At 61.5% G+C, this 53300-nt stretch carries 63 protein-coding genes and 1 pseudogene (1 of these 64 only partly in view); 40 read left to right on the top strand and 24 right to left on the bottom strand.

Annotation, left to right across the window (positions count from 1 at the left end):
• Window positions 1-658, top strand: the 3' portion of a protein-coding gene (locus tag ACSQ3E_RS10350; RefSeq protein ID WP_436122646.1) for a hypothetical protein. The gene continues 272 nt to the left of window position 1, outside the view; the window shows 658 of its 930 coding nt (coding positions 273-930); its start codon lies off the left edge, out of view; its stop codon occupies window positions 656-658.
• Between the two features lie 32 nt (window positions 659-690).
• Here ACSQ3E_RS10350 and ACSQ3E_RS10345 read toward each other — a convergent pair whose 3' ends face one another.
• Window positions 691-1596, bottom strand: a complete 906-nt coding sequence (locus ACSQ3E_RS10345; RefSeq protein WP_436122645.1) for an alpha/beta hydrolase — start codon at window positions 1594-1596, stop codon at window positions 691-693.
• A gap of 48 nt (window positions 1597-1644) precedes the next feature.
• Between ACSQ3E_RS10345 and ACSQ3E_RS10340 the strand changes: the two genes are divergently transcribed.
• Window positions 1645-2094, top strand: coding sequence for a MarR family winged helix-turn-helix transcriptional regulator (locus ACSQ3E_RS10340; RefSeq protein ID WP_115731773.1), 450 nt, complete (start codon window positions 1645-1647; stop codon window positions 2092-2094).
• Window positions 2095-2098: 4 nt separating this feature from the next.
• Here ACSQ3E_RS10340 and ACSQ3E_RS10335 read toward each other — a convergent pair whose 3' ends face one another.
• A complete protein-coding gene (locus ACSQ3E_RS10335) occupies window positions 2099-2983 on the bottom strand; it encodes a sulfite oxidase heme-binding subunit YedZ (protein WP_436122644.1) in 885 nt (294 codons plus the stop codon).
• Window positions 2984-3118: 135 nt separating this feature from the next.
• Window positions 3119-3730, bottom strand: coding sequence for a pyridoxamine 5'-phosphate oxidase family protein (locus tag ACSQ3E_RS10330; protein WP_436122643.1), 612 nt, complete (start codon window positions 3728-3730; stop codon window positions 3119-3121).
• 133 nt (window positions 3731-3863) lie between these two features.
• Here ACSQ3E_RS10330 and ACSQ3E_RS10325 point away from each other — a divergent pair, with 133 nt between their 5' ends.
• A complete protein-coding gene (locus ACSQ3E_RS10325; protein WP_436122642.1) occupies window positions 3864-4295 on the top strand; it encodes a nuclear transport factor 2 family protein in 432 nt (143 codons plus the stop codon).
• Window positions 4296-4310: 15 nt separating this feature from the next.
• Here the strand turns inward: ACSQ3E_RS10325 and ACSQ3E_RS10320 are convergent, their stop codons facing one another.
• Window positions 4311-4664 carry a gamma-butyrobetaine hydroxylase-like domain-containing protein gene (locus ACSQ3E_RS10320; protein ID WP_436122641.1) on the bottom strand — a complete coding sequence of 118 codons (354 nt, stop codon included), beginning with the start codon at window positions 4662-4664 and terminating at the stop codon, window positions 4311-4313.
• Between the two features lie 208 nt (window positions 4665-4872).
• Here ACSQ3E_RS10320 and moaA point away from each other — a divergent pair, with 208 nt between their 5' ends.
• From moaA to ACSQ3E_RS10265, 11 genes are all read left to right on the top strand, one after another.
• Window positions 4873-5868 (top strand): GTP 3',8-cyclase MoaA, encoded by a 996-nt coding sequence (gene moaA, locus ACSQ3E_RS10315; protein ID WP_436122640.1) that lies wholly within the window; start codon window positions 4873-4875, stop codon window positions 5866-5868.
• Window positions 5869-5948: 80 nt separating this feature from the next.
• Window positions 5949-6935: a hypothetical protein gene (locus tag ACSQ3E_RS10310; protein ID WP_436122639.1), complete on the top strand. Its 987-nt coding sequence runs from the start codon at window positions 5949-5951 to the stop codon at window positions 6933-6935.
• Between the two features lie 215 nt (window positions 6936-7150).
• On the top strand, window positions 7151-7621 hold the full coding sequence (locus ACSQ3E_RS10305; protein ID WP_436122638.1) for a hypothetical protein: 471 nt from the start codon (window positions 7151-7153) through the stop codon (window positions 7619-7621).
• Window positions 7622-7713: 92 nt separating this feature from the next.
• Window positions 7714-8634 carry a DMT family transporter gene (locus tag ACSQ3E_RS10300; RefSeq protein ID WP_436122637.1) on the top strand — a complete coding sequence of 307 codons (921 nt, stop codon included), beginning with the start codon at window positions 7714-7716 and terminating at the stop codon, window positions 8632-8634.
• A 2-nt stretch (window positions 8635-8636) separates the two neighbouring features.
• Window positions 8637-9260, top strand: a complete 624-nt coding sequence (gene mobA, locus ACSQ3E_RS10295; RefSeq protein ID WP_436122636.1) for a molybdenum cofactor guanylyltransferase MobA — start codon at window positions 8637-8639, stop codon at window positions 9258-9260.
• Window positions 9260-9772 carry a molybdopterin-guanine dinucleotide biosynthesis protein B gene (gene mobB / locus ACSQ3E_RS10290; RefSeq protein ID WP_436122635.1) on the top strand — a complete coding sequence of 171 codons (513 nt, stop codon included), beginning with the start codon at window positions 9260-9262 and terminating at the stop codon, window positions 9770-9772. Before mobA ends, mobB begins: the two co-directional genes overlap by 1 nt.
• Window positions 9773-9932: 160 nt before the next feature.
• Complete coding sequence (locus tag ACSQ3E_RS10285) at window positions 9933-10709, top strand: ABC transporter substrate-binding protein (RefSeq protein ID WP_436122634.1); 777 nt, start codon at window positions 9933-9935, stop codon at window positions 10707-10709.
• A 134-nt stretch (window positions 10710-10843) separates the two neighbouring features.
• Window positions 10844-11557 carry an ABC transporter permease gene (locus ACSQ3E_RS10280; protein ID WP_310318110.1) on the top strand — a complete coding sequence of 238 codons (714 nt, stop codon included), beginning with the start codon at window positions 10844-10846 and terminating at the stop codon, window positions 11555-11557.
• Window positions 11554-12384, top strand: a complete 831-nt coding sequence (locus tag ACSQ3E_RS10275; protein WP_436122633.1) for an ABC transporter permease — start codon at window positions 11554-11556, stop codon at window positions 12382-12384. The genes ACSQ3E_RS10280 and ACSQ3E_RS10275 overlap by 4 nt, the downstream gene beginning before the upstream one ends.
• Window positions 12385-12480: 96 nt before the next feature.
• Window positions 12481-13350 carry an NAD(P)-dependent oxidoreductase gene (locus ACSQ3E_RS10270; protein WP_436122632.1) on the top strand — a complete coding sequence of 290 codons (870 nt, stop codon included), beginning with the start codon at window positions 12481-12483 and terminating at the stop codon, window positions 13348-13350.
• Window positions 13351-13359: 9 nt separating this feature from the next.
• Complete coding sequence (locus ACSQ3E_RS10265) at window positions 13360-14058, top strand: DNA alkylation repair protein (RefSeq protein ID WP_436122631.1); 699 nt, start codon at window positions 13360-13362, stop codon at window positions 14056-14058.
• Here the strand turns inward: ACSQ3E_RS10265 and ACSQ3E_RS10260 are convergent, their stop codons facing one another.
• From ACSQ3E_RS10260 to ACSQ3E_RS10245, 4 genes are all read right to left on the bottom strand, one after another.
• Complete coding sequence (locus ACSQ3E_RS10260; RefSeq protein ID WP_067961212.1) at window positions 14059-14550, bottom strand: Lrp/AsnC family transcriptional regulator; 492 nt, start codon at window positions 14548-14550, stop codon at window positions 14059-14061. It lies immediately after the preceding gene.
• A 108-nt stretch (window positions 14551-14658) separates the two neighbouring features.
• Complete coding sequence (locus tag ACSQ3E_RS10255; RefSeq protein WP_436122630.1) at window positions 14659-15276, bottom strand: uracil-DNA glycosylase family protein; 618 nt, start codon at window positions 15274-15276, stop codon at window positions 14659-14661.
• A 2-nt stretch (window positions 15277-15278) separates the two neighbouring features.
• A complete protein-coding gene (locus ACSQ3E_RS10250) occupies window positions 15279-15890 on the bottom strand; it encodes a glutathione S-transferase (protein ID WP_436122629.1) in 612 nt (203 codons plus the stop codon).
• 47 nt (window positions 15891-15937) lie between these two features.
• The gene (locus tag ACSQ3E_RS10245; protein ID WP_436122628.1) at window positions 15938-16555 is read right to left on the bottom strand and encodes a thermonuclease family protein; all 618 of its coding nucleotides are present in this window, start codon (window positions 16553-16555) and stop codon (window positions 15938-15940) included.
• Between the two features lie 77 nt (window positions 16556-16632).
• On the opposite strand from ACSQ3E_RS10245, the gene ACSQ3E_RS10240 reads away from it, so the two are divergent.
• Window positions 16633-18147, top strand: a complete 1515-nt coding sequence (locus tag ACSQ3E_RS10240) for a sensor histidine kinase (protein ID WP_310318083.1) — start codon at window positions 16633-16635, stop codon at window positions 18145-18147.
• Window positions 18148-18164: 17 nt separating this feature from the next.
• Here ACSQ3E_RS10240 and ACSQ3E_RS10235 read toward each other — a convergent pair whose 3' ends face one another.
• Window positions 18165-19160: a nicotinate-nucleotide--dimethylbenzimidazole phosphoribosyltransferase gene (locus ACSQ3E_RS10235; RefSeq protein WP_436122627.1), complete on the bottom strand. Its 996-nt coding sequence runs from the start codon at window positions 19158-19160 to the stop codon at window positions 18165-18167.
• Between the two features lie 193 nt (window positions 19161-19353).
• Between ACSQ3E_RS10235 and ACSQ3E_RS10230 the strand changes: the two genes are divergently transcribed.
• On the top strand, window positions 19354-19584 hold the full coding sequence (locus tag ACSQ3E_RS10230) for a DUF1289 domain-containing protein (protein ID WP_310319109.1): 231 nt from the start codon (window positions 19354-19356) through the stop codon (window positions 19582-19584).
• 15 nt (window positions 19585-19599) lie between these two features.
• Window positions 19600-20301 (top strand): TIGR02281 family clan AA aspartic protease, encoded by a 702-nt coding sequence (locus tag ACSQ3E_RS10225; RefSeq protein WP_436122626.1) that lies wholly within the window; start codon window positions 19600-19602, stop codon window positions 20299-20301.
• A 4-nt stretch (window positions 20302-20305) separates the two neighbouring features.
• Here ACSQ3E_RS10225 and ACSQ3E_RS10220 read toward each other — a convergent pair whose 3' ends face one another.
• The 3 genes from ACSQ3E_RS10220 to fmdA form a co-directional block, all read right to left on the bottom strand.
• Window positions 20306-20671, bottom strand: a complete 366-nt coding sequence (locus tag ACSQ3E_RS10220; protein ID WP_436122625.1) for an FmdB family zinc ribbon protein — start codon at window positions 20669-20671, stop codon at window positions 20306-20308.
• Window positions 20672-20710: 39 nt separating this feature from the next.
• On the bottom strand, window positions 20711-21223 hold the full coding sequence (locus tag ACSQ3E_RS10215; RefSeq protein WP_436122624.1) for an AmiS/UreI family transporter: 513 nt from the start codon (window positions 21221-21223) through the stop codon (window positions 20711-20713).
• Window positions 21224-21298: 75 nt separating this feature from the next.
• Entirely contained in the window at window positions 21299-22525 is a 1227-nt protein-coding gene (fmdA, locus tag ACSQ3E_RS10210) for a formamidase (protein ID WP_436122623.1), read from the bottom strand.
• 363 nt (window positions 22526-22888) lie between these two features.
• On the opposite strand from fmdA, the gene ACSQ3E_RS10205 reads away from it, so the two are divergent.
• Window positions 22889-23626: a response regulator gene (locus ACSQ3E_RS10205; protein ID WP_436122622.1), complete on the top strand. Its 738-nt coding sequence runs from the start codon at window positions 22889-22891 to the stop codon at window positions 23624-23626.
• Here the strand turns inward: ACSQ3E_RS10205 and ACSQ3E_RS10200 are convergent.
• From ACSQ3E_RS10200 to dusA, 3 genes are all read right to left on the bottom strand, one after another.
• Window positions 23611-24813 (bottom strand): sensor histidine kinase, encoded by a 1203-nt coding sequence (locus tag ACSQ3E_RS10200; protein WP_436122621.1) that lies wholly within the window; start codon window positions 24811-24813, stop codon window positions 23611-23613. The two genes, ACSQ3E_RS10205 and ACSQ3E_RS10200, sit on opposite strands and share 16 nt — an antisense overlap.
• Window positions 24810-27443, bottom strand: coding sequence for an ATP-binding protein (locus ACSQ3E_RS10195; protein ID WP_436122620.1), 2634 nt, complete (start codon window positions 27441-27443; stop codon window positions 24810-24812). Before ACSQ3E_RS10195 ends, ACSQ3E_RS10200 begins: the two co-directional genes overlap by 4 nt.
• A gap of 179 nt (window positions 27444-27622) precedes the next feature.
• The gene (gene dusA / locus ACSQ3E_RS10190) at window positions 27623-28618 is read right to left on the bottom strand and encodes a tRNA dihydrouridine(20/20a) synthase DusA (RefSeq protein WP_436122619.1); all 996 of its coding nucleotides are present in this window, start codon (window positions 28616-28618) and stop codon (window positions 27623-27625) included.
• Window positions 28619-28731: 113 nt separating this feature from the next.
• Here dusA and ACSQ3E_RS10185 point away from each other — a divergent pair, with 113 nt between their 5' ends.
• A complete protein-coding gene (locus tag ACSQ3E_RS10185; RefSeq protein WP_436122618.1) occupies window positions 28732-29793 on the top strand; it encodes a tyrosine-type recombinase/integrase in 1062 nt (353 codons plus the stop codon).
• Between the two features lie 437 nt (window positions 29794-30230).
• Here the strand turns inward: ACSQ3E_RS10185 and ACSQ3E_RS10180 are convergent, their stop codons facing one another.
• Window positions 30231-30662: an RrF2 family transcriptional regulator gene (locus ACSQ3E_RS10180; RefSeq protein WP_436122617.1), complete on the bottom strand. Its 432-nt coding sequence runs from the start codon at window positions 30660-30662 to the stop codon at window positions 30231-30233.
• Between the two features lie 49 nt (window positions 30663-30711).
• A complete protein-coding gene (locus ACSQ3E_RS10175; RefSeq protein WP_436122616.1) occupies window positions 30712-31101 on the bottom strand; it encodes a group III truncated hemoglobin in 390 nt (129 codons plus the stop codon).
• Between the two features lie 223 nt (window positions 31102-31324).
• On the opposite strand from ACSQ3E_RS10175, the gene ACSQ3E_RS10170 reads away from it, so the two are divergent.
• Window positions 31325-31666, top strand: a complete 342-nt coding sequence (locus tag ACSQ3E_RS10170; protein WP_436122615.1) for a DUF6522 family protein — start codon at window positions 31325-31327, stop codon at window positions 31664-31666.
• Between the two features lie 1517 nt (window positions 31667-33183).
• On the opposite strand, the gene ACSQ3E_RS10165 is transcribed toward ACSQ3E_RS10170, so the two are convergent.
• Window positions 33184-33627, bottom strand: coding sequence for a hypothetical protein (locus ACSQ3E_RS10165; RefSeq protein ID WP_436122614.1), 444 nt, complete (start codon window positions 33625-33627; stop codon window positions 33184-33186).
• 29 nt (window positions 33628-33656) lie between these two features.
• Between ACSQ3E_RS10165 and ccoN the strand changes: the two genes are divergently transcribed.
• The 10 genes and pseudogenes from ccoN (at window position 33657) to ACSQ3E_RS10115 (ending at window position 41025) form a co-directional block, all read left to right on the top strand.
• The gene (gene ccoN, locus ACSQ3E_RS10160; RefSeq protein ID WP_436122971.1) at window positions 33657-35291 is read left to right on the top strand and encodes a cytochrome-c oxidase, cbb3-type subunit I; all 1635 of its coding nucleotides are present in this window, start codon (window positions 33657-33659) and stop codon (window positions 35289-35291) included.
• Window positions 35292-35294: 3 nt separating this feature from the next.
• On the top strand, window positions 35295-36047 hold the full coding sequence (gene ccoO, locus ACSQ3E_RS10155; RefSeq protein ID WP_436122613.1) for a cytochrome-c oxidase, cbb3-type subunit II: 753 nt from the start codon (window positions 35295-35297) through the stop codon (window positions 36045-36047).
• Window positions 36048-36062: 15 nt separating this feature from the next.
• Window positions 36063-36233, top strand: a complete 171-nt coding sequence (locus ACSQ3E_RS10150) for a cbb3-type cytochrome c oxidase subunit 3 (protein ID WP_436122612.1) — start codon at window positions 36063-36065, stop codon at window positions 36231-36233.
• A complete protein-coding gene (ccoP, locus tag ACSQ3E_RS10145; protein ID WP_436122611.1) occupies window positions 36224-37105 on the top strand; it encodes a cytochrome-c oxidase, cbb3-type subunit III in 882 nt (293 codons plus the stop codon). The genes ACSQ3E_RS10150 and ccoP overlap by 10 nt, the downstream gene beginning before the upstream one ends.
• On the top strand, window positions 37102-37290 hold the full coding sequence (locus tag ACSQ3E_RS10140; protein ID WP_436122610.1) for a hypothetical protein: 189 nt from the start codon (window positions 37102-37104) through the stop codon (window positions 37288-37290). Before ccoP ends, ACSQ3E_RS10140 begins: the two co-directional genes overlap by 4 nt.
• A gap of 10 nt (window positions 37291-37300) precedes the next feature.
• Window positions 37301-38119: a DUF2189 domain-containing protein gene (locus tag ACSQ3E_RS10135; protein ID WP_436122609.1), complete on the top strand. Its 819-nt coding sequence runs from the start codon at window positions 37301-37303 to the stop codon at window positions 38117-38119.
• A complete protein-coding gene (locus tag ACSQ3E_RS10130) occupies window positions 38073-40367 on the top strand; it encodes a heavy metal translocating P-type ATPase (protein WP_436122608.1) in 2295 nt (764 codons plus the stop codon). The genes ACSQ3E_RS10135 and ACSQ3E_RS10130 overlap by 47 nt, the downstream gene beginning before the upstream one ends.
• Window positions 40364-40519: pseudogene (gene ccoS, locus ACSQ3E_RS10125) on the top strand (cbb3-type cytochrome oxidase assembly protein CcoS); the annotation flags it as partial. The gene ACSQ3E_RS10130 and the pseudogene ccoS, both read left to right, overlap by 4 nt.
• Window positions 40520-40616: 97 nt before the next feature.
• Window positions 40617-40748, top strand: coding sequence for a hypothetical protein (locus ACSQ3E_RS10120; protein WP_436122607.1), 132 nt, complete (start codon window positions 40617-40619; stop codon window positions 40746-40748).
• 31 nt (window positions 40749-40779) lie between these two features.
• Window positions 40780-41025, top strand: coding sequence for a hypothetical protein (locus tag ACSQ3E_RS10115; protein ID WP_436122606.1), 246 nt, complete (start codon window positions 40780-40782; stop codon window positions 41023-41025).
• 65 nt (window positions 41026-41090) lie between these two features.
• Here ACSQ3E_RS10115 and ACSQ3E_RS10110 read toward each other — a convergent pair whose 3' ends face one another.
• Window positions 41091-41309, bottom strand: coding sequence for a DUF6522 family protein (locus ACSQ3E_RS10110; RefSeq protein ID WP_436122605.1), 219 nt, complete (start codon window positions 41307-41309; stop codon window positions 41091-41093).
• 169 nt (window positions 41310-41478) lie between these two features.
• Between ACSQ3E_RS10110 and ACSQ3E_RS10105 the strand changes: the two genes are divergently transcribed.
• A complete protein-coding gene (locus ACSQ3E_RS10105) occupies window positions 41479-41721 on the top strand; it encodes a DUF1858 domain-containing protein (protein WP_376769275.1) in 243 nt (80 codons plus the stop codon).
• On the opposite strand, the gene ACSQ3E_RS10100 is transcribed toward ACSQ3E_RS10105, so the two are convergent.
• On the bottom strand, window positions 41718-42422 hold the full coding sequence (locus tag ACSQ3E_RS10100; protein ID WP_436122604.1) for a Crp/Fnr family transcriptional regulator: 705 nt from the start codon (window positions 42420-42422) through the stop codon (window positions 41718-41720). The two genes, ACSQ3E_RS10105 and ACSQ3E_RS10100, sit on opposite strands and share 4 nt — an antisense overlap.
• 252 nt (window positions 42423-42674) lie before the next feature.
• On the opposite strand from ACSQ3E_RS10100, the gene ACSQ3E_RS10095 reads away from it, so the two are divergent.
• The 3 genes from ACSQ3E_RS10095 to ACSQ3E_RS10085 are packed head-to-tail and all read left to right on the top strand — an operon-like array spanning window position 42675 to window position 43936.
• A complete protein-coding gene (locus ACSQ3E_RS10095; RefSeq protein ID WP_436122603.1) occupies window positions 42675-43112 on the top strand; it encodes a DUF6746 family protein in 438 nt (145 codons plus the stop codon).
• Window positions 43113-43145: 33 nt separating this feature from the next.
• Window positions 43146-43538, top strand: a complete 393-nt coding sequence (locus ACSQ3E_RS10090; protein ID WP_436122602.1) for a hypothetical protein — start codon at window positions 43146-43148, stop codon at window positions 43536-43538.
• A complete protein-coding gene (locus tag ACSQ3E_RS10085; RefSeq protein ID WP_436122601.1) occupies window positions 43535-43936 on the top strand; it encodes a YbaN family protein in 402 nt (133 codons plus the stop codon). The genes ACSQ3E_RS10090 and ACSQ3E_RS10085 overlap by 4 nt, the downstream gene beginning before the upstream one ends.
• A gap of 32 nt (window positions 43937-43968) precedes the next feature.
• Here ACSQ3E_RS10085 and ACSQ3E_RS10080 read toward each other — a convergent pair whose 3' ends face one another.
• Both ACSQ3E_RS10080 and ACSQ3E_RS10075 read right to left on the bottom strand, forming a co-directional pair.
• Window positions 43969-44574 (bottom strand): UbiX family flavin prenyltransferase, encoded by a 606-nt coding sequence (locus ACSQ3E_RS10080; RefSeq protein ID WP_436122600.1) that lies wholly within the window; start codon window positions 44572-44574, stop codon window positions 43969-43971.
• 4 nt (window positions 44575-44578) lie between these two features.
• Window positions 44579-46072: a UbiD family decarboxylase gene (locus ACSQ3E_RS10075; RefSeq protein ID WP_436122599.1), complete on the bottom strand. Its 1494-nt coding sequence runs from the start codon at window positions 46070-46072 to the stop codon at window positions 44579-44581.
• Between the two features lie 613 nt (window positions 46073-46685).
• Between ACSQ3E_RS10075 and ubiT the strand changes: the two genes are divergently transcribed.
• The 5 genes from ubiT to ACSQ3E_RS10050 all read left to right on the top strand — a co-directional run bounded on the left by ubiT (window position 46686) and on the right by ACSQ3E_RS10050 (window position 50158).
• The gene (gene ubiT, locus ACSQ3E_RS10070) at window positions 46686-47228 is read left to right on the top strand and encodes a ubiquinone anaerobic biosynthesis accessory factor UbiT (RefSeq protein ID WP_436122598.1); all 543 of its coding nucleotides are present in this window, start codon (window positions 46686-46688) and stop codon (window positions 47226-47228) included.
• A 2-nt stretch (window positions 47229-47230) separates the two neighbouring features.
• A complete protein-coding gene (ubiU, locus tag ACSQ3E_RS10065; protein ID WP_436122597.1) occupies window positions 47231-48229 on the top strand; it encodes a ubiquinone anaerobic biosynthesis protein UbiU in 999 nt (332 codons plus the stop codon).
• Window positions 48226-49137: a ubiquinone anaerobic biosynthesis protein UbiV gene (ubiV, locus tag ACSQ3E_RS10060; RefSeq protein WP_436122596.1), complete on the top strand. Its 912-nt coding sequence runs from the start codon at window positions 48226-48228 to the stop codon at window positions 49135-49137. The genes ubiU and ubiV overlap by 4 nt, the downstream gene beginning before the upstream one ends.
• Window positions 49137-49670 (top strand): molybdopterin adenylyltransferase, encoded by a 534-nt coding sequence (gene mog / locus ACSQ3E_RS10055; protein ID WP_436122595.1) that lies wholly within the window; start codon window positions 49137-49139, stop codon window positions 49668-49670. Before ubiV ends, mog begins: the two co-directional genes overlap by 1 nt.
• Before the next feature lie 272 nt (window positions 49671-49942).
• The gene (locus ACSQ3E_RS10050) at window positions 49943-50158 is read left to right on the top strand and encodes a hypothetical protein (RefSeq protein WP_436122594.1); all 216 of its coding nucleotides are present in this window, start codon (window positions 49943-49945) and stop codon (window positions 50156-50158) included.
• 127 nt (window positions 50159-50285) lie between these two features.
• Here the strand turns inward: ACSQ3E_RS10050 and ACSQ3E_RS10045 are convergent, their stop codons facing one another.
• The gene (locus tag ACSQ3E_RS10045; RefSeq protein WP_436122593.1) at window positions 50286-51188 is read right to left on the bottom strand and encodes a BRCT domain-containing protein; all 903 of its coding nucleotides are present in this window, start codon (window positions 51186-51188) and stop codon (window positions 50286-50288) included.
• 121 nt (window positions 51189-51309) lie between these two features.
• Window positions 51310-52080 carry a GntR family transcriptional regulator gene (locus tag ACSQ3E_RS10040; protein ID WP_436122970.1) on the bottom strand — a complete coding sequence of 257 codons (771 nt, stop codon included), beginning with the start codon at window positions 52078-52080 and terminating at the stop codon, window positions 51310-51312.
• Window positions 52081-52365: 285 nt separating this feature from the next.
• On the opposite strand from ACSQ3E_RS10040, the gene ACSQ3E_RS10035 reads away from it, so the two are divergent.
• Window positions 52366-52980: a YitT family protein gene (locus ACSQ3E_RS10035; protein WP_436122592.1), complete on the top strand. Its 615-nt coding sequence runs from the start codon at window positions 52366-52368 to the stop codon at window positions 52978-52980.
• The last annotated feature ends 320 nt before the right edge of the window (window positions 52981-53300 follow it).

Raw genomic sequence — 53300 nt, 5'->3', positions numbered from 1 at the left:
AGCATTGGCCGCTGGCCCGGTCTGGATCGGTCCCGTCGAGATGGGGCATCTCCGGCACCAGCCACGCATGCGCGGCCCGATCGAGGCCGATCATTACGTCGTGGCGCTCGAAGTCGACGACGAGAGCATCCTGATGCACGATCCGCAGGGTTATCCCTACGCTCGCCTGCCCCTCGCCGACTTCATGGCCGCCTGGAGCGCAAAAACGCTGATCTACGGCACGCCGTATACGATGCGCACCGCCTTCAGGCGGATCGCCGACGTCGCCGAAGTCGACATGATCAGGGCGTCGATCCCTTCGGCGATCCGCTGGCTGTCGATGTCGGGTGAGCACGACATGCCGGCGGGAAGCTCGGGCAACGCCGCCGCCGCCGAAGCACTGGCGCAGCTGATCGAGCGCGGTTGCGGCGACGATCTTCGTGACCACATGATCCACTTCGCTGTCCGGGCAGGCGCTCGTCGCGCGACAGACGCCGCGACCTGCCTGGAACGCGCGGGATACGCCGAGGCGGCTCGGATTGCGGGACGACAGGCCCGGCTCATCGGCGCGCTGCAATACCCTCTTGTTGCGGGCAAGGATGGCGAGGCGGCGGCCTCGCTTCGCGAACTGGCGCCGACCTACGAAAAGCTGAGGGCCGCGCTGGAGGGCCAGGGCTGAGCCCTGGCGATTTGTGTGGCGCCAACGACTGCTTATTGGACCGTGTCGAGTTCGCGCGCGGCCTGGAGAAAGCCAACCGCCTCGGCCACGACCTTGGCGCTCGAAAGGATGCGCCGATGGCCGAGGCCGTCGGCCCAGAACAGCCTGACATGGCCGCCGGCGCCGGCCATGGCGCGCGCTTCGTTGGCCGACACTTCCCTGTCGTCGGGGGCGTGGATGACAAGCGTCGGGGTGGCCAGGCGCATCAGCAGCCTGGAACCGACGAACTGGCTGATCGGGGTGCCGGTCACACGCTGCACCTGCCCCGAGATCGCCCTTTGCGTCTTGGGTCCGAGGTTCAGGTAGCGGCCGAAATCGTCGAACAGCTTGGGCATCGAATCGGGCGCGGCCACCAGCACCAGCCGCTTGGCGCCAAGCGGCTCGAATCCCTTGACGGTTCCGGCGGCAGCATTGACGGCAACCGCACCACCGAAGGAATGTCCGACTATCGCCTCGAATGGCCCGAACCACTGGCCGGCAAGGGTGGCGGCTTCGACGGCCTTGGCCATGTCGAGCGCGCGGCCGAGCGAGCCACCATGGCCCGGCAGGTCGAGCGAGATCACGCGCATGCCGGCATCCCTGTAGCCTTCGATCAGCGCTTGCATGTACTCAGTGCGCGAGCGCCAGCCGTGGATGACAAGCACGGTGCCCTTGCTTGCCCCCTCGGGGCGAAACTCGTGCATCGCCACGCAGCTCTTTTGCGTCTTGATTCTGTGATGGCGCGCCTCGGCCATGAAGCCCGATGCGTTGCCGATGGCGCGCTTTTCGCCTGCGCTCAGCGAGCGCTGGCTCGGCGTTCGCCGGAAAAGCTCGAATGCCGCGCGACCGGCGAGACGTGGCGAAACCAGTTCGGCCGCACCGAACAGCCGCCGGATGACCTTGAGCCCGATTGATGCCATAGTGATTGTCCATCCATAAGTTCAATCATGAACAATAATAGTTCAATCATGAACAATAAACAAGATTTGCCGTGGGATAACCCGCGGTTCCGCAACTGGGTTGCCGTGGCCAAGGCGTGCCACTCGATGGAGCGTGCCCTGGCGAGCGCGTTGCAGCCGCACGATCTCAAGCCGGCGCAGCTCGATGTCCTGATGAACCTCTATCGCCATCCCGGCATTTCGCAGCACGACCTGGCGCGCAAGCTGCTGGTCGGCCGCTCGAACATCACCATGCTGCTGCCGCAGCTGGAAAAGCGTGCGCTGGTCAGGCGGGAGGCCGATGCCAAGGACCGCCGGGTGATGCGGCTGACGCTGACGGAAGACGGCGGGGCGCTGCTAATGCGGGCGCTGAAGGCCTATGGCGCCTTGATCGAAAAGGCGATGAGCGCATCGACTCCCGAACAATGCGACCTGATCGGCGCGCACATGTTGCGCGTCGCCGATGCGCTGAAGGAGTAGCCGCTCAGGCTGCTGCCCTGGCCGCTCGCCTGCCCCGCGGCGCTTCCGCCTTGCCCATGGACCGGACGAAGCCGAGCGCGGCCACGGCAAGGCCCGTCGCCAGCACCCACCAGCCCGGCCGGATCGTGTAGGAAAACTGCAGGTTGGCCCACAGCACGCGGGCGGGCGGCACGCCGGTCGCCAGCCCGTACCAGGCCGCCTCGACTATCACCGTCGACATCGCAGCGACGACCGCAATCGCGACAAGCACGAAAGGCGATGTCAGGCTGAGGCCGCGCCAATGCGCCAGCCGGTAGAACATCAGAAGCATCAACAGGCCCGCCATCAGCGTCGGCTCGTAGACGTCGGCCTTGGACTGCATGAAAAAATGCAAAGCCGCGAGAATGCCGATGGCGTAGACGATCTTGTGCAGCCGGTTCCAGTTGCGCCCGAGCTTCTTGATCGCCGCGTCCGTCGACGTCGCGCCGAGGGCGACAAGCCCCAAAAGCGCGACGAAGCCGATGGTGAGATAGATGCGCAGCGCGATCTCGCTGACGACGCGGACCACGTCCCAGTTCTGGTCGAAGAAGTAGAGCACGAGATGGCCGAGCGCATAGGCGAGCGCAGCGATACCGAGCATGCGGCGGATGAGGATCAGCTTCGGCCATTGGCCAATGCGGCGCAGCGGCGTCACTGCCAGCGACATCAACAGGAAGCGGATCGCCCAATCGCCAGTTTCATGGATGGCGGCGGTGAATGGCCGTGGGCCGAGCAACGTGCTGGCGCCAGCGCCTTGCGGAAAGCCTTTCATCGCGTAATAGCCAAGCAGCAATGCCGGCACCAACGTTCCGGCAAAGGCCAAAGCCTTGAGTGGCGAGAGTTTTCCGGCGCGGTCAGTCCAGGGCGTCATTCCATCTAGCTCCAGCAGTTTTGCCGGTATACGTCGATAACGCCCGCTGAGTTACACCAGCGCAATCACTTTGTTTTGAGCCCGGTTGCCTCGCTGACGACCCAAAACTCTGCGTCAGGCCGCTCGTTCGACGGCTTACCACATCGACTTCTTGGCGCGCTCCGGCCATTCGCGATCATAGGTTTCGCCATCGATGCTGGCTCGGCTGGTGATGGCAAGGATCTGTCCCGGCGTCGGCAGCGTCTTCGGATCGACATGACGCTCGGGGTTCCACAGTTCCGACCGCACGATCGCTCGCGCGCACTGGAAATAGACGGCATCGACGTCGATCACAGTCACCGAACGCGCTGGCTTGCCTTCGACTGTAAACGACGAACACAGCTCTGCGTCGACGCTGATATGGGCACGACCATTGACGCGCAGCGTCGTGCCGGAACCGGGCACAAGGAACAGCAGCGCGACGCGCGGATCGCGGATGATGTTCCTCAGCGAGTCGGCGCGGTTGTTGCCGCGACGGTCCGGCATCATCAGCGTGCGTGGATCGTGGATGCGGACGAAGCCGGCAAGGTCGCCCCGCGGCGAGCAGTCGAGCCCCTCGGGCCCGCTGGTCGCCAACGAGACGAAGGGCGAAGCTTCTATGAACGCCGCGTACTCGGGGATGACATGGTCGAGTTCCTTCACCAGCGAGGTTTCGCCGGGAACGCCATAAAGCGCCTCGAGTTGTTCAATCGTCGAAATCTTGGTCATCCAATGCGTCCCCTTCCAGCAGTCACGGCCAAATAGCTATCGGCAGCGCGCGCCCAACGCAAGAAACGGGTGTCACCACGGCGCCAGCTGCCATATCGACGCGCCAAGATCACCCTTTGATGGAAGATTTGCGATGAACAAGGTAGTTGATGGCCTGGATACAGCACTCGGCTTGTTGGAACACATGTTCGACGTCGAAATGCGCTTCGTGCGAGGTAGTGCCGACGACAAGGACCTACTGGCAAAGGCCTTTCACGAGAACGTCGTTATCCATGAGCCAAAGTCGCTGCCCTATGCCGGCGACTGGACAGGACTGGACGAGCTTTCCACACTTTTCCGCAAGATGCAGGAAACCTGGAGCGACATGGCAGTCGACAATCTGCAGGCCGTGCGCGACGGCGACACGGTCTTCATGGCATGTACCTTGTCGATGACTTGCCGCGTCAACGGCATCGAGATCGTCCAGCCATTTGCCGAGATGCTTCGCTTCGAAGCAGGGCTTCTGATCGAAGCCACCCCATTCTACTACGACACCGAAGAAATCGTTTCGGTCCTTGCGCGCTGAAAAAGCATCTTGCGGCTAGCGATCGCGGCTCATTCCCTTTTGCGCCAGTTCGTCGAGATATTCCTGCCAGCGCTTGTCCTTGTCGTGGCCAAGCGTGTGCAGATAGTTCCAGGTGAAGATGCCGGTATCGTGGAAATCGTCGAAGGTGATGCGTACGGCATAATTGCCGACCGGCTCGACCTTGAGGATGGCGACCTCCTTCTTGCCCGGCACCGTCACCCGCTGCTCAGGCGAATGACCCTGCACCTCGGCGGAGGGCGAAAGCACGCGCAGCAACTCGGCCGGAAGCTCGAACGGGCGGTGGTCCGGGAACGTCACCGTCAACAGCTTGCGGTCCTTGGAGACCCTCAATTCCTTCGGTGCCGTCATGATCCGTCCTGCCGTTACGAGATGCCCTTCACTACTGCGCTTCGGACGCCGCGGAAAGCGCTAAGACGGCGCCAAGTCGGCAAAGCCGGCGGAGTCACTCTGAGGCAACAAACTTTCATCTTGATTGACATACACAAGCGTACAACATAGCCGTAATATGACAGGCACCGGCCAAGGTGCCACGGAACGGGAAACGGAAGCGCAGACCATGGACATGATCGATCCTTTCGGTCGCTCGATCAGCTATCTGCGCGTGTCGGTTACCGACCGCTGCGATTTCCGTTGCACCTATTGCATGGCCGAAGACATGGCCTTCCTGCCCAAGAAGGATCTGTTGTCGCTCGAGGAACTCGACCGGCTTTGCACCGTCTTCATCGAAAAGGGCGTCAAGAAGCTGCGCCTGACCGGCGGCGAACCCCTGGTGCGCAAGAACGTCATGCACCTCATCCGCCAGCTGTCGCGCCATCTCGGCAGCGGCGCGCTGGAAGAACTGACGCTGACGACCAACGGCTCGCAGCTGTCGCGCTTCGCAGCTGAACTTGCCGATTGCGGCGTCAAGCGCATCAACGTTTCGCTCGACACGCTCGACCCCGACAAATTCCACGCCATCACGCGCTGGGGCCATCTTGCCAAGGTGATGGAAGGCATCGACGCTGCCCAGGCCGCCGGCCTGCACATCAAGATCAATGCGGTTGCCCTCAAGGGCTTCAACGACACCGAGATCCCTGAAATCCTACGCTGGGCCAATGGCCGCGGCATGGACCTGACGGTCATCGAGACGATGCCAATGGGCGAGATTGATGCCGACCGCACCGACCAGTATCTGCCGCTGTCGCTGCTGCGGGCCAATCTCGAGCGGCAATTCACGTTGACCGACATCCCGTTCAAGACGGGCGGCCCGGCACGTTACGTCGATGTCGCTGAAACCGGCGGAAAGCTGGGCTTCATCACGCCGATGACGCATAATTTCTGCGAGAGCTGCAATCGCGTGCGCCTGACCTGCACCGGCACGCTCTATATGTGCCTCGGCCAGGAGGATGCGGCCGACCTCAGGGCGCCGCTGCGCACCTCCGAAGGCAACGAACTTTTGTCCAATGCCATCGACGAGGCGATCGGCCGCAAGCCCAAGGGCCACGACTTCATCATCGACCGCCGCACCAATCGTCCGTCCGTCTCGCGCCATATGAGTGTGACCGGCGGCTGAGCGGCATCGAGCTTCGCCACCCCACAACGTCCTCGTGAGGTAATGGGCATGCTTACCGGCTCGCCGCGACTTTCTCCGCAATGACGCTGGCGAAGCGTGTCGCACGCAAGCTGCAAGCGCTGTGGCGCCATGTGTTTCCGCGCGCGCCGGCGTGCTGCGTCGAAACCGTCGGCCGTGCGCGGCTTGCATACGATCCTCAGTATCCGGCGTTCGTGCGGGAATACTATTTGTACTGTGTCGCATTGTTCCGCGAAACGCTGGCCGTGCGCGACGCGCCGGTCAATCTCGTGTTCGGAGACTCCGAGGTCGACTGCGGCAATGCGAACCGCACGCGGCGCATCGATGTCCAGTGGGAACACACACTGGTCAAGCCGGGCGGGCGCGACAGCGACGGCGCGCCGACCGGTGCTGTGCCATTGCCGGACGGCCAAGGGCACTATCTCGCGCGCGTGGTGAACCGCGCGGTGGTCGAATCGGCCGACGTGATCGTCGACTACAGCCGGCCGAATGTCGAAAACCTGCGCCGCGCCGGCGGCTTCGATGCGTATCTGGCCAAGACGATCGTGCTCGCGCCGCTGCTGTACGACACCGACGTCACCCCGGGCACGCGGCGGCGCGACGCGATCACGCTGTTTGGCGACGTCGCGCAACCGCGCCGCGCCGCGTTTCTGGAAGCGGCCCAAGCGGCGCGCCTGTCGCTGCTCAATGTCAGTGGTGTCTACGCGGGCGCCGCGCTGCGCGCGCTATACCGCGACACGCGCGTGCTCGTGAACGTGCATCAGACCGGCCAGCACCACACGTTCGAGGAATTGCGCGTATTGCCCGCGCTGCTGTGCGGTGTCGTGGTCGTCAGCGAAGACGTGCCGCTGCGCGAGTCGATCGCGTATCACCCGTTCGTGGTGTGGGCGCGCTACGGCGAACTCGCTGACACGGTGCGCACGGTGCTCGCCGACTACGCGGCCTATCGCGAACGGATCTTCGGCGACGGGCGATTCGAGGCGGTCGTCGAGCGAATGAGGCGGGACAATCGCGATGCGGTGAAGACCGCGCTGCAGCGGTTGCGGTAGCGTCGCGCCAGAACCAGCACCCGTGCATAGCCGACAGAAACTCGTGCGTGATCGGATAGCCCGGTGCCAAGGCGATCGGGCGTAAGCCCGAGGGTCACGATTTCATCATCGACCGCCGCACCAATCGCCCGTCCGTCTCGCGCCATATGAGTGTGACAGGCGGCTAAGTTGCAGCTATCGTCGCCACCCGACAACGTCCTCGTGAGGTAATGGGCATGGCTTACCGGTTCGCCAGGACGTTCTCCGCAATGACTCTGGCGATGGTGCTAGCCGCACCTGCACTTGCCAAGCCATTCATCTACACCAATGCCCGCTTCGGCACGTCGGTGACGTTTCCGCTTGAGGTCTTCGTCAGCAAGGCCGAACCGCCCGAGAACGGCGACGGCATGACATTCCTGGCGGCGGACGGGGCTAGCCTCGCGATCTACGGCTCCAACAACGCGCTTGAGCAGACACCCAGGCAACTCGCCGACATGAGCTCCGAGGGCGTGCAGGTCACCTACCAAAAATTGGGCAAGGACTGGGTCGTGCTGTCGGGTAATGACGGCAACGACATATTCTACCACCGCCTCGAATTCGGCCGCGCCGGCGTCATCCATGCCTTCCTGCTCAAATACCCCGCATCGTCCAAGGCAAAATACGACCCGCTGGTCAGCGCCATCGCCGAAAGCCTCAACGGCCCGTGAGGCCGATTGACATATCTGGTCCATCCGATTGGCATTGCTGTTTCGTGCACCGGTGCTAAAGCCGTAGGCAACAGCAGCAACGGAAAGCCGAAGTGCCACTTTCCTCGAATGTTCGCGGCGCCACCTTCATGGTCGTCGCGATGGCAGCCTTTACCTTCAACGACACGCTGAGCAAGCTCGCGGCCCAGACGATCAATCCGGGCCAGCTGATGCTGGTGCGCGGGCTGTTCGCCACCACGCTGATCAGCCTTCTCGCCTGGCAGCAAGGTGCCTTGAAGGGCTACCGGAACTACTGGCATCCGATGGTGTTCCTACGCCTTGTCGGCGAGGTTGGCGGCACCGTGTGTTTTCTCGCCGCCCTGCCCCACCTGCCGCTGGCCAACATCTCCGCCGTGCTGCAGGCGCTGCCATTGGCTGTGACGATGGGCGCAGCACTGTTCCTAGGCGAGGCCGTCGGGTGGCGTCGCTGGCTGGCCATCGCCACCGGCTTTGGCGGTGTCCTGATCATCGTCCGGCCAGGGTTCGAAGGCTTCAACGCGTTTTCGCTGCTGGCTCTGCTTTCGGTCGCGTTCTGCGCCGTGCGTGATCTTGCGACGCGAAAGATCCCCGGCCACATCCCCTCATTGTTCGTGTCGACCACCACCACCATCATTATCACCATCACCGGTGCGCTGACGATTGTGCCGTTTGGTGGCTGGGTGGCGATGACGCCAAATCTCGTCGCGTTCCTTGCCGGCGCCGCGGTGCTGGTGCTGTTCGGTTACCAGTTCGTCATCATGGCGATGCGCGAAGGCGAAATTTCCTTCATCGCGCCGTTCCGCTACACCGCCCTGATCTGGGCGCTCTCGCTCAGCGTGTTCGTCTTCGGCGACATCCCCGACCTGGCGATGATCGCGGGTGCTGCCGTCATCGTTGCTTCCGGCCTCTATTCGCTCTATCGCGAACGCGTTGTCGGCAAGGGCCGGCCGGCAGCCGAAAGCACCAGTGCCTCGATGGCGCCCGACGGGATCTAGGCATGGCAGAGCATATTGCAGGGTTGATCCTCGCTGGCGGCCGTTCCAGCCGCATGGGCGGCACCGACAAGACGCTCCTGCAGCTTGCCGGTCGTCCCCTGACACGCCTGGTGCTAGATCGCCTGCGCCCGCAGGTCGGTCGGATCGCCATCAACACCAATGCCGACCCCGCAGGTTTCGTGGGATTCGGCGTCGACATCATCAGCGACACGATTGCTGGTTACCAGGGACCACTGGCGGGAATCCTGGCTGGGATGGAGTGGGCGGCAGTCAAGCTCGACGTCACTCATATCCTCAGCGTTGCCGGCGACACGCCCTTCTTCCCCGACGATCTTGCCGAGCGGCTGGTAGCGCGCGCTGTCGCCGGCCGGGTCGCCGTGGCGTCTTCGAACGGGCGCGTGCACCCAACATTCGCGCTGTGGCCGGTTTCGTTGCGTAAGCCGCTTGCGGCCTTTTTGGAAAGCGGCGATACCCGAAGGGTGATGACTTTCCTTGAGCAGGCAGGCCTCGACGTGGTGGATTTTCCGGTGACGCAACGTGGTTCCGTTGAAGTCGACCCGTTCTTCAACATCAACACGCCCGAGGACCTCGCCCAGGCTGCGCGCATCGTCGACGAGGCCAAGTGATGACGCATCGCGTGTTCGGCATTACCGGCTGGAAGAATTCCGGCAAGACGACTTTGACCGAACGCCTGGTGACGGAACTGGTCGGACGCGGCTGGAGGGTCTCGACCATCAAGCATGCCCACCACGATTTCGACATCGACAAGCCGGGCGCCGACAGCTTTCGCCATCGCGAGGCTGGCGCGACGGAAGTCGCCATCGTGTCGGGGCGGCGCTGGGCGTTGATGCACGAGTTGCGCAACGAAACCGAGCCGACGCTCGACGAGGTATTAGCGAGAATCGCCCCTTGCGATCTGGTTCTGGTCGAGGGCTACAAGCGCGAGCACCATCTCAAGATCGAGGCACGCCGGCTCGAGGCCAAGGACCGCTCGCCGCTGACATTGAACGACCCTTCGATCATCGCCATCGCCTCCGACCATCCGGTCGAAGGCGAGCAGGTTCCGGTGTTCGGCATCGACGACATCACGGCGATCGCCGACTTCGTCGAAGTGCGCACCGGCCTCGCAGCGCGGTGACGCTGCGTCACCGCGCTTGCCCGATCGCCCGGTCGCAAATCCCCTTTTCGTGATTGATTTTTAACTGAAAACAGTGGGAGTATCGCCGCCAGCAGCGGAGTTCATCCGCTCAACGGCCGCCATGGACGGGAACCGGCCGAAGCGAACAGAGAGGAACATCATGGGTATTTCCAAGCGTATTGCCCTGGCTGCGACCGCGGCCCTGGCGCTCACCATCGGTATGGCGCAGGCGCAGGAAAAGACAATCAAGATCGCCACTGAAGGCGCATACCCTCCCTACAACAACCTGACCTCCGACGGTAAGCTTGTCGGCTTCGACGTCGACATCGCCAATGCGCTCTGCGAGGAAATGAAGGTCAAGTGTGAGATCGTCGCCCAGGAGTGGGACGGCATGATCCCCGCTCTTCAGGCCAGCAAGTTCGACGCCATCATCGCCCAGATGTCGATCACGCCTGAGCGCAAGGAAAAGATCGACTTCTCCAAGAAGTACATCAACACCCCGGCCGTGATCGCCGCCGCCAAGGACAGCGACATCAAGGGCGTGACCAAGGAAGACCTCGCCGGCAAGACCATCGGCGTCCAGGGTTCGACCATCCACTACAACTACGCCGAGAAGGTCTACACCGACAGCACCGTCAAGTCCTACCCGACGGCAGACGAGTACAAGCTCGACATGGCCAACGGCCGCCTCGACGCGGTCAGCGACGACGCCGTGACGTTGGGTGCCTGGCTGGAAACCGCTGACGGTGCATGCTGCAAGATCGTCGGCACCATCCCGAACATGCCCGAGATCCACGGCGACGGCGCCGGCGTCGGCGTACGCAAGGGGGACCCGCTGGCAGATCAGTTCTCGGCAGCCATCGATGCCATCCGCGCCAACGGAAAGTACAAGGAAATCAACGACAAGTACTTCAAGTTCGACGCTTACGGCAGCTGAGCGGTCAATGCTGTGAAAACTGAACAAGCGGCGGGACAAGTTCCCGCCGTTTGGCTAACATAAGCTCAACGACAAGCCGTCAGCAAAGACGGCAGGCACTCCCGCCAAGGGAGGCCAATGGGGGCAGCATACCGATGCAAAGCGCGTGGACGCTTCTGAGTTTCGGGCCTGACGGATGGGGTGACGACCTCGCACATGGCGTGCTCGTCACGGTTTCGCTTGCCCTGGTGACATTGCCGCTGGGTCTGCTGATCGGCTTTCTGGTCGCACTCGCCAAGCAGTCGGGCGAACCTTCGATGCGGCTCGCCGGCAACATCTACACCACCATCTTCCGCGGCCTGCCCGAGCTGCTGACGCTGTTCCTCGTGTTCTACGGCGCGCAGATCGGTATCCAGCAGGTCGTTCGGCTGGTCCAGCCCGACGCGGTTGTCGAGATCAACAGCTTCGTCGCCGGCATGGTTGCTCTCGGCGTCGTCTTCTCGTCCTACGCCAGCGAGGTTTTCCTCTCGGCCTTCCGCGCCATTCCGCGTGGCCAGTATGAAGGCGGCTACTCCGTCGGCCTATCGCCGCGCCAGACGATGCGGTTGGTGATCCTGCCGCAGCTCATCCGCATCGCCCTGCCCGGCCTCTCCAACCTGTGGCTGATCCTGCTCAAGGACACGGCCCTTGTCTCGGCCGTCGGCCTGACCGACATCGTGCGCCAGAGCAGCATCGCCGCGCGCGTCACCAAGCAAGCATTCATGTTCTTCGGCGTTGCCTGCCTCATCTACCTGGCGCTCGCCATCATCTCCTCCTTCGGCATCGGCGCCATCGAGCGCTGGGTCGGCAAGCGGGCGGCCCAGCGATGAGCGTTACCGACGGAACCACCGTGAAAGTGCAGCGCCCGGCAGCGCCGCCACGCGGATGGTCGCGCGAGCGCATTCTGGGCTGGGTTTTCGTCTGCCTCTGGATCGCGCTTGGTGCCGGCCTGGCTACCTATCTGTTCAGCGCCTGGAACCCGGAACTCTTCGCCAAATATGCGCCGTCCTATCTGTCCGGGCTCTATGTGACACTGACGCTGGTGGCGATATCCATCATACTCGGCGCCATCCTGTCGGTGCCGATCTGTTACGCCCGCATGTCGAAGAACCGCGTGCTGAACGCGATTTCCTACGGCTATGTTTATTTCTTCCGCGGCACGCCGCTGCTCGCCCAGACCTTCCTGATCTATTACGGCTTCGGCTCGTTCCGGCCGCAGCTCGAGGCCATCGGCCTGTGGGGGTTCTTCCGCGAGGCCTGGTATTGCGCCGTCTTCGCCTTTGCGCTCAACACCGCCGCCTATCAGGCCGAAATCCTGCGCGGGGCGATCGAGAGCGTCGGCAAGGGCCAGTGGGAGGCAGCGTCCGCCCTTGGCCTGTCCAAGACGCAGACGCTCTACAAGATCATCCTGCCGCAGGCCCTGATAGTGGCGCTGAGGCCGTACGGCAACGAGATCATCCTGATGATCAAGGGCTCGGCCATCGTTGCCATCATCACGGTCTATGACCTGATGGGCGAGACGCGCCGCGCCTTTTCGCGCACCTTCGACTTCCAGACCTACCTTTGGGCCGCCCTGCTCTATTTGTCGCTGGTCGAAACCCTGCGCCATCTGGTGGACTGGATCGAAAGGCGCATCACCCGCCATCTGCACCGCTGATCTCAAGCGCTGGTCCAACCATCGTCGTCTTGACGAATTCGTCCGATCGCATAGACCACGGACACCAGAGCATTTTGCACTTCGAAAGGGTGAACCATGGCATCGGTCGCGTTCCTTGGTCTCGGCGTTATGGGCTATCCCATGGCCGGCCATCTCAAGAACAAGGGCGGGCACGACGTCACCGTCTACAACCGCACCACCGCGAAGGCCGAAAAATGGGCTGCCCAGCACGGCGGCGGCTTTGCCGCGACGCCCGCCGAGGCCGCCGATGGCAAGGACTTCGTCTTTGCCTGTGTCGGCAATGACGACGACCTACGCGAAGTCACGACCGGCGCCAAAGGCGCATTCGGCTCGATGAAGAAAGGCGCCATATTCATCGACAACACCACCGCCTCGGCCGAGGTGGCACGCGAGCTCGATGCCGCCGCCAAGGCAGGCGGTTTCCACTTTCTCGACGCCCCGGTCTCGGGCGGCCAGGCCGGCGCTGAAAACGGCGTTCTGACCGTCATGGTCGGCGGCGAGCAGGAACCCTTCGAGCGCGCCCGCCCGGTCATCGATTCCTTTGCACGCATGGTTGGCCTGATGGGTCCTGCAGGCGCTGGCCAGCTGACCAAGATGATCAACCAGATCTGCATCGCCGGCCTCGTCCAGGGTCTCGCCGAGGGCATCCACTTCGGCAAGAAGGCCGGCCTCGACATCGAAAAGGTCGTCGACGTCATCTCCAAGGGTGCCGCCGGTTCCTGGCAGATGGAAAACCGCCACAAGACGATGAATGCCGGCAATTATGATTTCGGCTTCGCCGTCGACTGGATGCGCAAGGATCTCGGCATCTGCCTTGAAGAGGCCGACCGGAACGGTGCCAAGCTGCCGGTGACCGCCCTTGTCGACCAGTTCTACAAGGACGTGCAGGGCATGGGCGGCAAGCGCTGGGATACCTCGTCCCTGCTCGCCCGCCTCGAGAAATAGAGCGGCACCATGGCGCTGTCGTCGGCATCCACAGTCGATGAGATCATCGCGCATCTGCGCACGCTGGCCTCGGAAGAGAACCTAGCCGGCATGGCCCGCTTCGGCATCGCCACCGACCACGCACTCGGCATCCCCAATGCCGTGACCAATCCCATCGCCCGCCTGCTCAAGCGCGACCACGCCCGCGCTCTGGGCCTATGGGCGACAGGCATTCGCGAAGCGCGCATCCTGTCGGCCGCGACCGACGAGCCGGCAAAGGTGACTCGCGCCCAGATCGATGCGATGGCGGCCGAGTTCGACAGCTGGGAGATCGTCGATCACGCAGCTCATCTCATCTGCGCTGCAAATCTAGCTCACGAGATCATCCCGGCCTATGCCGCCGACGAGCGCGAATTCGTCCGCCGCGCGGCATTCTCGACGATCGCGACCGCCGCGGTTCACCTCAAGAAGGAGCCGGACGAGACCTTCCTCGGCTGGCTCAAGCTAGTCGAGGCACAGGCGGGCGATAGCAGGAACTTCGTCAAGAAAGCTGTGAACTGGGCGCTGCGCCAAACCGGCAAGCGCTCGCCTGCCCTCCACGCACCCGCCTTGCGGCTGGCGGAGAAACTGGCGGGGTCAACAGACAAGACGGCGAAATGGATCGGCAAGGACGCCGTGCGCGAACTCACCGATCCCAAGATTATCGAACGCCTGAGCGCGAAAGCCTGATCAGGCAGCCGACGCGCCGCTCTCCTTGTCGAGGATCATGTAATCGAGCGGCATTTCGGTCGTGTACTTGATCTGCTCCATGGCGAAGGACGACGACACGTCGCGGATCTCGATCTTGGCGATCAGCCGCTTGTAGAAAGCGTCATAAGCACCGATATCGGGCACCACGACACGCAGGAGATAATCGACGTCGCCGCTCATGCGGTAGAACTCGATGACCTCCGGAAACTCCTGGATCACCTCGGAGAAGCGGCGCAGCCATTCATGGCTGTGCGAATTGGTACGGATCGCCACGAACACGGTGACGCGCGCATTGATCTTCTCGGGATCGAGCAGCGCCACGCGGCGCTTGATGACGCCCTCTTCCTCAAGCTTCTGGATGCGGCGCCAGCACGGTGTGGTGGACAAGCCGACTTTCTTGGCGACGTCGGCCACGGCCAAGGTCGCGTCCTCCTGGAGGAGGCGGAGGATTTTCCGGTCAAGGCGGTCCATATCTGGGCTCCGTTAGAAAAGGTTCGCCATAATCCTGTCATTTACGCCATCATACAAGAAAGGAATTCTCCGCACACCCTGTATCTTCGGTATCGAATTCCATAACGCCTAGGAAAGGCGACGTTGGATTTCCGCCTTGAGAAAAGGCAGCAATTCCATTTCGAACCAGGCATTCCGCTTGATCCAGCCCGTGTTGCGCCAGGACGGATGCGGCAAAGGCAGCACATGCGGCGAAGGCGAACGCACCCAGACAGCCCGCCAGTCGGCAACAGTGTCGGTCAAGGACGCCGCGCGCGCCGCGCCCATGTGCCAGCGCTGCGCGTACTGACCGATCGTCAGCACGAGATCGATCTGCGGCATCAGCTTCATCAGCCGGGCACGCCAGGCCATTGCGCATTCCCGTCGCGGCGGCAGGTCACCGCCCTTGGCATCCTGGCCCGGGAAGCAAAAGCCCATCGGCACGATGGCAAAGGCGTCCGGGTCGTAGAAGATTTCCGACGTCACGCCGAGCCAATCGCGCAGGCGATCGCCTGATGCGTCGGTGAAAGGCGCTCCGCTCAGATGCACCTTGGTACCCGGCGCCTGCCCGGCGATCAGGATGCGCGCAGTGGAAGACGGCACCACCACCGGCCGCGGCTCATGCGGCAAGGGTTTGCCCAATGGCTGCTCGACGCAGATACGGCAAGCCTTGATCTCGGCGACAAGGCTGTCGAGTTCGGCCGACATAATCAGGCGGCAGCGCTCGGGCGTGCCGTCAGCGCGTGATGCCAGCGCTGCACGTTGGCAAACGCTTCGGGCATCACGATCTTCGCCGGCTTCATGAAGTCGATGGCGCACAATCCGGTGATGTCGGCGATGGAATAGTAGTCCCCGGCGGCGAATTCACGCGCGGCGAGTTCCTTGTCGAGCAAGGCCAGGAACTCGATGGCCTTCGGCCGGTTGACCTCGCCCCATTCGGGCACCTGGGGGATTTCCCATTCCTTCATCGCCGGATGAGTATGGCGGAAGGCGAAGGCCACTGGCTGGAACAGGTTCTGCTCGATCCGCCGTTGCCACATCTCGACCTTCGCCTTGCCCAGCGCGCCGCGTCCGAACAAGGCCGGCTCAGGGTGCAGCTCCTCGAAATAGCGGCAGATGGCGACAGTTTCGGTGAGGATGGTGCCGTCGTCGAGCTCCAGCACGGGCAGTCGCTGCAGCGGATTGCGCGAGGAAACATCTGTTTTCTTGTGTTCCATCGCTCCCATGTCGACGGAAACCTTGGGCACATCGATGCCCTTTTCGGCCAGGAACACGCGCACGCGCCTCGGATTTGGCGCCCGTCCCCCGTCAAACAGCTTCATTTCTGCCTCCTCAGACTTGTACCGATCTTGCAACTATAAGCCGCAAGCTACGAGAATCGAAAGATTTCCCGCAGCCAATTGAGCATGCGCCCAAAGCTGCCATGCTCAATTTCAACCATGTCGCCGTGCATGTTGCGCCAGTCGCGCGGACGGTCGAAGTCGCCGGCCCACAGGCCCTTTCGGCCAAGGCGCGCGGCAGCTTCCTCCGCTTCGTAGCCACCATAGGCAACGGCCCAGCCGACCTCCACCTGCGAACGGTTGAGATCGGTCCCGGCAGCCGTGCATTCGCCAAGCAGGCGGCCGTAACGGTCGCGCTCCCAGCCGGCGCAGCTCACCTGGTGCCCGGCGACGAGTTTTGACAGCGCCTCGCGCGAACGGCGGCCGCAAGGATAGTCGGCGCCATCCTTCCTGCAAATCTGGGAGTATTCCGGCGCATCAATGCCACGCAGGCGAATGCGCTCGCTGCCCAAGGTAATCGAATCACCATCGTTGATGACGGCCACGCCCTCAGTCTTGCGTGTTTCCACCCTGTCGAGGCGCGCCGAAACGAGGATCAGCAGCCCAAGCACGGCAAACGCCAGCGCATAGTCGAAAAACTTGCGCCAACGGCTGCGCGGGCGCCTGAAATACCGCTGCCGCGGCCTGCCCGACCACGAACGGCTCATATGGCAAACAATCCCTTAATCATTCGGACGTAGCGTGCAGACTTGAAGATAAGCGCGCGCGAAAACTGAATTATCACATGCCGTTGCAACGCTCTAACACGGCGGACAAGATCATTGTGGACCGCAGGAAACGCCATCGCAACAGCGATGTCGCTCGTGCTGTGCGCAAGACACGCGATCAATTGGCCCAGCAGCCAGGCGGCCTGGCTTTCGACCGCGAACTGCTGAAGCTGCACGCCCGTTCGATCAGAGCCAATTCGGCAACCCTGCCGCTTCTGGTCGTCATCTTCGCCGGCATCGGGTTTTTGCTCGGCGCGGACGATGCCATCCTCAAATGGTCGCTGGTCGCGATGATGGGTTATGTCGGACTGGCGTTGCTTGCCCGCCGCGCCGACGAGGCAGCGCCTGCGGCGATGACGCCGTCGGCCATCCGGCGCAATTTCTTCATTGGCCATTTCGTCACCGGCCTCGCCTGGGCCTATCTCGCCGCCATGACCTGTGCGGCCTGCGAACCCGGCCTGCTGTCCATCGTCAAAGGTGCGTTCCTGCTCGTTGCAATGGCGGCGACCGCGATCGTTGCATCGTCGCTGCGCGGCGCACTGGCCGCGACTTTCGTCGTTCCCGTCGCCGCCTATGCAGCCTTCGGCGTCAAGCTGTCCGAGCCGCTTGGCATGGTCATGGTCGCGCTGCTGGTCGCTGCCTTGCCCTTCTTTTCGCTCGTCGCCGGGATCAAGAAGCGGTCAGCGCTGCTGCTGATGGCCGCCCGGTCCGAAATGGACGCGCTGATTGCCGAACTGGAGACGGCAAAATCGATGTCGGACGAGGCCCGCCGCCGTGCCGAAGACGCCAATCTCGCCAAGTCGCGATTCCTGGCCACGATGAGCCATGAGCTGCGCACGCCACTCAATGCCATCCTCGGCTTCTCGGAAGTGATGGCCGGCGAAGTGCTCGGCCCGATCAACAGCCCGACCTATCGCGAATATTCCCGCGACATCCACCAGTCGGGCCAGCACCTGCTCGACCTCATCAACGAGATCCTCGACCTGTCGCGCATCGAGGCCGGCCGCTATCAGCTCAACGAAGAGCCGCTGATGCTGCTCCAGGTGGTCGAGGATTGCTGCCACATGATGGAGCTCAAGGCACGCAACAAGGATCTCAAGATCGTCGAACAGTTCGAGCCGACCCTGCCGCGCCTGCTCGGCGACGAGCGCGCCATCCGCCAGATCACGCTCAACCTTCTGTCCAACGCCATCAAATTCTCGCCGACGGGCAGCGAAATACGCGTCCGTGTCGGCTGGACCGCCGGCGGCGGTCAGTACATCTCTGTCAAGGACAAGGGACCGGGCATTCCCGCCGACGAAATCCCCGTCGTGCTGTCGGCTTTCGGCCAGGGCTCGATCGCCATCAAGAGCGCCGAACAGGGAACCGGCCTTGGCCTGCCCATCGTCCAGGGCCTGCTTGCGTTGCATGGCGGCGAATTCGAACTGCGCTCGAAGCTGCGCGAGGGCACCGAAGCCATCGCGGTCTTTCCCCCAGCCCGGGTCATCGACGACCTGCCTTCGCTGGCGCGCAGCACCGCCGGCCGGCGCTAGATCAGCCCGCCGCTAGATCAGCGAATAGCCGCTGCCATTCCCGAACTGATCTGCGCCGCGGTCTTGACCAACCCGGCGGCAAGCCCGGCGCCAACCGCCTCGCCATGGTCGATGCCGAGCCCGAGCAAGGGCCGCGCACCGAGCTTTGCCAGCAGGCGGGCGTGGCCCGGCTCGGTCGAGACATGCGAGAACATGCAATGGTCGAGCGCCGTCCGGTCGACGGCATAAAGCACGGCAGCAGCAGCGGTCGTGGCGAAGCCGTCGAGCAGCACCGGGATCTTTTCCATGCGCGCCGCAAGGATGGCACCGGCGATGGCCGCGAATTCGCGCCCGCCGACCCGGCGCAAGGCATCGAACGGGTCCTTGATATGAGGGCCATGCAGCGCCAGCGCACGATCGACAATTTCGGCCTTGCGCGCCTGCATGGCGGCATCAGCACCGGAACCCGGCCCGACCCAGTCGGCGCCCTTGCCGCCGAACAATGCCGAGCAAAGGGCCGCGGCAACGGTCGTGTTGGCAACGCCGAGATCGCCGATGCAGAACAGATCGCTGCCGCCGGCAATCGCCTCCATGCCAAAAGCCATGGTGGCGGCGCAGCCGCGTTCGTCCAGCGCCGGCTCGACGGTGATATCCGATGTCGGCAGGTGCAGCGCCAGGTCGAGCACCTTCAGGCCGAGATCGTTGGCCAGGCAGATCTGGTTGATGGCAGCACCGCCGGCGGCGCACAGCTCGACGCGCTGGGCCGTGGCTTCCATCGCCCGCGGCGACACGCCTTGGGCAGCGACACCGTGATTGCCAGCAAAGATCGCAACCATCGGCTTGAGCACCGAGGGTGGCGCGCGGCCCGTCCAGCGCGCCAGCCAGGCCGCGATGTCCTCGATGCGGCCAAGCGAGCCTTTCGGCTTGTCTGTCTTGGCAAACAGCGCCCAGACCTTGCCAGCCTGGGCGACATCGCCCTCGGGCAGATGTGCAAACAGGTTGCGGAAATCGTCAAAGGGGGAAGCGCTGGTCATGGGGGCTGCCTGCCGTTCGTGATGGTCCTGCGCGGCATAGCCGCCTCGACGAGCGAAAACAATCGCGAGATCGCATCCAGGCGGCGAGGCGTGACGTCGCGGGAAAGCGCTTGCAATGACGCGCAGGCTACATCATCTGTGATTGGCGCCGTGTATACATCAGCGCAGAAGCATTGCCGCCATGGACGACCTGATGACCGCGATTGAAACTCCCTGCATCATGCTGTGCTCCATCGACGACACGACCGGCTATTGCTTCGGTTGCGGCCGTACCCGCGACGAGGTCGGCGCCTGGTACAAGATGACGCCGGAAACGCGCCGTGCCGTCATGGCCACCTTGCCCGCCCGCCTCGAGACCATCGAGCGCAAGCCGCGCCGCGAAACGCGCCGCGCGCGGATGTCCCGCGAAAATGCGTCCAGCTGAGGATACCAGACAGAGATGAGCCGGCTTTACTGGGTCGTCATCGCCGTACTCGGCGGCGGGCTGCTGCTGTTGTTGCTCAACCATTCGTCAGGCGAAACGCTTGGCCTCAACAATGACAGCTTCGGCCAGCTGATCTACGCCGGCGCGCTGTTGCTGGTCATCGGCGCCGGCGTCCTGCGCCGTGGCACGCGCTTCGGTGACACGGTGCGCAGCCTGGCAATGTGGGTGGTGATCGTTCTGGTGTTTGTCGCCGGCTATCAGTACCGCTACGAACTGCAGGATGTCGCCAGCCGCGTCACCGCCGGCCTCGTGCCGGGAAGCCCGATGTCGGCGCTGGATGGCAATGGCCGCGCGACCGTCACCCTGGACAAACTAACCAACGGACATTTCGGCGCGCGCATGCAGGTCAACGGCCAGACCATCGATGTCATGGTCGACACGGGCGCCACAACCACCGTCCTGACGGTGGCCGATGCCCGCCGAGCCGGCTTCGATCTCGAAAGCCTGAGCTTCACCGTGCCGGTCTCGACTGCCAACGGCATTGCGCATGCGGCACGGGTCACGGCGGCGAGCGTCCAGCTCGGCACCATCGAACGCAAGAACCTGCCTATGCTCGTCGCCGACCAGGGGCTCGAGCAGAGCCTGCTCGGCATGAATTTCATCGGCTCGCTGTCGGGCTTCGACGTGCGCGGCGACAGGATGATCCTGCGCGACTAGGGCTCTAGTGGCCGATCGACCATTTCTTGCGTGTCGGCACAGGCTTGTTGCCGATCTTGCACAAGGCGCAGCCACAACCGGCAAGATGCGCCTTCTTCACCACTTTCGGCTCGGTGCCGCTGGCCTCTGACCGGGCCAATGCGCGGCGCAACTTGCCGTTCATCAGGCTCAGACGTGGTGCGGCCACGTCGCGTTTGCTTTGCTCCTCGCATTGCGGGCAGGCGCACGCCCGAAGCGCGTCCTGCATCGGCACCCATTCTTCAAACGGTCCGCAATCGTCGCAAACATAATTGTAGAGCGGCATGACCAGCCTCCCAAAAGCACCCATTGAAACGATATGGCGAGCAAAACAGCCCTCGCCCGCCCGCAAGCGGCCAAGCGTCCCAACGCCTGGCCGGAGAAGCCGGCGTCAGAGCTTGCCGTCGAGCAGCAGGAAGCCCGGCAGCCAGCCGGTGACGATGCCGGCAAGCAGCGTGACCACCGCCGTCAGCCGCAGGATCGGCCGCTGCAGCGCCAGCAGCAGGAAATACAGGAACCACAGCACGCCCCAGATCACCCAGTTGGACGCCAGCCAGAAATCGGTCGACGTCTGGGCCGTGGAAAGTCCCTGCACCGCCACTGGAACCGTGGTGATGGCGACGAACAGGCTGAACCAGCCGAGGCCGCGTCCGTCCACTTTCACCACCCTGTTGTAGGCCACCCAAAAATAGGTCGTCGAAAACAGGATCGTCAGCGCCGCACCTTTGATGGACGCAGCGTCCGCGTTGGGTCCGAACGCCCAGGCAAGCGAAGCGCAAAACGTCACGACGCCCGAGACGACGTTGATGACGACGATTTCCCGGTCCTCGATCTTCCCGAGCAGCCAAAGGCCGTTCAAGAACAGGACGGCGCCAACGTAAAGCAAAGCAAATCCGAGTAGCATGAATTCCCCTCCCAGGAGAACGCCGGTCGGGACACGCTCCCGACCGGCGGTCAGTTTGTTGTTGTTGCGGCCTGATCAGCTCGTCTTGGCGACGTCGGCCTTGAAGTCCTGCTTCTTGGGTCCGTGGGCGTTGGGATTGATGTCGAAGTCGAAGATTGCCGTAGGAATAGCCAAGGTGGCGCAAACATTGGGAATGTCGACGATGCCGGCGATGCGGCCTTCGACAGGGGCCGTGCCCAGGATCATGTATGCCTGCTCGCCGGAGTAGCCGAACTTCTTGAGATACTCGATGGCGTTGAGGCAGGCCCGGCGATAGGCGACATGAGCATCGAGATAGTACTGCTCGCCCGTGTGCTCGTCGACCGAAATGCCCTCGAAGATCAGATAGTCGTCGAAATGCGGGTCGATCGGACTTGGCTTGAAGATCGGGTTGATGACGCCGTATTTCGCCATGCCGCCCTTGATCACGTCGACGCTGATGTCGACCCAGCCAGCCATTTCGATAGCGCCGCAGAAGGTGATCTCGCCGTCGCCCTGCGAGAAGTGGATGTCGCCCATCGAGAGCCCGCCGCCCTTCACGTAAACCGGGAAGTAGACCTTCGAACCGCGCGACAGGTTCTTGATGTCGCAGTTGCCGCCATGTTCGCGCGGCGGAACCGTGCGCCAGGCCTCGGCCGCGGCTTTCCGCGCCGCATCACCTTTCAACTGCCCCATCAGTGCTGTGTCGGCATATGGCAGCGCTGCCAGCGGTGGCACGCGGCCAGGATCGGTCGCCACCAGTTCGGCTTCGCGACGGTTTGCTTCGGCAAGCAGCTTGTGGTCAGGCAGGCAGCCGATCAGGCCGGGATGGATGATGCCGGGGTAGCGCACGCCAGGAATGTGGCGCGACGTCGTGTAGATGCCGTGGAAATCCCAGCAGGACTTGCTGGCTTCAGGGTAATGCTCGGTGAGAAACCCACCGCCGTTTTCCTTGGCGAACAGGCCGTTGAAGCCCCATTCCGAATCGGGCTTCGCGCCGAGATCAAGAATGTCGACGACCAGCAGGTCTCCGGGTTCCGCGCCGTCGACGCCGAACGGGCCGCTGAGGTAATGGACGCGCGTCAGGTCGACGTCGCGGACGTCATTGGCGCTGTTGTTGTTGCCGATCTGGCCTCCCGTCCAGTCGTGGCACTCCACCCGGTAGGTGCGCCCGGGCTTGAGGTAATCGACCATCGGAATATCAGGATGCCAACGGTTGTGCGTCTTGATGGCGTGATCTTCGGGCGCTTTGTTCAAATCGACTGAAAATACTGTCTGTGGCATTGGGCTGTTCCTCCTCAATCGCCGGCTTTGGGAGGTGTGGCTTGCGCGCCTTCCTCGCCCTTGCGCCGGGAGCGCAATGCAACCCGACGCAGCCGTGCGAGGCCAAGCTAGGTGCGGCTTGTAATCGCCATGCATCGGAAAGCTGCCCGCTATGTAATTTTTTGTAACCAGACGGTTTGTGTCAGCGCCGGCCAGACGCAACAACCCCGAAATTTTAGATATAACTTTCAGATTGTTAGATGGATCCACCGACAGGTGACAGATGCCAGCCCCCGCCCACGCGCGTAAGAGCAACGCCGGTTGCGACCAATGGCGATCTTCCCTTCTCGACCGCGCCTGCGAATTGCGATTATCGTAGCAACCATGTCAGTTGCCGACCCAAGATCACGCATTCTCATTGTCGATGACGATCGTCTGCTGTGCAGCTTTCTCGAAAAGTTCCTGGCAAGCGAGGGCTATGTCATGGCGAGCGCCCATGACGGTCGCTCGATGCGGCGCGCGCTTGCCGACGAACCGTTCGATCTGGTCATTCTTGACCTCGGGTTTCCCGCTGGTGAGGACGGCGTCACCCTGGCGCGCAACTTGCGCTCCCAATACGACCTCCCGCTGATCATGCTGTCGGGCAAGAACAGCACGATCGACAAGGTCGTCTGCCTCGAACTGGGGGCCGACGACTACGTCACCAAGCCGTTCGAGCCGCGCGAACTGCTGGCGCGGGTACGAACGGTGATGCGGCGTTTTGCCAAGCGCATCACGCTGCCCGAGCAAACAGAAGTGGATCGCTCGGCCGCCGTCTGTTTCGATGGCTGGCGGCTCGATCCCACACGCTACAAGCTGTCGTCGCCGAACGGCGAGAACGTGCGGCTGACCAGCCAGGAGTTCCAGATCCTGTCGGCGTTGGTCGAACGGCGCGGCCGCATCCTGTCGCGCGAGCAGATCCTCGACATCGTCGCCAACCGCAACTGGACGCCCTATGATCGCAGCATCGACGTGTTGATCGGCAAGATACGCCGCAAGTTGCGGGACAATGCGCGCGACACCCAATTCATCAAGACCATTCGCGGCGTCGGCTACATGTTCGCCCCTCAGGGCCGGGACTGAACTGCCCGCGGCAGATAGAGATTGATCCGGGTGCCCTCGTCCGGCTTGCTCGAGATGCCAAGGCGCCCGCCCGACTGGCGCACGAAGCCATCGACCATCGGCAGGCCAAGGCCACTACCCTTTCCCGCTGCTTTGGTGGTGAACAGCGGCTCCAGCGCCCGGCTGCGCACCGCCACCGGCATGCCGTGGCCGGTGTCGATGACCGAAATGACGACATACTGACCGGGCAACAGACCCGAGGCGACGCGGGCGTCGTCGGGCCGGACGACAAAATTGCAGGCCTCGAACCGAAGCAGGCCGCCATCCGGCATTGCATCGCGCGCATTGAGCGCGAGATTGAGCAGGCTGGTTTCCAGTTGCGCTGGCTGAACCTCGACCTCATGCAGATCGTCCGCCAGTTCGAGCGACAGGCCGATCTTGTCGTCCAGCGTACGACGCAAGACGCGCATCAGGTCGGGCAGCGCCTCACCCAGGTCGACACGGGCGGTATCACCGCCCTCGCGGCGGCCGAAGTTGAGCAGGCGCGAGGTCAGCTCCGTCCCTGCCTTCACCGCCTCCAGCGCATCGTCGACCATCTGCGCCAGCTGGGGCTCGGTCCGCACATGCTCCTGCAGCCAGCGCAGATTGCCGAGCAGGACAGCCAGGATATTGTTGAAGTCGTGCGCGATGCCGCCGGTCAGCTGTCCCATCGCCTCGATGCGCTGCATCTGGCCGAGCCGCTCGGCGACCAGGCGCTTTTCCTCCATCAGGCGCGTGCGCTCGAAGCAGCGCTCCAGCGTCGCCAACAGATCGGCACTGTGGAATGGCTTGCACAGATAGTCGTAGGCGCCGGCCTGCAGCGCCTCCACCGCCGTCTCGACCGAGGCATAGGCTGTGACCATCAGGCAGATGAGATCGGGGCTTTGCTGGCGAAACGCCCTGACCAGTTCGACCCCGTTGCCGACGCCCAACCGCACATCGACAAGCGCCACCGCCGGCAGGTGCAAGGCCAAGGCGCGCTGGGCCGACGGCGGATCATGCGCGATGATCGCCTGATAGCCTTCGAGCTCGAGCAATCCGGCGAGGCTTGCGGCAAAATCCTCGTCGTCATCTACGATGAGAACGCGCTTCTTCTCGGTCGGCACGGTTGCATGCGGAATGACGTCGTCGCCGATGAAATCGGTCTGCAGATCGGTCTGGTCGGTCATGACGAACCAGCGCCCGCCCGCGGCAACACGATCGAGACGCGCGTGCCGGCGCCCTGCTCGCTGTCGATCAGCACCGAGCCGCCATGCTGCTCAACGATGCGCTTGACCAGCGGCATGCCCAATCCGACGCCGAACGCCTTGGTGCTGAACAGCGGTTCGAACACCCGCGCCGCTGTCTCGTGCGACATGCCGGTCCCATTGTCGGCAACGCAGATGATGGCATTGTTGCCCTCGCAGCGGGTCGAGACGACGATTGCCGCGTCATCCGCCGTCTCGCAGGCCTGCAGCGCATTGGCCAGGACGTTGGAAAACGCCTGCCGCAACCGCTCGCCGTCGGCCGATATCCTGCATCCGGCGGCAAGTTCCAGCTGTATCGGTCGCGTAGCCTCCTGTTCGGCGACATGCTGGGCCACCCATCGGTCGATCAGGATCGGCGTGACGACCAGGGCGTGCTTGCGCGAAAAATCGAGCAGGTCCTCGATGATCCGCACGCAGCGCCAGGCGTTTCGCTGCAGCCGTTCCAATTCCGAGAGCATCGGTGCGTCGGCGCTCTTCAGCGAGCGGCGCAACACGTCGGCCGACGTCACCAACGTGCCAAGTGGATTGCGCAGCTCGTGGCTAACCGTTGCCGTGATCTGACCGATGGCGGCGAGGCGCTCGTTGCTCGCTAGGTCTCGCTGTGTCTGCCGCAGCTTTTCCAGCGAGGCGACAAGATCGCGCTCGGCAAGTTCCCGGCTCTCCTGCGACAGCACGATCCACCAGGCGCCGATGCCGAGCAGCGGCAGCAACGCGAGGAAGACGCGCAAAAGCAGCGGGCCGCTCGCCAGATGAGGCTGTTCCGATCCTGGCTCGATCAACCGGTAGGTAAGCAGGAACACGCCGCCTGATATCACCGCCAGGGTAAACAACACACCCGCCACCTTGAGCAGACGCTGCCCCATGCGGGGTGCGATCTTGTCGCGAATATGCGGCAGAGCCTGGCCGAAATAGCGCGAGCGCGAGGTCTGCACCTCACCTCCCGGCGACTTGCAGACATCGTGGCAATGCGAATCCAAGCTGCAGCACAGCGAGCAGATCGGCAGCTCGTAGAAGGTGCAGTGCACCATGTCAGAGCGTTCGTAGGTGACGCCGCAGATGGCGCACAGATTGGCGTCCGATGCAGCCGCCGGCAGGTCGACAGGCTGGCGCGCCAGATAGTAGCGCCCTTTGGTGGCGACGCCGATTACCACGGCACTTGTGAGCGCAGTGACAAACGCGATCGGCGCGGCATAGGCCTGCACCATGACGCCGAACATGCCGGAAAAACACAGCAAGGCGACGAACGACGCCAGCGCCATCGAACCGCAGCCGACGGGGTTGAAGTTGTAGAGATAGGCGCGCTTGAACTCGGGGAAAGCCGGGCTGACCCCGATCGGCTTGAGGATGGCGAGGTCGGCGAAGATCGAGCCGATCCAGGCAGCGGCGATGATCGAATAGACAGCCAGCACCAGCTCCAGCGTCTGGAAGATGCCGAGCAGCATCAGAAGCAGCGAGATCAGGATGTTGAACACCAGCCACACCACCCGGCCGGGGTGGTAGTGGGTAACGCGCGAGAAGAAATTGGACCAGGCCAGCGAGCCAGCATAGGCATTGGTGACGTTGATCTTGACCTGCGAGATCAGCACGAAAACAGCGGCCAGTGCGAGCACGACGCGCGGATCGGCGCTGAGATACTCATAGGCGATGATGTACATGTGGATGGGTTCGAGCGCTGTCGAACGCGACAGGCCGGCCTGAATTGCGAGCACCGCCAAGAGGCTGCCACAGAGTATCTTGAAGCCGCCGACGACGATCCAACCGGGGCCTGCGGCGATCACCGCCGCCCACCAGCGGAAACGGTTCTCACGCGTCTTGTCGGGCAGGAAGCGAAGATAGTCGACCTGTTCGCCGATCTGGATCGACAGCGCGCACAGAACGCCAATGGCCGAGCCGAAGGCCAGGAAGTTGAACCCCTCGCCGACCACATCGCTGCCGACGAAAGCCGCCCACTCGTTCAGCGTGTCGGGATGGGCAAACAGGATGTAGGCGAAGGGCGCCAGATGCATGGCGATCCAGATCGGCTGCGACAGCAGCTGCAGCTTGCTGATCAGCGTCACGCCCATGAAGGTTATGGGGATGATGACCACCGAGGAAATGACATAACCCAGCACCAGCGGCACATCGGCAAACAGGTTGAGCGCCTGCGCCATGATCACGCCTTCGAGGGCGAAAAAGATGAAGGTGAATGTCGCGTAGATCAGCGAAGTGATCGTCGAGCCGATATAGCCAAAGCCCGCGCCGCGCGTCAGCAGGTCCATGTCGATGTTGTGGCGGCTGGAATAATAGGCGATCGGCAGGCTCGTCACGAAAACGAACAGGCAGGTCACCAGGATCGCCGGAAAGGCGTTGGCGAAGCCGTAGCTCAGCGTGATAGCGCCGCCGATGGCCTCAAGGGCGAGAAATGAAATGCCGCCGAGCGCGGTGTTGGCAATGACGAATGGCGACCAGCGGCGAAACGACCGGGCCGCGTATCGGAGTGAATAATCCTCCAGCGTCTCGTTGGCGATCCAGGAGTGGTAGGATCGCAAGGCTGGCAGTTGCGGCGTTTCCATCACGCACAGCCTTCACGCGCCATAGCTCCGCCCGGCAATCGGCACATGAAAAACGCCCCTCCTCGAACATGCCCCCGCCAAATGATCACACAAACCAAATGGCGAGGCCAGCCCGTCCGGCGTGCGCGACGGACTTGGCCTAAGGCCGCGGTTAATCGGGGAGGACTTGCCTCTGGAACCTACGCCGCTTCGCTGCGGCTGGTGAGATCGACGGCAGCGAAGGCGTCGCGCAACACCTGCGGTCCCGCGCCCGGCTTATTGGCGTCGGTCGACAGGATCTGGCGGTAGCGCCGCGCACCTGCAAGGCCGTGGAACAGTCCGACCATGTGGCGGCTGACATGGCCGAGGCGGCCACCGCTAGCGATATGCCTGCCGGCATAGTCGGCCATGACCTCGATCAGCCCGGCAAAGTCGAAATCTTGCGCCGGCTCGTCCTGCAGCATGGCATCGACTCCGGTCAAAACACCTGGCGTGTGGTAGGCAGCGCGGCCAAGCATCACGCCATCGACATGCTCAAGATGCGCGCGCGTTTCCTCAAGCGTCAGGATGCCGCCATTGATGCCGATGAACCGATCGGGCATCCGGGCTTTCAGGCGATAGACACGGCCATAGTCGAGCGGCGGGATATCGCGGTTTTCCTTGGGGCTCAGCCCCTCAAGCCAGGCCTTGCGCGCATGCACCCACAGCGCGTCCGCACCGGCGGCAAAGACGCCATCGGCAAGCACGTTGAGCGCCGGCTCGGGATCCTGGTCATCGACGCCGATGCGGCACTTCACCGTGACAGGAATCTTCACCGCGTCCTTCATCGCCGCGACGCCTTCGGCGACGAGACCGGGCGTCTTCATCAGGCAGGCGCCGAAGGTGCCAGACTGGACGCGGTCCGAAGGACAGCCGACATTGAGATTGATCTCGTCATAACCGAATGCCTCGCCGATGCGCGCGGCCTCGGCCAGCTTGGCAGGATCGGAACCGCCCAGCTGCAAGGCAACCGGATGCTCGCAGGCATCAAAGCCAAGCAGCCGCTCCCGCGCGCCATGGATGACGGCGTCGGCCACCACCATCTCGGTATAGAGCAGCGCCTTGCGCGTCAGTTGGCGATGGAAAAACCGGCAGCACCGATCAGTCCAGTCCATCATGGGCGCAATGGCCAGTCTATGTTCTTGATATTCCATCATTTTTTTAGTAGTCTCAATTGGTTAGGTCGCACCGAGTGCACACGAATTTACGCCACATTGCGACGCTTTTCGCCACCGTTCGACGGCTGAGTGCACACGGAGCGCACACGAAAATGGCCACTTTCACAAAACTCCATTCCGGCTCCTGGCGCGTTCAGGTTCGTCGCAAGGGCCGTTACGTCAGCGAGACCTTCTTGCGGCGAGACGATGCCCGACGCTGGGCCCTTGAGGCGGAGCGCCAGATTGATCGTGGCGAAACGCCAAATCAGTCGCGCATCGCGCGCCTCAAAACCTTCGGCGATCTCATCGACCTTCATATCGACGACATGTGTGACGTCGGCAAGCCCCCTCGACGCTCGAAAGCTGCGACTCTGGATATGCTGAAGCGTCAGCTTGGAAAGTGCAACATGGCGGCGCTCGATCGCGAGCGGCTCATTCGGTTCGGCCGCGATCGAGCGGCAAAAGGTGCAGGCCCTGCTACCCTCGGCATCGACATTGGCACTATCAAGCTCATTCTGTCTCACGCGGCCGCAGTTCACGGCCTACCCGTTACAATCGAGGCCGTAGACCTCGCCCGCATTGCTTTGAAACAGCTAGGTCTGGTTGGCAAAGGGCAGGAGCGCGACCGTCGTCCGACCCAAGATGAACTCGACCGGTTGATCTCGCATTTCGACGCAAACCCGCGTCAGATCGCGCCAATTGGCCGGATCATCCGCTTCGCTGTTGCTACCGCAATGCGCCAAGAGGAAATCTGCACGGTGCGTTGGTCGGATCTGGAATGTCGCACCCGGATGCTTCTCATCCGTGACCGGAAGGATCCCCGAAACAAGCAGGGAAATAGCCAGCGCATTCCGCTTTTCGCTGCATGCGGATACGACGCATGGGCCATCGTGGAGGAGCAGCGCGCCTGCCGAAGTAACAACGATGATCGGATTTTCCCATTCAATGGCAGATCAGTCGGCACAGCTTTTCGTCGCGGATGCGCCGACCTGAGTATCCACGACCTTCACTTCCACGACTTGCGACACGAAGGCACAAGCCGACTTTTCGAGGCCGGATTCACAATCGAGCAAGTTGCACTCGTTACCGGGCACAAGGACTGGAAGATGCTGAAGCGGTATACGCACCTAAAGCCAGAAGCCCTCCACGCTCTACTTGCAGCCCGCGCCGCATGAGTTTGGGATCCGTTCAGGCGTGGGAGTGCGGTAGTTTCGCCCATCCGAGGGTTGATGACACAGCAGCAAGTCCAGGCAATTCGCGTGCGGGGCTTGTCCGCAGCGCCGAAAGCCGACCTGTGGGCCGTCAAAATGCTACGGTTTTGTTTTTAAAGGGAAATTCACGCACAAATATTTTTGTGTTGTTTCGGTAGCTATCGAGGTCAATTGCCTCGCAGGACCTATTTTTCGGCGGCTGGTTGCCGCTCCGCTTCCACCGGAAAAGTACCGTCATACCTCCGTAGCAGGCTTTCGCCGGCTGAGCGAGGCCCGTCCAGTGGCCCAGAGCCAGCATGCGCGAGGCACCAGAGGGGGCGACACGCACTTCACTGACCTAAATGAGCGGCACCGATACGTTGTCGTCATAGCTGAAAATCAACGGCTTCTCCATGTGCTCGCTAGGCGCCGGAAGCGCCAACGAAGAAATCCTGACGCGCCAGGGCAATGTCGGCCAGCGTGTAGCGATCCAGCGTGCACTGGAACGATGAGAGTGCGTCACGCAGCATGCCGGAAAGCTTGCAGCACCCTGTGATCGTGCATTGGTTGCCCGTAGCAAAGCACTCGACTAGTGCAAAGTCCGGCTCGGTCAACCGGATCACGTCACCGATGCGGATATCTTCTGGTCGGCGACCGAGTGTCAGCCCCCCCGACCTGCCGCGGACCGCAACAAGATAGCCGGCCCGGGTGAGCGTATTAGCCACCTTGTTGAGGTGCGTCTTCGACACACCGAAGGCGCGCGCCGTCTCTTCGATCGTGAACAACTGATCCCCGGCGGACGCCGCGAACATCAGCATGCGCAGCGTATAGTCGGAAAAATTCGTCAGCCTCATTTCGCTCCAACCTTCGCCACATGCCCGCCCTGCCGACCGCCTCGGCACGTCACAGGCTGTCGGGCGTGATCGGTTCCACCGTCAACGTGTTTTCACCGCGGTTGTAGGCGAGCGCAAGCCGGAAGGAATGCGCAATCCGCAATGCCCGATCCATGAATAGCGCCGCAATCTCCGGCGGGCAGAGCTTGTCGACGGTGGCGCGAAACAAACCCAGCCATCGCCGGAAATGCTGCTCGCCCAGATCCGGAAGCGCCAGATGCGGCGGCAGCGGGCGACCCTCATAGCTCGCGGTTCGCAGCATGAGCGACGACCAGAAGTCGCACATCTTCGCAAGATGCCGTGGCCAGTCATGCGGAGCAATGGCGCCGTTGAACACTGGTCCGAGCAGGGCATCTTTGCGGATCTCGTCGTAGAACCCATGAACCACGGCGTGGATCATCTGCTCGTCCAATTGCCCGGGCAGCACTCGGCCGTCGATGACGATGGTCGGCTTTTCCTTTGTGCCTGCACTCATATCCATGTGTCACCCCGGCCCGGCTGAATCGGCCTTTTGTCGTCCGAATTTGATGTGATGCGAACATGCTTCAACATGCGAAATAAAACATATATCGTCAATCTATCTTTATGCTAGACACTGGCGGTGCGGCGATGAGGAAGACCACATGAGGCTCGAGCTTAACCAGACCGGATCCTACGTCTTGGAACCCCAGAGGCTTTCGGTGGAAGCGAACGAACTGCGCCGCCGCATGCGCCTCGCCCTCGTGACCAGCATGGTCGAGCGCGGCGTCGACGGCGACGAAGGTCGCATTCGCCTGACTGTGCGCAGTGCGACTCGGTTTGGTGCGGCATTGTCGACGCAGACAACCGACTTGTCAGCGAAGAGTCCCTCGACCTCAGGCATTCTTCATTCCGGCAGGCTAGCCAGAATCGGAAATTGCGGCAGTGGGCACTTGGCAGTGCCAGATCAAAGTCAGTTCACGAAGAACCCCGCCAACAGGGAATAGCACCATGAACGACAATCACTCGGGAAGTACCCTTGTGCCGATGCTAGTCGGTGGCTTAGTGCTTGTGACCGTAGGCTACATGGTGATCATGATGTTCGTGTGAGCAGAGTCACTCGACGATGCGGAATTCCGCATAGCTCGAGCAATGAGCATAGCACCTCGCCTGGAAGCAGACTCAGCCGCCTGCCGCCGGACCCATGTTCCTCGGGCGTCATGAATCAATCGACGGGGCTAACCGCAGCGCTGCTCGCCTACGCGACTAAACAGCCTCGATGAACATTGAATATCTCGTAGGCCTCCGCGGTACGAATCCTGTGCTCGACCAAAAGCTCCTTGGCCCGGCACGCCAAATTGAGCGGGTCATCCAACTGCAGCAATACACCGTCTCCCATTGCTCTGTGGGGTTGGCTTCGGAAGCCACGTCTTTCCAACGTCTGTAACGCCATGTTGCCTGGGAAGTTGATTTAGAAAGCTCGCTAAAGCGCGCCAGGGAGGAATCCAACAAGAAGATGTTACCGAGTTCTTCGACCCTTCTGCGGCACCTGACCTGCTCGTGTTCGGTAAGCCGGCAGGCATGAGAGCTAGAGATTGCCTAGATGATTTCGCGTCAGGCTGAGCCGTGCGCGAAAGCGCTGTAAGATGCCGGATCGCCACGTCGCACGATCGTCGCGCGTCGCGCGGGTCAGAACACGACGCACCCCGACCTACCCGACCGATCCAACATGTGCGGTCCACCGAGCGAAATGGCGAACTCTACAACTTGGACTGTTAGTCGCCGAATTCTCAACCTATCAACGATCACTGCTTTTCTAGCCGAAGCGCGACGGCTTTACGGGATAGTATGAATTTCACAACCAATGACGTTGGCGTCGTACGCGTTGCTATAAGTGCCGCGTGACCCCAACTGGGACATGCCAAACTCGGTAATCGAGAAGCAAGCACTCTTCCCTCTAGCTGATCGGACAACCAGTCCGGCCGTCAATGCCAAGGTTAGAACGCGGGCAAGGTTGGCCTGTTCAAGTCGCAATCTAGATCCGATAGATTTCCTGTCCAAACGTCCACCGTGCACGCTCCCTAGAATCTGGAGCAGCTCCTTGACGTGCTTCTTGTTCAGCACGTTTGACACCGGGAATGGCGTTGCAACCGCGATAGACTCGTACACAAGGTCCTGAAGAACCCCTAGCTTCTCGGAAGTGGCCGTCCCACGGAAATGAGAAACGAGCTGCCGAAGCAGGTTGTGCCACTGCTTCAATTCGTCATCGCGCCGTCTCGCATCCAACGCTTTCCAAGCCCAAGATCTGAACACATCAACGACGTCGCCACAGTCCGCCTCGGACCAATTAGGAGCGCACCTTTCTACTATCGCACAAGCCTCAGCGGCACTCAGGAGGCCCGTCGCAATGTCCTCGAACTGGCTGATCTCCGCTGTCACTGCAGTACTCCGAGTGTTCACATTGTTTTCTGGCGTGTGACCTAGGCACGGGACTGTGTTTGACGGCGCGTTTTTGACGGCGCTATCAAAGACCAATCGCTACTTTACCCGCGGCCTTCACAGCGAAGACATCAGCGCATGCGACTGGGTAGGTCGTCAGCGGCAGAAATATCCGGATATTCATTGTGCGCCTCCTTGAGACATCACGCGGCAGTGCCACGACTGATCCATCTCTACCGCGGCGGCCCAGAATTACCTTGATCTGGAACAAATCCCTCTGCGTGCTCGCAATCTTCGCGTGATGGCTCCGTGCAAATCCCCAATGATTGGGGACTTCGGCGCAGCAGCTGAGCGGTTGCCACGTTTCAGCAGCCTCGTCCGCAACTCCTTCGAGTTCTTTTGAGCACTGTGCGGAGGACCGAACTTCGGAGGTCATCCTGAACCGTCGGCCAGCGCGCTGCATCGGAACAAACATCGGTCGTTGGCGGAACTGCTTGATATCTGACAGAAATACCTGAAACTGGGTCACGTCGAATCCGCGGAGGAGGAAAGACGATGATCCGGCAACTTACGTCTTCGGAACGTCAGAACGCCGCCGTGATAGCGATTGCGGTGGCGATCGTTGGATTGGCGATGGCCGCGGTCGGTCGCACGGATGTGCTCGGCGTCCACGGCGTCATGGTCATGCTGTTCGCAGGCGCTGTCCTGTTTTATGTACTGTCTGGCCTGTACCAACCCGAACCGACGGAAGACCGGGAAACATCCTATTACGACGACCCGATCAAAGTCGGCATTGTCCTATCGATGGCTTGGGCAGTGTTCGGGATGTTCATGGGAGTCTGGGTCGCCGCTCAGCTTGCATGGCCAGATCTTGCCTTCGACGCTGGCTGGTCGAGTTTCGGCCGCCTTCGTCCGACCCACACCACAGGAGTGATCTTTGGTTTTGGCGGCAATGCCTTGATCGCGACTTCGTTTCATGTGGTGCAGCGGACTTCGCGCGCGCGCCTCGCAGGCCAACTCAGCCCTTGGTTTGTGCTCCTCGGCTACAACTTATTCTGCGTGCTTGCCGTCTCAGGCTATCTGATTGGGGTGACGCAATCCAAGGAATACGCCGAGGCTGAGTGGTACGCCGATATCTGGCTGGTAGTTGTCTGGGTGACCTACTTCATCCTCTATCTGAGGACGATCGCCCGGCGGAAGGAGCCGCACATCTACGTGGCCAACTGGTACTTCATGGCGTTCATTCTCGTCGTCGCGATTCTCCACATCGTCAACAACCTGGCACTCCCCATTTCGTGGGGGCATGCCAAGAGCTACACGGTCTGGCCTGGCGTACAGGATGCGATGGTGCAGTGGTGGTACGGGCACAACGCGGTCGCCTTCTTCCTTACGGCCGGCTTTCTTGGAATGCTCTATTATTATCTCCCCGTAAGGGCCCAGCGGCCGATCTTTTCCTACCGCCTTTCGATCCTGAGTTTCTGGGGCATCACCTTCTTTTACATGTGGGCGGGTTCGCACCACCTCCATTATACCGCGCTCCCGCATTGGGTTCAGACGCTGGGCATGACTTTCTCGGTGATGTTGCTGGTTCCATCCTGGGCCTCCGCGGGAAATGCCTTGCTTACCCTGAACGGCGCGTGGCACCGGGTGCGGGACGATGCGACATTGCGGTTCATGACGGCTGCCGCCGTGTTTTACGGCATATCGACTTTCGAAGGCTCGTTCCTTGCTATCCGGCCTGTGAATTCGCTGTCCCACTATACAGATTGGACCGTCGGGCATGTCCACGCCGGGGCGCTGGGCTGGGTGGCGCTGATCACGTTCGGATCGCTCTACACTCTGGTGCCAAGCCTCTGGAAACGCGAGCGGATGTACTCAGCAGCCCTCGTGGAAGTGCATTTCTGGCTCGCGATTGCCGGGACGCTGATCTACGTCTTCGCGATGTGGAACTCGGGCATCATCCAGGGACTGATGTGGCGGACCTATACGGAAGAAGGCGCCCTCGCCTATTCTTTCGTCGATTCACTGGTGGCGATGTACCCGTATTACATCGCGCGCGCCTTTGGAGGGCTGCTTTTCTTGATTGGTGCAGTAGTCGGCTGCTACAACATCTGGATGACGGTTCGGTCTTCGCCGCTGGCGGCCTCGCTCGATGCGGACGTCCCGATCGCTCCTGCCGTGGCGGGAGAATGATGGATGCCTGAGATTTTTCACCGCAAACTCGAGCGTTCAGCGATTGGTTTCGTGATCGCAATCATCGCGGCCGCGAGCGTGGGCGGCATCGTCGAAATCGCCCCGCTCTTCACTATCGACGAGACTGTCGAAGAAGCACCGGATATGCGGATGTACACTCCGCTCGAGCTTGCCGGGCGCAACATCTACGTGCGCGAGGGCTGTTATGCCTGCCACAGCCAGATGATCCGTACGCTGCGCGACGAGGTGGAGCGCTACGGCCCGTATTCTCTTGCCGTCGAGTCGAAGTACGACCGCCCGATGCTCTGGGGATCCAAACGGACTGGGCCCGACCTTGCTCGCGTCGGCGGCAAGTATTCCGACTTCTGGCATGTCGCGCACCTGACCAACCCTCGCGATGTCGTTCCAGAATCCAACATGCCTGCCTACCGATGGCTCGCACGCACGCCCCTCAAGATGGAGGACCTGCCGCTTCACCTCGCGGCGCAGAAGGCGCTGGGCGTTCCCTATACTGACGAGATGGTGGAGAACGCGGCGCGCGACGCTTACGGCCAAGCGACGCCGGATACCGACTTCGCTGCCGGGGTTGCCACACGATATGGCGACCAAACTCAAGTCAGTGCTTTTGACGGCGTGACGACCGACGTCACCGAGATGGATGCGCTCGTGGCGTATCTGCAGATCCTCGGCAGACTGACCGGAGCTGCATACGAAAACACTGCGGCTCCCGAGGGAAAACCTGACCCGGAAGGGTAAGCGGAGGGTTTCAGAATGGACCTGGATCACAACTCGGTTGTCGCCTTTGCCAAGAGCTGGGGGCTTTTTTACCTGATTGCGCTGGCCGTCGGCGTGCTGGTCTACACATTTTGGCCGTCAAACCGGAAGCGTTTCAATCAGGCCAAGAACAGCATCCTCGACGGGGACGACAAGCCATGGAAGTGAACGAACGCGACCCCGTCAGCGGCCGCGAGACCACAGGCCACGAATGGAACGGCATCAAGGAACTGGACACCCCGGTCCCCCGGGGGGTGCTGCTGTTCCTGATCGTGACGCACCTGTGGGCGATCGCTTGGTGGTTCCTTGTGCCTGCCTGGCCGCTCGGGACTACCTATACACGAGGCCTCCTGGGGGTCGACCAGAGACAGACTGTCGAAGCGCGTGTCGTCGATGGCCAACGCGAACGCGCCAACTGGATGGCACGCCTCGAAAAGGAGCCTTACGATGCTATCCTGGCGGACGAAGCGCTGATGCAAACGGTTCGAAACACTGGGCGCCAGCTATTCGGGGACAACTGTGGCGCTTGCCACGGTCGGGACGGCAAAGGCCGGGCAAACTACCCGGACCTCACCGATGACGACTGGCTATGGGGCGGTGGCCCCCAGCTTATCGAGCAGACGATGCGTGTCGGCATCAATACCCGGCATCCGGAGAGCCGCATCGGGCAAATGCCAGCCTTTGGGCGGGACGAGGTCCTCGACCGAGATCAAGTGCGGAGCGTGGCCGGATACGTCTATTCGCTTTCCCATCCGGACTATTCGACCGCGGACAATGTCAAACGGATACAAGCGGGGCGAGAAGTCTTCCTGACCACCTGCGCTGCGTGTCACGGCGAAGACGGGAAGGGAAACAGGGATGTCGGCGCGCCAAACCTGACGGATGCGCACTGGATCTACGGAGGCGATCTCGACACCATCATTTCGACGGTGCACGGCGGGCGCCAAGGCCATATGCCCACCTGGGATGAGAGGCTGACCAAGGCTGAGATCCGCACGATTGCCCTCTACGTGCATGACCTTGGGACGCAACAGCCATGACCGTACAGTCGAAAAGACGGTACCGCAGTATCATGCTCTGGATGCTGATTCCGGCGGGACTGCTGCTTTTCGCCGGAGCCAATGCCCACCTGATCTACGTGGCAGTCGTTTCTCAGCCGGACTGCGTCAAGCATTCTAAGGCCGCAGGCGAAGGCGGCTACCGCGCTGCCAAGTCGGCATGTTGAGGAGGCGAAGATGAGCGACACCGAAAAGTCGTACTGGCTACTCAGCGAGACCTCTGGCATCGGCGAGACGCGCGATCCGCTGCTCAACCGCGGGCTGTCGCCCTTCGTCGGCCTCAGATGGCTATCGGCGGGCTGGCAGGATTTCTGGACACGCCCGGCGTCTAGCCTGGGATACGGAATTAGTGTTTTCGTCCTGTCGGTCTGCTTCGTTTGGACGCTCGTGGCTTTCGGCCGGGACTATATTCTCTTTCCGGCGCTGGCAGGCTTCATGATCGTGGCTCCTTTTCTAGCGGTCGGCCTATATGAGAAAAGTCGGGCCATCGAGGAAGGCCGCGAGATCAGCTTCGGGTCCATGCTCCTCGTGCGTCCAAGGGCAGGCGCGCAGGTCTTTTTTGCCGGGCTGCTGCTGTGTTGCCTCCTGTTGCTCTGGATGCGAGCCGCGGTTCTGCTCTATGCGCTTTTCTTTGGAGTTACGGCATTTCCCGGGCTTGACCACATCGTAGGCATGCTTTTTGGGACTGCGTACGGTTGGGTAATGATCGTGGTGGGGACAGCCGTCGGTGGCCTTTTTGCTGCCTTTGCCTATGCCATCAGCGTCTTTGCGGTGCCCCTGCTCCTTGATCGGCGCGTCGATGCGCTGACCGCGATGGGCACAAGCATGAAACTGGTCTGGAACAATCTACCCGCAATGCTGGGCTGGGCTGCAATACTGCTCGTCCTTTTCGCCGTCTGTGTTGCCACTGGGCTCGCCGGGATGATCGTGATTTTCCCCCTGCTCGGCCATGCCACCTGGCACGTCTATAGAGCCGTGGCGCTCCCGGAGACCTGAAGTGAGCTGCTGCGCCCAGGGAGCGGAGGCAGCGCAGCAACTGGCGCGTTGCGGCAGCGCGACTGCTGGCGAAATCTTGCTGGCGCGACGCCATCTGGGAGATGGCATCTTTCAGACTAACCTTTCGGTACCCCAAGCCAGGTGCGGCACCTGCATCACGTCAATCGAAGGGGCCCTGCAAGGCCTAGAAGGAGTTCTCGCGGCTCGCGTGAACCTTACGTCCCGCCGCGTAACCGTGAGGTGGCGTGGCGACCATGCCCCTCCTGTAACGGAAGCCCTGGCTGCCATCGGATACGACTGCAGCCTCGCGGAAGCGGGAGATGACCTTCGTGACCCCGAGATGTCGCGACTGCTGCGCGCCACCGCAGTGGCGGGCTTTGCCGCAATGAACATCATGCTGTTGTCAGTGTCGGTGTGGTCGGGTGCAGACACGCAGACTCGAAATGCATTTCATCTGGTTTCTGCCCTGCTGGCAGTGCCTGCGGTCGCCTACTCCGGAAGAATATTCTTCATTTCGGCATGGAAGTCGGTACAGCGCCGCACAAACAGCATGGATCTTCCTATCTCGGTGGGGATCCTGCTGACGTTGGCGTTGAGCCTCTACGACACATTCGCCGGAGGGCCGCACGCATATTTCGACGCCGTGACTTCCCTTATCTTTTTCCTGCTCGCCGGACGCACGCTTGATTATGCAATGAGGAGCAAAGCACGGAAGGCAGTTTCCGGCCTCAGCCGCTTGATACCGCGAGGCGTGACGGTGATACGCGCTGACGGGAGCCGCGAGTTCTGCGGTCTCATGGAAGTTGAGCCGGGCGACATGATTCCAGTCGGCCCCGGCGACCGGGTTCCGGTAGACGGCACGATAGTGGCCGGGCGCGGCAGCCTTGACCTTTCGGTAGTCAGCGGAGAAGCGACGCCAACACGTGTCCAGCCTGGAACCGCCGTTTTGTCTGGCGCGCTCAGCCTCGATGGCGCGTTGACGGTTCGTGCCGATAAGCGTGCCAAGGATTCCTTCCTCGCCGACATGGCGAAGTTGATGGATGCGGCGGAGGACGGGCGGGCACAGTATCGCCGCATCGCGGATCGAGCCGCGGCCTTGTATTCCCCCGTCGTCCATTTGTTGGCCCTCGCCACCTGCGCGGCCTGGATCGCAATCACGGGCGATTGGCATGCATCGGTTACGGCCGCCGTTTCGGTGCTCATAATCACCTGCCCATGTGCATTGGGTTTGGCTGTGCCCATGGTCCAGGTTGTGGCCGCACGCAGGCTGTTTGACCTCGGCGTCACGCTCAAGGACGGCGGCGCGCTGGAACGGCTCGCCGAAGCTGACACGGTCGTGTTCGACAAGACCGGAACTCTGACAACGGGCATCACGCGCGTCGAACGTCACACGGCTGCCCTGCACGACGTGCCGGCCGCTGCCGCACTCGCAGCCCTGTCCAGACACCCGGCCTCATGCGCGGTCGCCGCTCTCGCGTCGACAGGGCCCGAAGTCGCGGATTTTCGTGAGGTGTCCGGGTACGGAATTGAAGGTCGGATCGACGGGAGTGTCTTTCGCCTCGGCAGGCGGGAATGGGTTTCGGGCCTGCCAGGCAATGCCAGCCATGAATCCATGACCTGGCTGTCGAAGAACGGCACGCTCGCAGGCTCGTTCACGATCGCCCACAATCTTCGTCCCGGTGCGGTGGAAGCTGTCAGGAAGCTGGAAAGCTGGGGATTGGCGACGGAGGTCCTATCGGGGGACTCTGCGACCGCTGTCCGGAAGGTCGCGGATGCGCTTGGAATTTCCGAGGTCCGCCACGGCGTTTTGCCTGAGGGCAAGGTCAACCGACTCAGAGATCTGGCCGCCTCCGGCCGCCGCGTTCTGATGGTTGGCGACGGCCTGAATGACGCTCCGGCACTGGCAGCAGCACATGTTTCCATGGCGCCCTCTTCGGCGGCGGACATCGGTCGTACCTCTGCCGATCTCGTCTTTCTGCGGAACAGCCTTGAAGGTGTCCCTCACGCGACGGGCATCGCCCGCAATGCCGCCCGGCTCGTGCGGCAGAACTTCGCGCTCGCTGTGGCCTACAATGTATTGGCCCTGCCCCTAGCGATGTCGGGGCAAATAACTCCGCTCATAGCAGCTGTTGCCATGTCGACGTCGTCAATCTTAGTCGTCGCCAATGCCTTGCGGCTCCCGCACGAAACGGCTTCATCCTCCCGCTTTGCGGGCTTTCGCCGCCTAGTCCCAGCGGAGGCTGCATGAGTTATCTCTCTTTTTTGATTCCAATTGCCCTAGGCATGGGCTTGGTGGGCTTGGCAGCCTTCCTATGGTCGCTACGGAGTGGCCAGTACGAGGATCTGGATGGGGCCGCGGTGCGGGTCTTGCTTTCAGGTGCTGACGCTCCTCTTAGTCAGCAAGCATGCAAAAACCACGAGGGTGTTCCTGCCAGGCAAGGGAACGCCACGGCTGCCAACGGCGTTTGTTCAGCAACGGAAACGAAAGGCTTCGAAGATGTCTCGAGCAAGTGACAGGCCGTTCGGTTGGGTGGCGGCGCTGGCCGTGGCTTCAGGAGCCGCAGTACTGGTTCCCAGCCTCGCCGTGCTGGCTATCAGCCTTCTTGCGGTTGCTGCGGTGGTGTTCTGATACGAACTGGAGGCGGGCGACGGAGGAAGCGATGACCATTACACGCAAAGATGTCGTCTCGGTCCTCGGCCGCGTGGACGACGCAATGATCGCGGAGCTTATTTTGACGGAAGCTTCGCTGGCAGAGTTGAAGGAGGCCTGGGCCTGGGTCTTCGGAGACGACGCATTGATGGGTGAAGGCCGGCCGCTGCCAGGAAGCCGAGTGGCCGCCTTGATCGATCTGATTGCGCCTGATGAGGATGACGACGGCGACGGTCCAGCTCAGGGAAGATCCTAGCCAAATCGGCTTGCTTATTTCCAGACGAACTTGCGAGGCGCCATAGTCAGCTCCTCGCTGAGGACTTAACCGTCATCGGCAACGATTAGAAGCAGCTCGCGATCGCGATATTTAAAGGACAGGCGATGCCGTCCTTCATCGTCGCCAACTCCCCGTTCGACCAAGCACCTGATGTTTCCTTGCTGGATCTGCCTTAGGAAGTACTCGACAGCCAGTTTCATTCCGCGGGCAGCCACGGTCGCATCGATCTCGGGGCCGTCTGGGGCCCAGCGAACCATCGCCATAGTCGTTCTCCGTCTCGTTCAGCGAATGGCAGCCTAGTCACGCGTCAGCCGATGTCGTTGCGAAGGCGCAAAGATGCACGAATCGTCACCCGCTTTTCCGACGCCGAACTTCCGCGTTGATTGACGGAGCGCAACGAAAGGATGGCCGGATCGGCGATGCTAAGACGAAATGCATGGAAAAAATGAGATGGCTTCAAGCAAGCGCTTTGACCCGGACCTTGCGGTCGACGACGTGATGAAACTCTGGCCCAACACAATCCGGGTGTTTCTCGCAAATCGGATGCTGTGTGTAGGTTGCCCTATCGGGTCGTTTCATACCGTATCCGACGCTTGTCGAGAACACGAGTTGGATGAAACTTCTTTTCTGAATCAGCTGGCGGCTGCAATTGATCGACAGGGAAACGCAGGCTAGCTCCGTTCGCTCCGACCATTGGCAACCAACATCAGCTTATGCGGGTCGACCACTGTGACCTTCTGACGTCCGCTCCGTATCAGCCCTTTGTCTTCCCACGCGCTCAGCAGCCGGCTCACGGTATGCAGCGTCGTGCCCGTCATCTCTGCTATGTCCTGGCGGGAGATCGGAAAGTCGATAAGGATTCCTTCGTCTGTCTTCTTCCCTGTCTGCTCCAGGAGCCTCAGCAGGGCATGAGCCACGCGCTGTTCGACTTGTTCCGTGGCCATTTCCACGACGCGCGTGTGCGTGTCCTGAAGTCGGGTGCCAACTGTCTTGTACGTATTTGCGCCAAAGCTCGGAAACTGAGCGGACAGCTCTGACCACATAGAGGTGGGCCACGAAAGCGCGACACAGTCCACTACGGCGAAGGCAGTGGCCGGGTAAGTCGTGCGTCCAAGCGCCGACGCTATTCCGAATATTTCGCCAGCACTGATGTACCGGACGATGACCTGCTGTCCCTCAGGCGTGCTTCGCACAACCCGAATATGACCGTCCAGCAAGAGGAAGAACGCGTGGGCCTCTTCTTCCTGTTCGAAGATGGCCGAATCCTTCGCATACCGCGTGGATCGCGCTCCCGCCAATATTCTGTCGAGTCCTTCTGGCGCAATTCCTGCGAACAGCTGGAGCCCGGCAATCAGCGAACGGTCGACTCGGCCCAAGACATTCCCTCGATTTCTCGGCAGATTTTTTCACAGTCGGCGTCGTGTCGCAACCGCGCTGCAGTGAGCGATATTGCCGCGTGAGAGTGCGAGCCCCGGCGCAACGGCTGAGCGGCCCCCGACACAATCTCCAGCATCGTGTTTGCGCCAGCGCAAACGGAACAGTGCAGCGTAGGTGTAGATATTTTTCGTTCGGGCACAATTCGTCGCTCGGTTGCTGATTTACGACGCATAGCGTTCGAAGGAGCAGAGATGACCGCCTGGGTTCGGAAGCTCACCTTGGGAAGCGGCATCTGCGCCGCTCTATTCTTGACGGGAGCCGTTGGCTTGCCGACCGCCGCGACGGCGGAACAGGCCGCGAAACACTATGAAGTGAAAATGCCCCGCACCGTGGAGGAAGCAAGCGCCACAATGCGGAGAGCGTTGTCCACGGTCGAACAAGCGCTGGCTACGGACGACTACGTGAGCATCCACAAGGCAAGCTATGAGCTGGAGGCTGCGGCCAGCCGAATTGCAGATCGACCCAACGATAAATCCGAAATGCTGGTTCGTACGGTCGAGCTCCTCCATCGCGCTTCAGAGGCCGGCGACCGCGCCGCGCTTCAGGCGATTTACCCAAGCTTGAAGGAAGCGGTGGATCAGGCTGCAGTGCTGCCTCGCCCCGCTCCGATAGGCAAAGGCGGCAGGTAAATACTCGGACAATTTCGGGAAGGCAGCTGACAAATGGGTTCCAACGCAGCTAGTAGCTTTGATCGCCGCGCCCATGGCTCTGGTTCCGTGGTGCGGCGGATCAAGACTGTCATCGCTGGAGTTGACTTGGATTGCGAATGTCGCGCCCGGCTTGATGAGGCCTTGACACGCTTCACAGCGCTCGAGCAAAGGCGCGTTCAACGCGAACATCTCGTGCAGGCAAGGCAGCACCGCGAGCGGATAGAAGCCATCGTAGATCTGCTCCGGGAGGTGGATGAACTTGCCGTGGCAGAGCCTGACCGTAGCGTCTATACCGAGCTAGCTCTGCTCTTCGACGAAGTGGCCGCCACAGCGGGGGAAGGCGCGCTGTGCATGCGAAGCCTGGCGATCCTGCCAGCTGACGGGACGGAGTTTTCGCCTTCGTGACACCCCATCGCATCCGCCAACTGATTTGGCTGGCGGCTGGCACGGCCGCCCTGCTCGCAGGGTTGATAGGCATCATTCTTCCGCTGATGCCGACTACCCCGTTCCTGGTTCTCGCCGCATTCTGCTACTCAAGGAGCTCGAAGCGGCTCCACTCGCGGCTTTTGGAACATCCGCGGGTGGGCCGCGCCATCAGCGACTGGAACGCTTATGGCGCGATCTCACACCGCTCGAAGCGTCTCGCACTGTTGTCCATGGTTTTGGCGCTGGCTCTATCGATGCTATTGGGCGCGCCACTGGTGGCGATCACCATGCAGGTCACGGCTATGTTGGCCGCGGCTGCGTTCGTCTTGACGAGGCCAGTCCCCCCCGCACGGCAGGCCAACGAACAGGAACGCTAAAGCCGGCGCGTATAAGCAGGCCACTCGCAGCTTCAAAGATCCAGCTTGCGTGAAGGCGGCCGACCTTGCGGCAGGCCGCTCCATCGCGTCATCTCGCTACCTGGATCAACGCCCACCCAATTCAGAAGCCGCGCCGCGATTTCTCTGAGCATTTCGTCTATGCTGTGCATTCTCACGTAAAACGGTGGCATTGGAGGCGCAATCGTCGCGCCCAGCCTTGCCAGCGTCAGCATCGACCGCAAGTGACCTTCATGCAGGGGAGCCTCACGCGGAACGACCACCAGTCGGCGTTTTTCCTTGAGGGCGACGTCGGCTGCCCTGGTCAGCAGGTTATCGCCTAATCCATGCGCTATCGCGGACAACGTGCGCATGGAGCAGGGAACGACGATCATGCCGTCGTTTGGGAAAGACCCGCTGGCGATCGGAGCTGTCATGTCGTGAGGCGAGTGAACTCGGCTTGCCAGTTCGGTGATGCGGGCAAGGCCCTCATCGCCGAGTTCATGCTGGATGGTTGCTCTGGCGCCCATTGAAACCACAACATGCGTTTCAGCTCCAGCATTGGCTAACTGCCGGAGGGTTTCGAGGGCCAGGCCAGAACCCGAGGCCCCCGCTATTCCCACGATGATGCGTTTGGTCATGGCGTTATCCGAACTCCGGGAAGATTTCATTCCATCGCTGCGACACTTGCCGATCGATCTCGGGACACATGCGCAATTCGCTTCCCCAGTCCCGTACGGTCTCTGATCCGACCTTTCGCGTCGCGTCGATACCGAGTTTCCCTCCCAGCCCTTCAAGTGGAGACGCGAAGTCGAGGTGATCGATCGGAGTGCGGTCCACGGTCATCAGGTCACGGGAGGGGTCCATGCGCGTCCCGATTGCCCACATAACGTCCGGCCACGAACGTATGTCGATGTCGTCATCGACCACGATGAGCATCTTTGTCATGGAAAACTGCGGCAGCAGCGACCAGAAGCCCATCATTACGCGACGCGCCTGCCCCGGGTACTTCTTGGCGATGGACAGCACGGCGATCCTGTAGGAGCTGGCTTCCGGCGGAAGCCAGACGTCACGGATTTCTGGGATCTGTTGCCGAAGGAGGGGCTTGAAGACGTCGGTAAGCGCTTCGCCCAACACCGACGGCTCGTCAGGAGCCCTCCCGGTATAGGTGGTCAGGTAGCAGGCCTGGTCACGGACCCGGATTCTGTTGAGGCGAAATACCGGATATTGCTCAGCGGCATTGTAGTATCCAGTATGGTCGCCAAACGGGCCCTCCAGAGCGGTTTCCTTGGCGGATACGGTACCTTCCAGCACAATCTCGGCTGTTGCGGGAACGTGTAGTGGGATGCTGCCGCACGCGGTCAGCCGTGGTCGCTTGTTTCCGATCATGCCGGACAACGCAAGTTCGGTCACGCCCTCGGGTACTGGCATTACGGCAGCGAGCAGCGTTGCTGGATCGGCGCCGATAACCACTGCGACAGGCATGTCGATGCCGCGGGCCGCCCACATACGATGGTGCACCGCACCGCCGCGCATCGGCAACCAACGGACTATTGCGCGATCCCGATCGATTACCTGCATTCGGTAAATGCCCAGGTTGTACGTTCCTGGATCGTCAGCTCCAGGTGCGCGGGTCACGACTACGGGCCAGGTAATCAGGGGGCCCGCGTCTCCTGGCCAGCAAGTCTGGACTGGAAGGAGGGACAAGTCGGGCGCGATCTCGCTCCAGCTGGAAGGCGCTCTCACGATTCTTGGCCGTGCCAGGAGTGCGCTGCGCGCCGCAGGGAGCATGTCGCGCGCTTCGCCCAGTGTCCTCGGCGCCTGCGGGGACCTCATCCAGGCGAGAAGCTTCCCGAACGAGTCAAGGCCATTGAGGTCGGTGCCCAATCCAGCGGCGACCCGCGCTCGCGTCCCAAACAAGTTCGTCACGACAGGAAAGGTCGATACTCTTCCCTGCGCATCGATCGGCTTGTCCAACCTCAGCACTGGCCCGTCCTTGGCGATCGTGCGCCGATGCACCTCGGTTGCTTCAAGGTGCATTGAAATAGGTGCCTGGACATGCCGTACGTCCCCTCGCTCGTCCAGGTGCGACAGGAACGAAGAAAGGTCATTGAAAAGCGGCAGCGATCTATGGTGCATAAATACATTTCCCGTCGCGCGACGCGGCCGACGGCGGACGTTTGCCACGGTGACTGGCTCCCGTCTTTGACCTTCCACAAACATCCAGCGACGCTCTTTGCGTTGGAACAAAGCGCGCCAAGTCGAGGGACGGTATCCATGCCTTCCCGAAATGGAGCATGGTTGCAAATTATGCACATAGGAGCGCACTGCACACGACTGTTGGGAGCGGCAATTGTCACGCTGCGGTCGACCTGCTTTCGAGGAGAGCTTCAGGGGGAACGACTGCCTCTCGCGAAGGCACGGCTTGATCGGGAGGGCGATAGGGATTTGGCGCGTGCCGAACTGCTCTTTGCCTTGCAGCACCCGTTGGCGGCCTCCGACCTCCTTTCAGCAGCGATTGCGGGAACTGGTTTCGATCCCCTGTCCATTCCGGGGGACGAGCGGGATGTCTGCAGCTTTGCTCCAGACTGCATCGAAGACGGCTTCCTTGCGCGCCCTCGCTTCGGTGACTTCTAAGCCCGATCGATCGGCCCAAGGAGAAATCTGTTTGTTCTTTGAGCTTGGACAAATAGCGCCATCGTTTTCGACCTTAAGACCGCCAGCCAAGCGGAGTCACTGAGGGAGAACAGCATTGGCCGACGAACTAAGGGACGGCTCCTTGCCGCTCGCCCGGATTCTATTTCCCAAAGTCGGAGCTCTGCCGCTCGGAACCCTTCTAACGAAGGCCCTCCGCGACCTTGCCAAAAGACAGCCGAACCTCTTCGACCGTCTAGGCGAGCACAAGTCCGCGTGCTTCTTCGTCGACCCAACCGATCTCTCTTTTGCGTTCCTGGTCGTGCCGGACGGGGAACGCTCGCGTGTCCGTGTCGTCGACAAATCGGAGGCGTCGTCCGCAGCCGTTCTTATCAGTGGCCCCATCTTGATGCTGTTGGGTCTGCTCGATGGCAGCCTTGATGGCGACGCTCTCTTCTTCAGGCGTATCGTCTCGATCGGGGGCCGTACTGAAGCTGTGCTGGCGCTTAGAAATGCCATCGACGATGCCGAGTTACGGCCAGCGGACCTGCTGGGTCTGCACGGTGTCCTGGGGCGCCTGGCGGACAATGCCATACTCGGCAGCCTTCGCGCCGCTAGGCGGCTTGCGTGTCGGGGATTGGACCAAGGGGAGCGTTCCTGACTATGAGCAATCAGCCAATGGAGTTGATCTGTCCGGCGGGCACGCCAGCTACCTTGCGTGCCGCAGTCGTCGCGGGCGCCGATGCCGTGTACTGCGGGTTCCGCAACGAGACCAATGCACGGAACTTTCCCGGCCTGAACTTCTCGACAGCCGAGTTGGCGGAAAGCGTGCGGTTTGCCAAGGGTCACGGGAAAAAAGTACTCGTTGCGATAAACACATTCGCACAACCTGGCCGCGTGGACCAATGGCGCAAGGCCGTGGACGAGGCTGCCCAATGCGGCGCGGACGCAGTGATCGCGGCGGATTTGGCTGTCCTCGACCATGCCGCGAACAACCACCCAGGCCTACGCCTTCACCTGTCCGTGCAGGCGGCCGCGTCAACGCCAGAGGCCGTGAAGTTCTATGTCGACGCGTTCCGTGTCCGGCGCGTGGTCCTTCCGCGAGTGCTTTCAGTCCAAGAGATAGCCGCGCTCAATCGCATGATCGACGTGGAGACCGAGGCGTTCGTGTTCGGAGGCCTTTGCGTCATGGTCGAAGGCCGCTGCTACCTGTCTTCCTACGCCACCGGAAAGTCCCCCAATCTGAGCGGCGTCTGTTCGCCGCCGGAACACGTCACCTATGAGGATGACGCCGAGGGAACAGCGGCGCGGCTCGCCGGCTTTACTATCGATCGCTATGCCCAGAGTCAGCCGACCGGATATCCAACCCTGTGCAAGGGCCGCTTCACGGCCGGCGGCAAAACATCCTACCTGTTCGAAGACCCAGTCAGCCTGAACGCTGGCGGAGTGCTTGCGGGACTGAAAGCGGCCGGAGTCACAGCCTTGAAGATCGAGGGTCGCCAGCGCGGCAAAGCATACGTCACCGAGGTGGTCCGTGCTTTCCGGAGGGCCGTCGACGCGGTCGAGGCAGGGGGCGATGCGGCCGAAATCGACCGGATCCTGGCTGGCATGTCCGAGGGAGGACGGCAGACCGAAGGCGCCTACAAGAAGACGTGGAGATGAGCGTAATGCCAAGAATTGCATTGACCCTTGGCCCGGTCTTTTTCCACTGGCCAGCCGATCGGTTGGCGGATTTCTACAGGCGGATCGCGGATCAGGCTGCCGTCGACAGGGTGCACGTCGGTGAAGTCGTCTGCGGAAAGAGAATGCCGTTCTCCGATTCGATATGGCCCGAAGTAATCGAGCGGCTCGAGCGCGGCGGCAAGGAAGTCGTGCTCTCCACGCTTGCCGCACCTGCCACAGTCCGGGAGCGCAGGGCTGTAAACGATTGGTGTGGCGAGGGGCGGCTTGTCGAAATCAACGACGTCACGGCCATCCCGGCCCGATCCGGACAGGCGTTCGTGATTGGACCCTTCGTGAATGTCTACAACGAATCCACTGCCCGGTTTTTTGCTGCGCGTGGGGCGCGTACCATTTGTCCCCCGGTCGAGCTTTCGTTGGACTCAATCGGCAACATTGCCCGCAACTGTTCCGACGTCGATTTTGAGATTTTCGCATTCGGCAGGCTGCCACTGGCCCTTTCTGGTCGCTGTTATCACGCAAGACTAAACAATCTTCACAAAGACTCCTGCCAGTTTACGTGCGAGCAGGACCCTGACGGCTTTGCGGTCGATACAATCGACGGACAGGAATTTCTTGCCGTCAACGGCGTGCAGACGCTCTCCAATCAGGTGCAGGCTTTCTGTCCTGAACCAGAGGACTTGAGGGCGCATGGTATCCGGCGCTTGCGCCTGTCTCCCCACACTGCCGACTTGGTTGCGGTCGCCGAAGCTTATCGTGGCCTGCTCGACGGCACCCAAACGCCGACCTCAACGAGATTTGCCTTGTCGTGCCTCGATCTTCCGGGAGGGATGGTAGACGGGTACCTCAGTGGCAAACCGGGCTTCCACTTGGGAGGCCGGAGCACCTAATGACGGTGAATCCAGGACATACCTTTGCGCGGATCGCGATTGTAACAGTCTCCGACCGGGCAAGCGGCGGCCAATACGAAGACTTGAGCGGTCCGGCCGTAGAGCAGTGGCTGCGGCGTGCCGTGGCACAACCATGTGAGTTCGTCCGGCGTATCGTTCCGGACGGGGTAGAAAGCGTCAGGAACGCGCTTCTCCAATTGTGCGACAAGGACGATATCGACCTTGTCCTGACAACTGGTGGCACGGGCCCTGCCCCGCGCGACCTGACAGTGGAGGCTACCCACCAGGTCTTGACGAAAGAGCTGCCCGGCTTCGGTGAACTGATGCGACGGGTAAGTTTGGAGCAAGTGCCGACCGCCATCTTGTCGCGCCAAACGGCGGGCGTTCGAGGGCGTTCCCTGATCATAAACCTGCCGGGCAAGCCTGCCTCGATCGGCATCTGCCTCGCCGCCGTATTCCCGGCGGTCCCCTACTGCCTTGAACTGATCGGGGCCAGGAAGATGGCGGAAGCTCTGCCAGATTCGGGCGCTTGAGTGGCTAACCTTCGGGGTCACGAAGCAATCCGACAACCCACCTTCGTGGATCAAAGTTCCGGCATTAGGTTTGCCGCGGCTCTTGTCAAAGAGACTGGATTTTTGACAAGCGTGTATGCATTGTGACGCGATTTCCGTTCGTGCCTCAAGGCAACTGCAGGTTCAGGCTCAAACCGCATGGCCAAGCGGATAGTCCGCATGGCAAACATGGATAGGGCACCGGACAGGCATTTGGCCCAAATCACCGGAAACCAGGAGCCAGGAGTGCACGGATGCGAAAGCATCTGAAACTTGGGAAGGCCGACGAGGCGCTGCACGCGGCCGCCGATCTGGATGTACCTTCTCGAAGCAGATATTCAAGCGCACCCGGAGCGGCTGAAGGCGTTCAGCGCTATATGATCCAATGCAAGCACTGGTCGGGGATGTCGATGTTGATCTCGACGCAACCCTGCCTGCCGACGACGAATGAGACGAAACGGGCGATCTGAGGCTCCTCTCGCTGCTATCAACGGATGGTCGAATTACGCGCAGCCGCTTTTCCTCGATCAACGGCAAGCTCTGATCGAGGAAGTTGAGGCTCGCAAGGTGCTCGAGCGGTAAACTAGGTGGCTTTTGCTACCGAATGCCGCAAAGTTCCAGGGCTCTGCGGAAAGTCAGCTCGTCAACGAAATGAGGGCGGCCTCCCTGCTCGTGGAGCTTCCTCGCCTCGATGATTTTCGTTCCTTGGTGGCTGTGAAGCCAGTCTCGCGAAGCGACAGCGGCTACGACCAGATAGTCGGTGCTGCGAGAGACGCTCTTGGTGACGACTCCCCCCCTGCTGGCGATCCAGCTCTCGATGACCTTGCGTGGGGCCATGCTGAACGCCCCGGTCACCACGAATGCTGCGTTCTCGAACACAACCGTGGCCGGGTCCCTGAGTACGCCGTCAATCGCTGGACTGTTTCCATAGGTTGGCAGCCCTGTGTCGGCGCAACTGTCGCCGACCAGCCGGGCGATCCATTCGCTTATGTCTTCTTCTTCCTCTGCCGACAGGTGCCTGTCGGAGATCGCTTCGGCAGCAACTTTCCTTAAGCCCGCTATCCGGGCGTCGTCCAAGAACTCGGTGTCCTGGTCAATCATGCCAATCAGCTTCTCGACCTCGTTGACCTTGAGGCGGCCGTCGCAGGCAATACCCGCGCAGAAGCCAAAGAAGCGGTTGCAGCGGTCGTTCGCCTCAGGTGAATGGTTGAAGGACCTCAATCGGTAGTCGACGATACCGGAGATGACTGCGTAGATTTCGCCGTGGTAGTCGTTGTAGGCGGTGTCCAGATCCTGAATGAGATCAGCGGCATCTTCGTCACCGAACAGGCGGAGCAGTTGCGCCGCTTCGGCTCGAATGGAGTCGATTTCCAGGTTCTCGATCGACTCGCTTGCCAAGACACCTTCTAAGAAGCCTAGCCAATAGGCCTCGGCCTTGCGGTGATTGCGTTTCGCGTTGATACGGCCCAGCGAAAATCCACCGTACTTTAGCTCCGTCATTGTCCCCTCCCCTGACAGCAGTATCTGAGTTTTAGTTGCGCTCCTCTCGAGGCGCAATTTCTGATGAACTTGAAATGAGATGTCGTTGGGAGATGCCTGATGGATACTGAACGCCAGCAAGTCACGCATTGTTCCGATTTGGTCCGGCACGCTCGGCCAACATTGTAGGTGTCGATAGGCTCCGACTTTGCCAATCCGCGAGGCAGATCCGCGCATCGTCTGGGCGCATCTCGTAAAGGCGTTCGGCATATCCGCTCCGGATGGGCGCCATGCGGCGCCGCTCTATCATGATGGCAGCTTGGCGGAACTGGCCCCGCGCCAATAGATCCACCATCTTGCAGTTTTGCTCCGCCTGCACTCGGTAATCGGCATCAGGGCGAGCCAAGGATCTGACAATCTCCATCCGGCGAAGAAGCCGGGCGTGAATGGATCGAGCGACCTCATTTCCCGTCCATTCAATGAGCAGCGAATGAAAATCCTGGTCACATGACGGCTCACTCGTGCCCGGTTCCTCGGGTCGCCGAGCTTCGGCAACCCGGCGCTTGATCTCGGACCATTCGGCCTCGCCCAGATGCCTGACAAGATAGGCTGCTGCCGCCTGTTCGATCATGACCAAGGACTCGCAGACTTCCAACGCCTCGTTGAAGTCGGGCTTGGAAACGAACGCGCCTCGGTAACGTTCAATCACGACGAGTCCTTCGGTCCCGAGCAGAATGATGGCCTGGCGGACGACCGTTCGGCTGACACCGAATACTTCCGCCAGCGCTTGTTCGCAGAGCTTGGTGCCTGGCTTCAGAGAATGGTCCAGGATGGCATTGGTGACGGCCAAGGCAACTTCGCGCGCGAGACTGCCTGGCTTTTGACAGGGGCCATTGGCCGATATCCGAGACATCGACACAGATCGATCGCCTCGAACCGCTTGTGTCACTGATCCGTCCTGGGATGTCTGCATGGGCGCCGCGGTTGTTTCCAAGGCAACACGAGGCCACAGAACCCGGCCAATTACTTTGCGCTATATCAACTCCCTAGGAGAGATCGCGCCTCTCATTCCCTGTCGGTGCTGTTTGCGCCAGCACAACGAACCGTTCCCGCCAACGTGATTTGCCTGCTTCGATGGGCGATACCGTGCCTCCGGTTCTGGGAAACGGTGAAATCAACAGAGCCCGGGTACGAAGCGATGGATGAAGGAGCCGAACCGCACAAGCTCTACGAAGATGCGCTGGCGATGATCCTGGGCACGCTCTTTGTCGCATTGGGCATGATGATCTACGGCAAGACCATGCTGCTTGTCGGTGGAATGGCAGGCATGGCGCTGCTTTTGCAGTACGTCACCAACACGGGCTTTTGGCTCATTTTCTTCCTCATCAACGTACCGTTCTATGCGCTCGCGCTCGGGCGCATGGGCTGGCGATTCACGCTACGAACTTTCGTTGCTGTGCTGCTTGTTTCCGTGTTTTCACGCTTTACGACGTCATGGGTCGACTTCTCCCTCCTCGATCCGGTGTATGCAACGGTTATCGGAAGCGCGCTTTCCGGCACCGGACTTCTCATGCTGTTTCGTCACAAAACTGGACTTGGCGGGGTCAACATCCTGGCGATCTTTCTTCAGGAGACTTGGGGCGTGAGGGCTGGCTATGTCCAACTAGCCATCGATCTGGCGATTCTGACGGCAGCATGCTTTGTCCTAACGACAACCCATCTTGCGCTCTCGGTTCTCGGCGCCACGATCGTCAACATGATCTTGGCTATCAATCACAAGCCTGGCCGATACCGCGGCGTGTCCGCTGCCTGAGCACCCGTGTGCAGCTCAATTCGCTCACCAATTTGACCGGGGACAAACATCGCGAACGGGAGACGGGCTATATCAGCCGCATGTTCGATCGATGGCCACGAGCCACTCGAAGATCCTGAAGGAAACAGCGTGAAGCATCGGGGCAGAAAAACGAGCTGCAGGGTCGCGATAGCAGCGGCCTGCGTGCTCATTCTGCAGTCGATAGGCAGCGCGTTCGCGATCGGCTCCGCTGGGCCGCATCCTCAGCTCGACGCGTTCGGAAACTCGATTTGCGTCACAAGCGATGGCGGAATTCATTCGGGCGGCTCAGACGGAGAGAA

The sequence above is a fragment of the Aminobacter sp. LjRoot7 genome, from assembly GCF_964252895.1.
GTDB lineage: Bacteria > Pseudomonadota > Alphaproteobacteria > Rhizobiales > Rhizobiaceae > Aminobacter > Aminobacter aminovorans_B.
Note: the sequence above shows the minus strand (reverse complement) of the source record. Positions and strands in the feature narration are given on the sequence as shown.

What these genes read in the sequence shown, in the direction of transcription:
- ACSQ3E_RS10345 (WP_436122645.1), bottom strand. Translation starts at nt 1,596, where the DNA reads ATGGCATCAATCGGGCTCAAGGTCATCCGGCGGCTGTTCGGTGCGGCC.
- ACSQ3E_RS10340 (WP_115731773.1), top strand. Translation starts at nt 1,645, where the DNA reads ATGAACAATAAACAAGATTTGCCGTGGGATAACCCGCGGTTCCGCAAC.
- ACSQ3E_RS10335 (WP_436122644.1), bottom strand. Translation starts at nt 2,983, where the DNA reads ATGACGCCCTGGACTGACCGCGCCGGAAAACTCTCGCCACTCAAGGCT.
- ACSQ3E_RS10330 (WP_436122643.1), bottom strand. Translation starts at nt 3,730, where the DNA reads ATGACCAAGATTTCGACGATTGAACAACTCGAGGCGCTTTATGGCGTT.
- ACSQ3E_RS10325 (WP_436122642.1), top strand. Translation starts at nt 3,864, where the DNA reads ATGAACAAGGTAGTTGATGGCCTGGATACAGCACTCGGCTTGTTGGAA.
- ACSQ3E_RS10320 (WP_436122641.1), bottom strand. Translation starts at nt 4,664, where the DNA reads ATGACGGCACCGAAGGAATTGAGGGTCTCCAAGGACCGCAAGCTGTTG.
- moaA (WP_436122640.1), top strand. Translation starts at nt 4,873, where the DNA reads ATGGACATGATCGATCCTTTCGGTCGCTCGATCAGCTATCTGCGCGTG.
- ACSQ3E_RS10310 (WP_436122639.1), top strand. Translation starts at nt 5,949, where the DNA reads ATGACGCTGGCGAAGCGTGTCGCACGCAAGCTGCAAGCGCTGTGGCGC.
- ACSQ3E_RS10305 (WP_436122638.1), top strand. Translation starts at nt 7,151, where the DNA reads ATGGCTTACCGGTTCGCCAGGACGTTCTCCGCAATGACTCTGGCGATG.
- mobA (WP_436122636.1), top strand. Translation starts at nt 8,637, where the DNA reads ATGGCAGAGCATATTGCAGGGTTGATCCTCGCTGGCGGCCGTTCCAGC.
- mobB (WP_436122635.1), top strand. Translation starts at nt 9,260, where the DNA reads ATGACGCATCGCGTGTTCGGCATTACCGGCTGGAAGAATTCCGGCAAG.
- ACSQ3E_RS10285 (WP_436122634.1), top strand. Translation starts at nt 9,933, where the DNA reads ATGGGTATTTCCAAGCGTATTGCCCTGGCTGCGACCGCGGCCCTGGCG.
- ACSQ3E_RS10280 (WP_310318110.1), top strand. Translation starts at nt 10,844, where the DNA reads ATGCAAAGCGCGTGGACGCTTCTGAGTTTCGGGCCTGACGGATGGGGT.
- ACSQ3E_RS10275 (WP_436122633.1), top strand. Translation starts at nt 11,554, where the DNA reads ATGAGCGTTACCGACGGAACCACCGTGAAAGTGCAGCGCCCGGCAGCG.
- ACSQ3E_RS10270 (WP_436122632.1), top strand. Translation starts at nt 12,481, where the DNA reads ATGGCATCGGTCGCGTTCCTTGGTCTCGGCGTTATGGGCTATCCCATG.
- ACSQ3E_RS10265 (WP_436122631.1), top strand. Translation starts at nt 13,360, where the DNA reads ATGGCGCTGTCGTCGGCATCCACAGTCGATGAGATCATCGCGCATCTG.
- ACSQ3E_RS10260 (WP_067961212.1), bottom strand. Translation starts at nt 14,550, where the DNA reads ATGGACCGCCTTGACCGGAAAATCCTCCGCCTCCTCCAGGAGGACGCG.
- ACSQ3E_RS10255 (WP_436122630.1), bottom strand. Translation starts at nt 15,276, where the DNA reads ATGTCGGCCGAACTCGACAGCCTTGTCGCCGAGATCAAGGCTTGCCGT.
- ACSQ3E_RS10250 (WP_436122629.1), bottom strand. Translation starts at nt 15,890, where the DNA reads ATGAAGCTGTTTGACGGGGGACGGGCGCCAAATCCGAGGCGCGTGCGC.
- ACSQ3E_RS10245 (WP_436122628.1), bottom strand. Translation starts at nt 16,555, where the DNA reads ATGAGCCGTTCGTGGTCGGGCAGGCCGCGGCAGCGGTATTTCAGGCGC.
- ACSQ3E_RS10240 (WP_310318083.1), top strand. Translation starts at nt 16,633, where the DNA reads ATGCCGTTGCAACGCTCTAACACGGCGGACAAGATCATTGTGGACCGC.
- ACSQ3E_RS10235 (WP_436122627.1), bottom strand. Translation starts at nt 19,160, where the DNA reads ATGACCAGCGCTTCCCCCTTTGACGATTTCCGCAACCTGTTTGCACAT.
- ACSQ3E_RS10230 (WP_310319109.1), top strand. Translation starts at nt 19,354, where the DNA reads ATGACCGCGATTGAAACTCCCTGCATCATGCTGTGCTCCATCGACGAC.
- ACSQ3E_RS10225 (WP_436122626.1), top strand. Translation starts at nt 19,600, where the DNA reads ATGAGCCGGCTTTACTGGGTCGTCATCGCCGTACTCGGCGGCGGGCTG.
- ACSQ3E_RS10215 (WP_436122624.1), bottom strand. Translation starts at nt 21,223, where the DNA reads ATGCTACTCGGATTTGCTTTGCTTTACGTTGGCGCCGTCCTGTTCTTG.
- fmdA (WP_436122623.1), bottom strand. Translation starts at nt 22,525, where the DNA reads ATGCCACAGACAGTATTTTCAGTCGATTTGAACAAAGCGCCCGAAGAT.
- ACSQ3E_RS10205 (WP_436122622.1), top strand. Translation starts at nt 22,889, where the DNA reads ATGTCAGTTGCCGACCCAAGATCACGCATTCTCATTGTCGATGACGAT.
- ACSQ3E_RS10200 (WP_436122621.1), bottom strand. Translation starts at nt 24,813, where the DNA reads ATGACCGACCAGACCGATCTGCAGACCGATTTCATCGGCGACGACGTC.
- ACSQ3E_RS10195 (WP_436122620.1), bottom strand. Translation starts at nt 27,443, where the DNA reads ATGGAAACGCCGCAACTGCCAGCCTTGCGATCCTACCACTCCTGGATC.
- dusA (WP_436122619.1), bottom strand. Translation starts at nt 28,618, where the DNA reads ATGATGGAATATCAAGAACATAGACTGGCCATTGCGCCCATGATGGAC.
- ACSQ3E_RS10185 (WP_436122618.1), top strand. Translation starts at nt 28,732, where the DNA reads ATGGCCACTTTCACAAAACTCCATTCCGGCTCCTGGCGCGTTCAGGTT.
- ACSQ3E_RS10180 (WP_436122617.1), bottom strand. Translation starts at nt 30,662, where the DNA reads ATGAGGCTGACGAATTTTTCCGACTATACGCTGCGCATGCTGATGTTC.
- ACSQ3E_RS10175 (WP_436122616.1), bottom strand. Translation starts at nt 31,101, where the DNA reads ATGATCCACGCCGTGGTTCATGGGTTCTACGACGAGATCCGCAAAGAT.
- ACSQ3E_RS10170 (WP_436122615.1), top strand. Translation starts at nt 31,325, where the DNA reads ATGAGGCTCGAGCTTAACCAGACCGGATCCTACGTCTTGGAACCCCAG.
- ccoO (WP_436122613.1), top strand. Translation starts at nt 35,295, where the DNA reads ATGCCTGAGATTTTTCACCGCAAACTCGAGCGTTCAGCGATTGGTTTC.
- ACSQ3E_RS10150 (WP_436122612.1), top strand. Translation starts at nt 36,063, where the DNA reads ATGGACCTGGATCACAACTCGGTTGTCGCCTTTGCCAAGAGCTGGGGG.
- ccoP (WP_436122611.1), top strand. Translation starts at nt 36,224, where the DNA reads ATGGAAGTGAACGAACGCGACCCCGTCAGCGGCCGCGAGACCACAGGC.
- ACSQ3E_RS10140 (WP_436122610.1), top strand. Translation starts at nt 37,102, where the DNA reads ATGACCGTACAGTCGAAAAGACGGTACCGCAGTATCATGCTCTGGATG.
- ACSQ3E_RS10135 (WP_436122609.1), top strand. Translation starts at nt 37,301, where the DNA reads ATGAGCGACACCGAAAAGTCGTACTGGCTACTCAGCGAGACCTCTGGC.
- ACSQ3E_RS10130 (WP_436122608.1), top strand. Translation starts at nt 38,073, where the DNA reads ATGCCACCTGGCACGTCTATAGAGCCGTGGCGCTCCCGGAGACCTGAA.
- ACSQ3E_RS10120 (WP_436122607.1), top strand. Translation starts at nt 40,617, where the DNA reads ATGTCTCGAGCAAGTGACAGGCCGTTCGGTTGGGTGGCGGCGCTGGCC.
- ACSQ3E_RS10115 (WP_436122606.1), top strand. Translation starts at nt 40,780, where the DNA reads ATGACCATTACACGCAAAGATGTCGTCTCGGTCCTCGGCCGCGTGGAC.
- ACSQ3E_RS10110 (WP_436122605.1), bottom strand. Translation starts at nt 41,309, where the DNA reads ATGGCGATGGTTCGCTGGGCCCCAGACGGCCCCGAGATCGATGCGACC.
- ACSQ3E_RS10105 (WP_376769275.1), top strand. Translation starts at nt 41,479, where the DNA reads ATGCATGGAAAAAATGAGATGGCTTCAAGCAAGCGCTTTGACCCGGAC.
- ACSQ3E_RS10095 (WP_436122603.1), top strand. Translation starts at nt 42,675, where the DNA reads ATGACCGCCTGGGTTCGGAAGCTCACCTTGGGAAGCGGCATCTGCGCC.
- ACSQ3E_RS10090 (WP_436122602.1), top strand. Translation starts at nt 43,146, where the DNA reads ATGGGTTCCAACGCAGCTAGTAGCTTTGATCGCCGCGCCCATGGCTCT.
- ACSQ3E_RS10080 (WP_436122600.1), bottom strand. Translation starts at nt 44,574, where the DNA reads ATGACCAAACGCATCATCGTGGGAATAGCGGGGGCCTCGGGTTCTGGC.
- ACSQ3E_RS10075 (WP_436122599.1), bottom strand. Translation starts at nt 46,072, where the DNA reads ATGCACCATAGATCGCTGCCGCTTTTCAATGACCTTTCTTCGTTCCTG.
- ubiU (WP_436122597.1), top strand. Translation starts at nt 47,231, where the DNA reads ATGAGCAATCAGCCAATGGAGTTGATCTGTCCGGCGGGCACGCCAGCT.
- ubiV (WP_436122596.1), top strand. Translation starts at nt 48,226, where the DNA reads ATGAGCGTAATGCCAAGAATTGCATTGACCCTTGGCCCGGTCTTTTTC.
- mog (WP_436122595.1), top strand. Translation starts at nt 49,137, where the DNA reads ATGACGGTGAATCCAGGACATACCTTTGCGCGGATCGCGATTGTAACA.
- ACSQ3E_RS10050 (WP_436122594.1), top strand. Translation starts at nt 49,943, where the DNA reads ATGCGAAAGCATCTGAAACTTGGGAAGGCCGACGAGGCGCTGCACGCG.
- ACSQ3E_RS10045 (WP_436122593.1), bottom strand. Translation starts at nt 51,188, where the DNA reads ATGACGGAGCTAAAGTACGGTGGATTTTCGCTGGGCCGTATCAACGCG.
- ACSQ3E_RS10040 (WP_436122970.1), bottom strand. Translation starts at nt 52,080, where the DNA reads ATGTCTCGGATATCGGCCAATGGCCCCTGTCAAAAGCCAGGCAGTCTC.
- ACSQ3E_RS10035 (WP_436122592.1), top strand. Translation starts at nt 52,366, where the DNA reads ATGGATGAAGGAGCCGAACCGCACAAGCTCTACGAAGATGCGCTGGCG.